Below are 57,671 nucleotides of genomic sequence, written 5' to 3'. Positions count from 1 at the left end.
GGTTGGTGGAGGTGGTGGGGTTCTGCTGGGTGGCGGTGGTGCCGTTGGTGGCGGAGCCGCCGACGATCGTGAGGTTCAGGGCGCTGTTCGCGTTGGTCATGGTGTAGGTGGCACCGTCGGAGATGCTGCCGCCGAAGTCGACCGTGCTGTACGTGACCGGGTTGCGGCGGTTGTCGCCGCCGAAGCCCGCGCTGAACACCATCAGACTGTGGCCGTCGGCCAGCGGAAGCAGACCGCGGCTGTAGCCGCCACCGACGTTGGAGGGCATCCGCGTCCAGGTGTCCGCGGCGCCGTTCTGCGTGTTGACGAACAGGTCGTCGCTGCTGTGGGCGGTGGTGACGAGGGTTCCGTTGGGGCCGCCGGTGGGCAGCCAGGTGATGTAGGGCGTTCCCTGAGGAACCAGGCCGTCGGTGGTGCGCAGCGGGATGCCGGTGACGGAGTCGAACGCCTCCGGGTCGGAGGAGATCTTGTAGTGGACGGCAAAGTTGCCCGCGGCGGAACCGCCGAACTCGTACGTCATGATGTATTTGCCGTTGGGCATCCTGGCGACGGTCGGCATGCCGGGGCGCTGGCTGTAGGTGGGCATCGCCACGTCGTCCACGACCGGGCCCCAGTTGCGGACGTCCGTGGAGACCTGGTGGACGATCTTCTGGCCGTGGTCGGTGTCGCGCTGGTCGGAGTAGTAGACGATGAGCTTGTCGCCGGAGATCAGGAAGAACGGTTCCCACACGGGGGTGTTGCCGTTCACGTCCGTGGCTTTACCGCCGGTGGCGATATTGGTGACGAAGGTCCAGCTCTGGCCGCGGTCGGTGCTGGCGTACAGGTCGATCTTGCTGCCGCTCCGGTCGTACGGCACCGAGTCACCGGCGGCGAGGATGGTGCCGGCGGGGAACCCGCCCATGGCCTTGGGGAGTTCGAACAGCTCGGGCTGCCAGCGCATGCCCCAGCCGTTCTGGGTGTCGGCGACCTCGGAGATCTTCGTCCAGGAAGCGCCGTTGTCCGTGCTGCGGTAGATCGGGAAGACGGGCATGTCCACGCGGTACTGCTCGAACGTGGCGAGCAGGGTGCCGTTGGCCGGGCCGTTGTGCTGCAGGCGCATGGCCCGCGGGTAGTAGCTTCCGGGGGAGAGGGCGTCGGAGGGCGGGGTGTAGAGCGTCTGGGCAGGGCGGGAGAGGGCGTCCGCCCTGCCCGCGCCGGGCAGGACCAGCGTCGCTGCCGCGACGGCCAGGGCCAGCAGCAGGAACAGGAGAGTGGCGGGGACGGAACGCGGGGCGGCGCCGGGTCTGGCGCCTGCTCGTATGGGGGACATATGCGGCTCCGATGGCGGGCGTGGTTCTTTCTACGGGCCCGCCGCCCCCCCGGATGATCAGGTGGGGCGGCGGGGGTTCAGGGGAGGGTCGGTCGGCGGCAGGGCCGGGCGACCTCGCGACAAAAGGGCATGGTCAGTGGCCGTGTGATGGGACGGCGGCGCGGTAGCCCTGGGGTGGGACGGCTGCGGGATCGATGGCCGTTGGGCGCGGGGTGCCGCGGTGCGTGCGGCGTGTTCCCCGCTTCGGCCGGTTGCTCGGGGCGGTGCTCAGGCGGTGTGCAAAGGGCTCTGGCCCTTGTGTGACGGCGGAGGCGCGGTCGAGCCGCGGACGACGAGTTCGACCGGTGGGTCGCTCGCCTGCGGCAGGTCGGTGTCGGGCTTCTCGATCGCGTGCACGAGAAGGCGGATGCCCTCTCGGGCCGCGGCCTCTAAGGGCTGGCGCACGGTGGTCAGGGGAGGGGAGACGTAGGCGAAGACCGGGTTGCCGTCGAAGCCGACGACACTGATGTCCTCGGGTACGTGGCGCCCGGCTTCCCGCAGGGCGTGGATGAGCCCGATGGCCATCTCGTCGCCCGCCGCGAAGACAGCGGTCACGGACCTGTCCGACGCCAGCGCCCGGCCCACGGCATGGCCGGAGGCAGCCGACCAGTCACCGTTGAGCAGTGGCGGCTCGTGCGCGCCCCGCGCCGCGAGCGCCGCCCGCCACCCTTCGATGCGGTCCTTGGCGGCGTACCAGCGCCGCGGACCGGCGAGATGATGAACGGTCGTGTGTCCCAGGTCCAGCAGATGCTCGGTGGCCGCCCGCGCCAGTTCGTGTGCGCCCACACCCATGGTCACGGTGCGGGTGGCGGTGAAAGCGGGCGGTGCCCCCAGGAAGAGGACGGGGACGCCGACGCGGACGCTGACGTCCCCTTCCACGATGGGTTCGGAGACGATGACGCCGTCCACCCCTTGCTCGAGCAGCGACTCCACGGCACCCGCGATACCCGTCGGGTCGCCGTCGGGCGTGTTGACCACGCGGAGCGCGTAGCCCGCGTCGCGCACGGCCCGCTCGATGTGCACGAGTAGTGAAGCGGTCCCGTACCCGGCGGTGCCCAGGGCGACCACACCGATCGAGCCGGTACGCCCGGAGACCAGTGTTCTGGCCGCCTGGTTCAGCCGGTAGCCGAGTTCCTCGGCGGCTGCGAGGACCTTTGTGCGGGCCTCCTCGGACACATACGGCTCGTTGTTGAGGACCCGGGACACCGTCTTGCGTGACACCCCGGCCATGCGGGCCACGTCCGCGCTGCGCGGCACAGCGGAGCCCTCGCTCCGTCCCACCACTGCTGCCATGAAGTCTCCCGACGGCCGTACGTCTGCATCGAAGGAGGTCAACTGTATGACCACGCGGTCTGACCGCGTGGTCATGTCTACGTAGCCGACAGCTGTACGTCAAGGGTCCCCGCAGTGTCGATTCCGGTGGGCGGCGGCGGATCCGATGGCGGGCGGCTGGTCGGCAACGGGTTGGGCAGCCGCCTGGAGGGGGTCACCTCTGTCGGGTATACATCCTGGTCAAACTGCAGAAGTTCACTCGCAAGCCCCGCTCATGGAAAGAGGTCGTCGTTCCCGTCCGACGGTAGGCCGGCCGTCCTGCCGGCATGTACGGTCAGCCCTGAGGCCAAGTCGACGGGGCTTGACAGCGACTCCCTGGAGCGTTCAGTCTTCCTCGCAACCGCCGGTCGGATTTGTTCGATCGTGTTGAGTCTTGGTCGCGTGGACGACCGCTTCCCCGTCACACCCCGCCGGGCCGACGTGCCGCCTGGGCACGGCCGCCCTGTCAGGAGCCGAAATGCACTCTTCCTCCCTCGGTCGGCCCACACCTGCCGCCAGCCGCCGCACCGTCCTGCGCGGTATTGGTGGCGCAGCCGTCCTCGGCGCCGGCATACCGCTGCTCAGCGCCTGCGGCGGCAGCGGCACGGCATCCGACCCGAAGACCGTCACCCTCGGGTCGAACGCGTCGGACGCGGTGCCGAAGAAGGCGTTCGCCGAGATCTACGCGGCGTTCACGAAGCAGTCCGGGATCACGGTCGACGTGAACACCAAGGACCACAACACGTTCCAGGAGCAGATCAACTCCTACCTCCAGGGCACCCCGGACGACGTGTTCAACTGGTTCGCCGGCTACCGCATGCAGTTCTTCGCCGCCAAGGGCCTCGCCAGCCCGATCGACGACGTGTGGCAGAAGATCGGCGGCAACTTCCCCGAGGCGATGAAGGCGCTCAGCAAGGGCGCGGACGGCAAGTACTACTTCGTGCCGATCTCCACGTCCCTCTGGGGCGTCTTCTACCGCAAGAGCGTCTTCAAGAAGTACGGCTACGAGGTCCCCACCACCTGGGACCAACTCGTCGCCCTGTGCAAGCAGATGAAGAAGGACGGCCTGGTCCCGTTCGCCTTCGGCGACAAGGACGCCTGGCCCGCGCTCGGCACCTTCGACCAGATCAACTTCCGTACCAACGGCTACGACTTCCACGTCGAGCTGATGGCCGGCAAGGCGTCCTGGACCGACGCCAAGGTCCGCACCGCCTTCGACCACTGGGCCGAGATCCTGCCCTACCACCAGGAGGGCGCGGTCGGCCGCACCTGGCAGGACGCGGCCCAGACGCTGATCTCGAAGAAGGCGGGCATGTACCTGTTCGGCAGCTTCGTGGCACAGCAGTTCACGAACAAAGCCGACCTGGACGACCTCGACTTCTTCCCCTTCCCGGAGATCAACTCCGCGCACGGGCAGGACACCGTCGAGGCGCCCACCGACGGCTTCATGCTCTCCAAGGCCCCGAAGAACAAGGCCGGCGCGCTCAAGCTCCTGGAGTTCCTGGGCACCCCGGAAGCCGAGGAGATCTACCTGAAGTCCGACCCGAGCCTGGTCGCGGCGTCCAACAAGGCCGACACCTCCTCGTACACCGCGCTGCAGAAGAAGGCGTACGAGACGATCGCCGGCGCCAAGCACCTCACCCAGTTCATGGACCGCGACAGCCGCCCGGACTTCACCTCCACGGTGATGCAGCCCGCCCTGCAGAAGTTCATCCGCGACCCCAAGGGCGTCGACAGCCTGCTGGCGTCGATCGAGCGCCAGAAGAAGACGATCTTCGCGTCCGCATGACCGTCACCACGAACACCGGTACCGGGACCGGCACCACCAGCACCCCGGGGACGGCCGCAGTGCCGCCCCCGGGCAACCCGAAAAATGTGACCAAGAATCAGACCAAGCGGCTGCGCGCCCCCTTGGGCCACCGACGGCTGCTCACCCGACGGGACCGCCTCACCCTCGGCCTGATGGCCGGGGTGCCGACGATCCTGCACGTCCTGCTCGTCTGGCTCACGGCGCTGGCCTCGATCGCGCTGGCCTTCACCACCTGGGACGGCATCGGCTTCGACTCCCTCAAGTGGGTCGGCCTGGACAACTTCAGGGAACTGCTCACCAACAACCCGCAGTTCTGGCCGGCGGTCGAGCACAACGTCGTCTGGTTCGTCGTGCTCATCCTGATCCCGACGCCGCTCGGCCTGTTCCTGGCCGTGCAGCTCGACAAGAAGATCCGGTTCAGCAAGGTGTACCAGACCGCGTTCTTCCTGCCCGTCGTGCTGTCGATGGCGGTCATCGGCTTCGTCTGGCAGCTCGTCTACAACCCCGACACCGGCCTGATCAACAGCATCATCGGCGCCAATGAGCCCGGCCACTACATCGACTGGATCGGCGACCCGGACCTCAACCTGTGGTCCGTCCTCATCGCCGCGTCGTGGCGCCACACCGGCTACATGATGATTCTCTACCTGGCCGGCCTGAAGGGTGTCGACCCGGCGCTTCGGGAGGCGTCCTCGCTGGACGGGGCGAACGAGTGGCAGACGTTCAAGAACGTCATCTTCCCGACCCTGCGCCCCACCAACACCGTCGTCCTGGTCGTGACGATCATCGAGGCGCTGCGCGCCTTCGACCTGGTCTTCGTCTTCAACAAGGGCGCCGAGGGCACCGAGTTGCTGTCGATCCTGGTCACCAACAACATCATCGGTGAGTCCAGCCGCATCGGATACGGCTCCGCGATCGCCGTGGTCCTGCTGGTGATCTCGCTCGCCGTGATCATCCCGTACCTGATCGCGACCTTCCGGAAGGAGCGGCGCGCATGAGCTCCCACCCGTCGCCCACCACCACCCTGAACGAGGCGCCTCGCGCCACCCCTTCGAACTCTGCCGCGCCGGCCAAGCAGCGCACCCCAGTCCGCCCTGCCCGGATCCTGCTGCGCGTCTTCCTCGCCGGTGCAGCGCTGGCCTGGCTCGCACCCCTGCTGTGGGCGATGTACGCGGCGATGCGCCCGTACGCCGAGACCAGCACCAAGGGCTACGTCTCCTGGCCCGACAAACTGAGCCTCGACAACTTCACCAACGCCTTCCAGCAGTCAGACATGCTGCACTACTTCGGCAACACATTGCTGGTGGCGATCCCCGCGGTGCTGCTGACGCTGTTCCTGTCGTCGATGGTCGCCTTCTACGTCAGCCGCTTCGACTTCCGGGTCAATCTGTTTCTGCTGCTGGTGTTCACGGCCGGCAACCTGCTGCCGCAGCAGGTCATCATCACCCCGCTGTACCGCCTGTACCTGCTCATCGACCTGCCCGGCATCACCATGAGCGGCAAGCTGTACGACTCGGCGCTGGGCCTGGTGCTGATCCACGTGGCGTTCCAGTCCGGGTTCTGCGCCTTTGTGCTGGCCAACTACATGCGCTCCCTGCCGCACGAGCTGACCGAGGCCGCCCTTGTCGACGGCGCCTCGGTGTGGCGCCTGTACTGGCAGATCGTGCTGCCCCTGTGCAAGCCGGCGATGGCCGCCCTGGCGACGTTGCTGTCCATCTGGATCTACAACGACTTCTTCTGGGCCCTCGTCCTGATCTCCACCGGAGAGAACATGCCGATCACCTCGGCACTGAACAACCTCTCCGGCCAGTACTTCACCGACCCCAACCTGGTCGCCGCCGGCGCCCTGCTCACAGCGATCCCCACGCTGATCGTGTACTTCGTGCTCCAGCGGCAGTTCGTCAGCGGCCTCACGCTGGGCGCCAACAAGGGCTGAACCCCCCACTCGTTCCCCACACTTCCCCGGAGCACCACCTGTGAGCACCGAACGCCCCAACAAGGTTCTGAGCCCCTTGCCCTCCCAGCTCTCCACATACGTGTCGGACACCGCACCGTGGCGGGGCGCCCTGCGCCCGGCCCGCTCCTGGCTGCACTCCGACGCCCCCTCCCAGTCGCTCAACGGCCCCTGGCAGTTCCGTCTGTCGCCCACGGCGGCCGTCGCCGAGGACTTCGCCTCCGAGGACTTCGACGACCGGGGCTGGGACAGCATCCCGGTGCCCGCGCACTGGGTGCTGGAGGGCGACGGCGCCTACGGCCGGCCGATCTACACGAACGTCCAGTACCCGTTCCCGATCGACCCGCCGCACGTCCCCGACGAGAACCCCACCGGCGACTACCGCCGCCGCTTCGACGTCCCCGAGGACTGGTCGGACGCCGAGCGGGTCCTGCTGCGGTTCGACGGCGTGGAGTCGCTGTTCAGGGTCTGGGTGAACGGCGTCGAGATCGGCAGCGCCAGTGGCAGCAGGCTGGCCCACGAGTTCGACGTGACGTCCGCGGTACGACCGGGCGACAACGTCGTCGCCGTACGGGTGCACCAGTGGTCGGCCGCCAGCTACCTGGAGGACCAGGACCAGTGGTGGCTGCCGGGTATCTTCCGGGACGTCACCCTGCTCGCCCGGCCGGTGGGGGGCGTCGAGGATGTATGGCTGCGTACCGGCTACGACCATGGAAACGGCCGTATCGACCCGGAGGTCACCGCCGACCCGGCCGCGTTCCCCGTCACCCTGCGCATCCCCGAACTCGGCGTCGAGAGGGTATGGGCCACCCCGGCCGACGTGGCGCCCCTTGACATCGCGGGCGTGGAGCCGTGGTCGGCCGAGCAGCCTCGCCTGTACGACGTCACCGTGTCCTCGGCCGCGGAGAGCATCGCCCTGCGGGTGGGCTTCCGCACGGTCGAGATCCGCGGCGACCGGTTCCTGGTCAACGGCCGTCGTGTCGTCTTCCACGGGATGAACCGGCACGAGGCCCACCCCGAGCGCGGCCGGGTCTTCGACGAGGAGCACGCCCGTGCGGACCTGGCCCGTATGAAGCGGTTCAACGTGAACGCCATCCGCACCAGTCACTACCCCCCGCATCCCCGGCTGCTCGACCTCGCCGACGAACTCGGCTTCTGGGTCGTCCTCGAATGCGATCTGGAGACCCACGGCTTCGAGAAGGTCGACTGGGCCGACAACCCGAGCGACGACCCGGCCTGGCGCGCGGCCTATCTGGACCGTGTCCAGCGCACCGTCGAGCGGGACAAGAACCATCCCGGCGTCGTGATCTGGTCACTCGGCAACGAGGCCGGAACCGGCGTCAACCTCGCCGCCATGTCGGCCTGGGTCCACGCCCGCGATCCCGAGCGTCCCGTGCACTACGAAGGTGATTACACCGGCGAGTACACCGACGTCTACTCCCGCATGTACCCGACGGTCCCGGAGATCGAGCAGATCGGCACGGACGGTTCCGGCGCGCCGCTGCTCGGCTGCACCCCCGCGCAGGGCGCCCGGCAGCGCACCAAGCCGTTCCTGCTGTGCGAGTACGCCCACTCGATGGGCAACGGGCCGGGTGCCCTCGACCAGTACGAGGAACTGGTCCACCGGTTCCCGCGGCTGCACGGCGGCTTCGTCTGGGAGTGGCGCGACCACGGCATCCTGGCCACGGCCCGGGACGGGACGCCGTACTACGCCTACGGCGGTGACTTCGGGGAGGTCGTGCACGACGGCAACTTCGTGATGGACGGGATGGTGCTCAGCGACGACGTGCCGACGCCGAGCCTGCACGAGTTCAAGGCGGTCGTGCAGCCGATCCGCTTCGCCTTCGACGGCGACAAGCTCGTGATCACCAACCTTCGGCACTCGGCCGACACGTCCGACCTGCGCTTTTGCTGGCGAGTCGAGCACGACGGGAACCTCGTGGACTCGGGGGAGTGGGATGCCCCGGTCCTCGCGGCGGGCGAGTCGGGGCGGGTGCCGTTGCCGCCGGTCGCAGTGGCCCCGGACGGCGAGACCTGGCTGACGGTCGAGGCGGTGCTGGCGACGGCGACCGCCTGGGCACCGGAGCGGCATGAGATCGCCACCGCCCAACTCGACCGCTCGATACGGCGGCCGGTGCCCGTCGCCCGGCCCCGGCGCGACTGGCGGGCCGGCGAGGGAACGCTCACGCTCGGCATCGCCGAGTTCACCGGCGGCTCCCTCACCCGCCTCGCCGGGCGCCCCGTGACCGGCCCACGCCTGGAACTGTTCCGCGCGCCCACCGACAACGACGAGAGCCGGGCCGACCGGCTGGAGGGAAGCGACAACAGCGTCCTCGGGGTGTCCAGCGCCGACACGTGGCGCCGCGACGGCCTGGACCGGCTGACCACGCGGCGCCTCGGCGTCGAGCAGGCCGCGGACGCACTGCGCACCGTGGACCGGGTCTCCGCCGCGGACTCCGCCCTCTCGGTGACCGTGGAGTCCGTCTGGTCGATCGAGGACGGCGAACTCGAACTGCGCGTGGAGATCGAGCCGTCGCGCGGCTGGCGGTCGGTGTGGCCGCGGATCGGGGTGCGCTTCGAACTGCCCGACGGGACGGCACCCGTCGACGGCGCTGACTGGTTCGGCCTGGGCCCGCTGGAGTCCTACCCCGACAGTCTCCGCGCGGCCCGCACCGGCCGCTTCTCCTCCGGAATCGGGGACCTCGCGGTCGCCTACGCGCGCCCCCAGGAGACCGGCCACCGCTCCCGGATGCGGCGCCTCACGCTGACCAGCGGCGGCACCGAGGTACTGCGGCTCGTGGCCCTCCCCGACGCCCGCGGCCGGCGCCCCGGCTTCACCCTCGGCCGCCATACCCCCCAGCAGATCGCCGGGGCCGCACACCCCTTCGAGCTGCCGGAGTCGACCACGAGCCACCTGATCATCGACGCCGTCCAGCACGGACTCGGCTCCCGGTCCTGCGGGCCGGACGTGTGGCCGGAGTTCGTGCTGCGCCCCGAAGCCCGCACCATCAGGCTGCGCATCACACCGGGCGCCTGAGCAACAGAGCCCGCCGGCGACGGTGCTGCCCGCCGAGGGCCGGCGGGCCGACCGGGCGCTGCGGGCTACGGCGCCGCTGTCCGGGAGAAGCGCCGACTGGACGCGAGGCGGGCCGGGGCACTCCTCCCGGTCGCCTGAGACAGGCCGTCAGCCCGATCCGGGTGCTGCCCGGCCCGCCACGGTCGTCGGCGTAATGCCGCGCCAAGTCAATTTCCTTCTCGACCCCACGGACAGTGAGTTCTGACATGACAGGTTTGCCCAGTCGCCGACAGGTACTCGGCGGGGCGGCAGCGGGAGTACTGGCCACGCTGGCCGGGATCCCGCATGCCGGTGCCGCGTCCGCCGCCGTGACGTACACGGCGCCGGATCCGCGGGTATGGATCCACCTCAACAACGGGTGGCGGTTCATCAGGTCGGATGTCGCAGGCGCGCAGGCTCCCGGGTTCAACGACTCCGGTTGGACGACGGTCAACACACCCCACACCTGGAACGCCGCTGACGGTGCCGACGGCGGCAACAACTACTACCGCGGAGTGGGCTGGTACCGCCGCCACTACACCGTGCCGGCCGAACTCGCCGGAAAGAGGCTGTATTTGCAGTTCGCCGGGGTCAACCAGGTCGCCGACGTCTGGGTCAACGGCACGTACCTCGGGCAGCACAAGGGCGGGTACTCCCGCTTCAGGTTCGACGCCACGGCCGCGCTCGTCCCGGGCGGGGACAACGTCATCGCGGTGAAGGTGACCAACGCCCGCGACACCGGCATCGCCCCGTTGAGCGCGGACTACACCTTCCAGGGCGGCATCTACCGCAACGTGAGCCTGTGGGCCGTCGACGACCTCCACGTCCGGATGACGGACTACGCGGGCCCCGGCGTCTACCTCCGGCAGAGCAACGTGAGCGCGGCCTCGGCCACGGTGACCGTCACGACGAAGCTGTGGAACGACAGCACCACCACCAGATCGGTGGTCGTGCGCAGCGTCATCGCGGACAAAAGCGGGACCATCGTCGCGGAGACGAGCAGCACCGCGCAGACCGTCCCCGCGGCCACCGGCACGGAGGTCCAGCAGACTCTCCACATCAGCAACCCGCACCTGTGGAACGGCCTGGCGGATCCCTACCTCCACAACGCCGGCGTCGAGATCCATGACGTCACCGGGGGCGGGGACCAGATCACGGATGTGGTGACCGAACGCCTGGGTCTTCGTTCCATCGCCGTCGACGCCAACACAGGCTTCCGCCTCAACGGCAGCCACCTTCACCTGCACGGCGTGAACCTGCACCAGGGCCGGGCCGGCAAGGGCTGGGCGATATCCGACGCCGATCACACCCAGGACTTCGACCTCATCAGCGAGATCGGCGCCAACACCGTCCGGATGGCGCACTACCAGCACGACCAGAAGGACTACAATCTCGCCGACGAACGCGGAATGATCGTGTGGGCGGAGATCCCCCTGGTCGACCTCGTCACCAACTCGGCCGCCTTCACCACCAGCACCCAGAACCAACTGCGGGAACTGATCCGGCAGAACTACAACCACCCCTCGATCGCCTTCTGGGGCATCGGCAACGAGCAGATCGACTACAACGGCACCGCCACGAACACGCTGCTCGCGTCACTGGCCGACATCGTCGAAGCCGAGGACCCGGACCGGCTCTCCACCTACGCGGTCCGCGGCGAGGACCCCGACAACGCGCAGGCGGGCCTGCACACGCAGACAACGGGGTTCAACAAGTACTACGGCTGGTACTACGGCTCCAAGGACGGCGACCTCGGCGCGTGGGCCGACAACCTGCACGCGAACTCCCCGTCCCGCAGGATCGCCATGTCGGAGTACGGGGTCGGCGCGAGCACCACCCAGCACGAACTCAACCCGCCGAAGCCGGCTCCGGGCGGATCCTGGCACCCCGAGGAGTACCAGTCGCTGTTCCACGAAGCGGCCTGGAAGCAGCTGGCCGCCCGTCCCTTCATCTGGGGCACGTTCGTCTGGGCCATGTTCGACTTCCCCTCCGACGGCCGGGGCGAAGGGGGCCAGCCCGGCATCAACGACAAGGGCCTGGTCACCCGCGACCGGCAGATCCGCAAGGACGCCTTCTACTGGTACAAGGCCAACTGGGCCGCCACTCCCACCCTCCACATCACCAGCCGTCGGTGGACCCAGCGCACCGATGCCACCACCGAACTCAAGGTCTACTCCAACGCGGGCCAGGTCACCGCCACCCTCAACGGCACCTCCCTGGGAACCCGGAGCAGCAGTGACCACATCTTCAGATGGCCCAGCATCACCTTGAGGCCCGGCCAGAACACCGTGACGGTCACCGCGACCATCAACGGCTCCACCCATACCGACAGCGTCAACTGGACACTCGGCTGAGAACCCCGCCCCTCGACACGCGCCCGGTCCGCACGCGGCACAGGCGCTACAGGGGCAGGGCGGGCGATGCCACAGTTCTCGGGTGGCCGTATGACCACCGCGACGATCTCGTAGGTGTGCGGGTCTCGGCGGCGTGACGATGCCAGGTGGCACACGGCGTACGCGACGAAGCTCCGGTGGGCAGGGTGACCTGTCAGGTCGTTCTGCCCGACCGGAGCTTCGATGTGCCGTGCAGTCCGCCGCCGCGTGTCACGCCGAGTCGCCCACGGCGTCAGCGTCGTGCGACTGCCGTCGGGGCCATGATCACGGCAGGGCGAGCCATGGCCCGTTCGACGGGAACTGTCAGCTTCGTGCGGAGGGTGAAATTCGCCCGGCCGCAGAACGGCGTCGCGCACGTCCTGCGTCACGATGAACGAGCACCGGCGGGAGCAGTGTCAGGCATGGGCCAGTCCCGGGAGGTGTTCGGCGAGGTGCATGGTATGCAGCCGCGCGAACTCGTCGTGTGTGCAGCGGCCGTAGGCGGGGTGGGGGGCGTGTTCTCCGGTGTGGCCGGTGAACAGGGCCACCGCGTCCGCGAAGCCGGACGCGGCCTCTCTCACCGGCAGGCCCGGGTCCAGCGGCGGCGCTCCGTCGATCTCCGCGCCGAGCGGGTGCTTCATCGCTCCGCGGCGCAGGAAGACCCACTTGGCCAGAGGGCCTGCCGTCGCCCGGAACAGGGCGGGCTTGAGCTTGGGATATCCGGAGACGGAGTAGCGGACGGTCTGGGCACAGTGCTGCAGTGTCTGGGACAGGTTCCAGGCGCTGCCCGGCGCCAGCAGGTCACGCTCGGGGCGACCGAGGTCCTTGCGGAGCCGTTCAGTGAGCTGGACGAGGGGGAGTGAGGTCATATCGCAAGATTCCGTTTCCTGCATGGTCGTCGGCCAGGGCCCCGACCTCGGTCCCGCCCCTGGCGGCAGGCGCAATGCCGGGCACTCTCCCCGCGCGCTGGGCAAGCACTTGTACCGACCACTGCGTCAGAGCGCCGGTTCATGCTCGTTCAGGTGGCCGATGATCAGGCTGGTGAGGACCTCGGGAGCCTCATCGGGGACCCAGTGACTGATGCCTTGCAGTGCGTGGAACGAGTAGGGGCCGCTCACCCATTTTTCTGTGGCATGAGCTGCGGTGGACCCGAGCGCGACGTCCTCGGTGCCCCAGACGTAGAGCGTGGGTACCTGGATCTTCCCGACCGCGGCGTCAGGCCGGTCGGCGCGGTAGTAGTTGAGGGCCGCGCTCAGCGCACCGGGTTCGGACAGACGCTGTACGTATGAGTCGACGTGATGGTCGGGAACCTTGCCCTGGTAGAGGGAACGCAGGAGCGCGGCGTCCTCCGCGAGGAAGCGGGCCTCTGTGCCGGGGCTGCGCCAGTCCTGCTGGTACTGGGAGCGACGGCGTTGCTCGTCGTCGGTGCGATGTGCCTCCCTCAGCGCGCTGGGATGCGGCGTCGACACGGCGGTGAGCGTGCGCAGTCGCTCGGCGTGCCGGGCCGCGGTCCACCAGGCGATGGCACCGCCCCAGTCGTGTCCGACGAGGTCGAAGCGGTTCCAGGCGAGTGTGTCGGCCACCGCCAGAACGTCCCCGACCAGTTCGCTCACCCCGTACGCGTCGGCACGCATCGGGCGCACACCCGGCGAATAGCCGCGGGTGTCGGGCGCGACCGCGCGGAAGCCCTGGTCACCCAGCGCGGCCACTTGTTCTTCCCAGAGGACGGCGGTCTGGGGAAAGCCGTGCAGGAGCAGGACGGGGCGCCCGTCTGCGGGTCCTGCTGCGATCGCGTCGAAGGTGCCTGAAGCCGATGGGATTTCAAGGTGTTCTGTCATGGTGCATCCTTTTCGGGAAGGTGGGCGCCCCGTCGGGGCATCGTGCCCACGAACGGTCCGCTGCCGAGCAGCGCCGAAAGAGCCACCGCCAGGACGAGCCGGCGGGTGGAGATGCGGCGACAGCTGCGGCGACCTAGGGTGACGGCTCGTCGATCGCGCGGTGTCGCGGTGCTGCGGGTGCCCCCCAGGGCGCATCAGTTCTCTCGCCGCTTGCGCCTCATGGCTCGTCGGTGGGTGGGTCCGCGCGGCCGATGATCCAGGCGCCCCACTCCGTGTCGGCGCGCCGTTCAGGCAGGTCCAGCACGGTGGAGACCGTCAGGACGAGACCGGTGGCCAAGAAGGAGCGCACCTGCATCGGGTCGGCGCCCGTCAGACGGGTGATGGTCTGCTGGAGGTCGAGCTGGCGCCGCCGTACCGACTCCTGGACCACCGCGTCGCCTGACGCGGCGTAAGCCTGCAACAGGACGAGGCCGACAGTGGGTCGGCTCTGCAGGAGATGCCGGTAGGCGTCACCGAGCGCGCTCAGCGTCGGTTCGGCGCTCTCGAAGGTGGCCTCGATCCCGTCGTAGGCCGCGTGTACGACCTGAAGGAACAGATCACGCTTCGAGCCGAACATCTGCACGATGCGGGGATGGGAGATACCGACCCGTGCGGCGATCGCCTCGATGCCCGCCCCCGACAGTCCCTTCAGGGCGAACTCCGCGTCGGCCGCCTCCATGATCTCAGCCCGCCGCACCGCCGCCGGCTTACGAGTGCGGCCGGGCTCGGTCACTGCTCGGCCTTCGCGCGGCCGATCTGACTCAGCACGAAGCGGTGGTCGTACAGGCACCGGTAGGCGTGGATCAGCCCGTCCTCTCCCAGCTCCAGACGGTCGTCACCGTGGAACTCCACGCGCTGATCCGTGCCGGCCAGGGTCCCCGAGAAGCGCCACGCCACCAGCACGGCCCGCCGCGTCACCTCCCCGTACAACCCCATACGCGTGAACGAGTAGTCGGGAAAGGCCTGTGCCATCTGCGTCACGAAGTCGCGGATGCTGTCGGGGCCGTGTGCCGTCTCACCCAGCGCCGGCTCGTCGTACACCAGGTCTTCGGCGCACAACGCCGCCGCGGCATCGCCGTCGTGCTCGTTCCAAGCCCTCTCCCATCGATCGCAGAACGCCTCAAGGGCCTTGATGTCTGATGCGGCCACTTCGGCCACGGTGGTAACCATTCTTCTAACTTACAAGTAAGTAAGAAGCGCTGCAAGGGCCGGTCGGCCCAAGGTGAGGGCTTGCCTTCGGGCATCTTCCGCGATGACGACCACAGCGAAGCGAACTGAGGACTGGGTGCCCCACGAACGAGGCGATGGGCCTGCGCGACCTCCCGCCCGAGTCCTGGGATGGGAACTGCGGCTGGATGCTTTCCGCCAACCTGACTGCCGACCTCGACGCCTGGGTGAGGCTCCTGGCGCTGCGCGACCACGCCGATCTGGTCGATGCCGAGCCCGGCACCAGGCGCTTTCGCCTCTGCCGCCTGCGGGCCCGCATCGCGAAGCACGCCCGCCGCCTGCTCCGTATCGAGGCCACCTGGCCCTGGGCCAACGCGTTCACCACCTGCGGGCGGCGACTCTCTGAACTTCCCGCCGTCACCCGACCGTCGGTCCTGTCCCGACGAAGACCAGAACGGGGGAGACCCGCACCACCCCGGGCCCGTGGAGCCCGGCGCAGCCGCAGCGTCACGCGACGGCCCACCCCCGACTGCAGGGGACATTGCGAGCGAACCGCCGAGTCGCTCAGCGCCCGAACCTCGCTGCCGGATCGAGGTAAAGGGTGAGTCACGGCGTGCCGCGGACATCCAAGTTTGGTATCGGGACGATAGGGGGTGGCAGTTCGCCTGCGGGGAGTTGGCCGACTTGCTGGACGGCCAGTTCGCCCAGCCGCCGCTTGTCGAGGAGGGCGCTGCCTTGGTTGGCCGGAGGCAGACCGGGTCGAACGGTGGGGTGGTGACGCCGCCGAAGGGGAAGATGCCGCGGCTGCTCTCCGTGGGGAGGAGGTCGCCGACGGGGTGATGCCTCCCTCCGCCATGAGGGAGGGGTTCTCATGTCAGCTTTCTCCTCTGTGGGTTCACTCGAAGAGCACTGCAACGACTTCGGCGACGCACACAGGCTTGTCGCCGCCCCGCCGCTCGACGGTGACGCGGAGGACGGCCTGGGCTCCCTGCGGTCCGCGCCGCAGTTCCGTCAGCTCCACCATGCCCCTCACCTGGGAGTTCACGGGTGTGAGGGCCGGGCAACGGACCTTGTTGCTGCCGTAGTTGATGGCGGCGGTCAGCCCCTCGGTCCGCGCGGCTTCCGACAGGAGCATGGGGACGAGGGACGGGACCAGATAGCCGTGGGCGACCGTCGTTCCGTACGGGCCCTTCGCGGCCTTGTTCGGGTCGAGGTGGATCCACTGGTGATCGCCGGTGACATCGGCGAAACGGTCGATGTCATTCTGGGGCGGGCGCTACGGCGGCACTCACCGCCACCGCTGTTCAGGTGCCGGACGCGGTCCCCTGAACACAGCAATGTGACGCTGCTGGCGTCGTCGCGTACCTGGTCCACAACGTTGGGCGCCTGCTGCACCGCTCGCTGGACGAGCCCCGGAAGCCTGGGTGGCCTGGCGCTGCCGCCCCTTCAGTGTTGACGCCTTCTCCACCAGCACCGCCACTGGTGGCCCGCACCCGCTGACCCGGAATGCCCAGTAATGGTCCACGGCGCGTGGCTGCCCCTGTTCATCGGCCTGAGGACGTGTCAGCAATCGTGTGTAAGTCGGTTGGTGTCATTGGATGCTGAGCCGGTCCTCGAAGAACAGGGAGAACTGGTTCAGTGCCTCTTTCCAGTGGTGCGGCGACGTGGTTCGCGTCGCGCGCTTTGGGGTTGATCTGCTCGCGGACCGCGAGGTAGAGAACCTTCAACGCGGCCTGCTCTGAGGGGAAATGGCCGCTGTTGCGGGTGGCTTTGCGGAGCCGGGAGTTGGTCTACTCCACCATGTTCGTGGAGTAGACCACCGTCCTTATGGCCGGCGGGAACGCCAGGTAGGGCGTGAACTCCGGCCACGCCTACCGCCAGGTCCGGACGATCGCCGGATAGCGTTGCCCCAGGTCAGACGCCTCGAAATCGTCGAGAGCCTGCTCGGCGGCCTGTTCGGTCGGGGCCGCATAGATCGCTTTGAGGGCCGGCACCAGCTTGGGGTGGTCCCGCGCCGAGGACAGCCGGAGCGAGGCCCTGGTCAGGTGGATCACGCAGGTCTGGACGGTGGCCTTGGACCAGGTCGCGGTGATCGCGTCCGGCAGACCTTTCAGACCGTCGCAGGCGACGATGCAGACGTCCTCGACGCCCCGGTTCCGTAGTTCTGACAGGACGGCCATCCAGGTACTAGCGCCCTCGCCCTCGGCGCCGACCCACAGGCCCAGGACGTCTTTTCGGCCGTCCATGTCGACGCCGACGGCCAGGTAGACCGGCTTGGAGGTCACCGAACCCGAGCGGATCTTCACCCACAGCGCGTCGATGTAGATGATCGGCCAGACAGCGTCCAGGGGCCGGTTCTGCCAGCTCACGAGCTCATCGACCACGGCATCAGCGACCTTGCTGATCAGGTCTGGGCTGACCTCGACCCCGTAGATCTGGGCCAGGTGGGAGCGGATGTCGCGCACGCTCATCCCGCGGGCGTAAAGCGACAGGATCCGGTTGTTGAACCCGGAGAGCCGACGGGCGTTCTTGGGAACCAGGCGCGGCTCGAAGTCGCCGTTGCGGTCCCGCGGCGCCGCCGGAGCAATCGCGCCGGCGTCAGTGAGGACCGTCTTGGGCGAGGTGCCGTTGCGGGAGTTCCCCGACCCGTGACCAGCGAGATCGCCCCGCTCATAGCCAAGATGCTCGCTCATCTCGGCTTCCAGAGCCCGCTCCAGAACAGCCTTGGTGATCTCCGTCAGCAGCCCGCCTTCACCGAGCAGAGCCACCCCGGAAGCATCGGCCTTGTTGAGCAACCGCCCGGCGACCTCATTCACCAACTCGTCCCCGGCCGCAGAGGCAACCGGTTCCGTCTTGTCTGACATGACTCGTCCGATCCGCCCGGCCCAAGAGCCCGAGGCCGAGCCCCGGGCCAGGCTGCCACATCACGGACTTACACGATATTTCAGACACGCTCGCGGGGCGGTCTGCTTGCTGTGGTCCGGCTCTTGTGCGGTCAGCCGGCGGAGACAGCCTCAGCGTGGTCTGTCTCGTCCGCGACCGCGGAGGCAGTGTTCTTGGGTCCGCGGAGGGTGATGTAGATGAAGAGGGCTCCCATGATGACGGCGCCTGCCCCCATGGCCTGCTGCCAGCCGTCGACGAAGGACTGCTGCGCCGCGTGGAGCACGTCTGGTGCGTGTGGTCCGGTGGTGCCCGCTACCTCAACTGCGTTGGCGACGCCCTCGCGGGCGGTCTCCGCGGCGCGTTGGGGGATGCCGTGCAGCTTGTCGTCGATGGCGTTGCGGTAGCCGGCGAACACGAGTGCGCCGAGCAGGGCGACACCGAGTGCGGTGCCGAATTCGCGGGTGACGTCGTTGAGGGCGGAGGCGACGCCCTGCTTCTCGCGCGGCAGGGAGGCGGTGATTGCCTCCGTGGACGGGGTCATCGACAGGCCCATGCCGACGCCCATGGCGAGCAGGCCGGGCAGGACGGACAGGTAGCCGCCGCTGACGGAGACGAACAAGGCCATGAGCGCCATGCCGACGCCGGCCAGCGCGATGCCCACGACCATGGTCGAGCGTGCGCCGATCCCTGCGGCCAGCTTGGGCGCCAGGCCGGAGGCCATCATCATCGCGAGGGCCATGGGCATCATCGCGACCGTGGACAGCAGGCCCGACCAGCCGAGTACGGCCTGGAAGAACGGGAAGAGGACCACGCCGATGCCCGCCTGAACACCGAAGACCACCAGCAGCGTGATCGAGCCGCCCGACAGTCCGCGCTCCCGGAACAGCCGCACGTCCAGCAGTGAGGCGTCGCGGCGGTGCAGCTCCCAGGCCACGAACCCGATGGTGGCGATGAGGCCGACGGTCAGACTGATCAGCGTCTCGGGCGCGGTCCAGCCGCGTTCGGGGCCTTCCTGCAGGACGAAGATGAGGCCGACGACAGCGATGATGGAGACCAGCGCGCCGACGGTGTCGAATCGATGGGCCGAGGTCTCGCGGGAGTTGGGAATCGACTTCAGCGTCATGGCCAGGGCCACGAGGACCAGGACCGCGGGCAGGACGAACAGCCAGCGCCAGTCGGCGACGTCGACGAGGAGTGCGGAGAGGAACATGCCCAGGATGCCGCCGCCTCCGGCGATACCGGTCCACACGCCGATCGCCTTGCCGCGCTGCTCTTCGGGGAAGGTGGAGGTGATGACGGCGAGCGTGATCGGCATGATCATGGCGGCGCCGATGCCGCTGGCCACGCGGGCGGCGAGCATCACCTCCGCCGTCGGGGCCAGGCCCGCGACCACGGTGGCGATGCCGAAAACGCTCAGTCCGGCGATGAGCATGGGCTTGCGGCCCAGGCGGTCGCCCAGGGCGCCGAGCGGCAGCAGCAGCGCGGCCAGGGCGAGGGTGTAGATGTTGATGATCCACAGGACCGTGCTCTGGGAAGCGCCGAATTCCACGGCCATATGGGTCTGCGCGACGTTCAGCCCGGTCACCGAGGCGATAACCGCCATCAGGGCGATGGAGACGGTGATCAGGATCGTGCGCAGTTGACGCGCGTCGGGTGCGCCCCGGCCGCCGGCCGGTGTGGCAGGTACGGGCTGGTTCGTACTCATGGATTCCTCTCATAACGGTATGCCGAGTCAGCGCCGGAGCAGGACCGGTCGCTGGGTGAAGGGGCGGGTGGGGCCCAGGCCGCCGCACACATCGGGGGCGTGCGGCGGCCGGTGCCGCGCCGGATGTCAGAGGGCGGGAGTTTCGCCCTGGGCTGCGGCGAGAGCCGCGTCGGTGTCCGCGGTGGCCAGCACGCTGTTGATGTGGGCGCCGGCCGCTGCGGCGGCGCGCGGCAAGGTCGGTGGCGTTGCCCGCCACCCAGACACCCGGCACCTCGGTGGCGCCAGCCATGCCGCAGGCGAAGCCGCGGCCCATGTCGTCGGGCAGGTCGTGCATCGGCAGCTTCAGGCCCTCCAGGCCCTCGGTACGGGCCTCCATCTGGGTGGCGACTGCGAGGACGCTGCGGGTCACGACATGGCCGTCGGCCAGGCGCACGCCGGCGACGGTGCCGTCCTCGTTGTTGACGACCTCCTGCACCGGGGTGTCGACGATGCGGATGCCGCGGGCCGCGAACCGGACGCGGGTGGCCTCATCCAGGTCAGTGTCCTGGGCGAAGAAGGTCAGATCCTCGGTCAACTGCCGAAACAGGAACGCATGGCCGATGGAGGCCGGGCCAGTGGCGAGGATGCCTATGGGCTCATCGCGCACCTCCCAGCCGTGGCAGTACGGGCAGTGCACCACACCCCGGCCCCAGTGCTCGGCGAGGCCAGGGACCTCGGGCAGTACATCCTTCAGGCCGGTGGCCACCAGGACCCGGCGCGCACTCATGCTCCGTCCGTCGGCCAAGGTGACGGTGAACCGCAGATCCCCGTCCGTCGCCAGAGCGGCGGGCTCGGCCGAGGTCACCTCACCGAAGACGACGCGCCCTCCGTACTGGCGCACCTGCTCCCGCCCCCGCCGAAGGAGCTCGGGCGGCGGGGTGCCGTCCAGGACGATGAATCCGTGCATGGCCTCGGCGGGCGCGTTGCGCGGGGAGCCGCTGTCGATCACGACGACCGAGCGGCGGGAGCGGGCGAGCATCAGCGCTCCGTTCAGCCCTGCGGCGCCCCCGCCGATCACCACCACATCGACGGTCCCCTCGGGCAGTGCGTCACTCGCGTACGGAGAAGTTGTCACAGCCATGGCCTCCTGCCTTTCCTCGTGCACTGGTCCCAGACGTTGCGGACCATCTGCACACGACGCTAAGTGGAGTTGCTTCATAGGCATACACTGTTGCCTATGAAGCAAGAAGATGGAGATCTGGACAGCCTCGTACGCAAACGCATCCGCGCCTTGCGGGTGGCGCAGGGCTGGTCCCTGGAGGAATTGGCCTCCCGCGCCCACCTCAGTCAGTCCTCCCTGAGCCGCATCGAGAACGGCCAGCGCCGCCTCGCACTGGATCAGCTGGTCACCCTCGCCCGCGCCCTGGACACCACGCTCGATCAGCTCGTGGAGACCGCCACCGACGACGTCGTCACCAGCCCGACAATCGACAGCACCCACGGTCGGATGCGTTGGACCATCAAGGCCGACCCCGGGATGAGCGTGGTGCGGCAGCGCATGACCGAACCGCCCCCCGAGAACCCGGCGCGCATGCGCGCCCACCCGGGGCGCGAATGGCTCGTCGTCCTGTCCGGCACCGCGATCCTCATGCTCGGCCACCGCCGCTTCCGCCTCGAGACCAACCAGGCCGCCGAGTTCCCCACGATGATGCCGCACGCGATCGGCGCCGACGGCGGACCCTGCGAGATCCTTGGCATCTTCGACCGCGACGCCCGCCGCGGCCACCAGGGCGACAGCGACGACGACACCCAAGGCGCTCCCGAGTGATCGTGAGGCAGCGCGACGGCCTTCCCTGGCGGTGACATCTTGCGCGTCGGGCAGCGCCCTCGACCATCATCTTGCGTAAACAGGGACACTTCGTGCTGCAGGAGCATACCCACCTTTAGTGTGAAGAGCATGAACCACGCACTCACCCACACCCCCGACCATGGCGCTTCGCACGGTCACCACCACGAGCACGCAATGGACGGCCAAGCGGAGATCCTCGACCTGGACGCCGAGGTCCTCGCCGAGCACACCGCCTCCATCACTGCATGGCTGCCGCTGCAGACCACCCCGCACCACATCGTGGACCTGGGCTGCGGCACGGGCGCGGGCACCTTCGCCCTCCTCAACCGCTTCCCCGACGCGCACGTCACCGCCGTCGACGCCTCCGCCGAACACCTGCAGCGCCTGCGCACCAAGGCGTGCACCCGCGGCGTCCAGGAGCGCGTACGCACCGTGCAGACCGACCTCGACGACCGCGCCTGGCCCGACCTCGGCTCACCGAACCTGGTCTGGGCATCGGCCTCGATGCACCACATGGCTCACCCCGACCGCGCACTGCGCAACGTCCACGACACGCTCGCGCCCGGCAGCCTGTTCGCCGTCGTCGAACTGGCCGGCCACCCCCGTTTCCTGCCCGAAAACGCCCCCGCGGACAGGCCCGGCCTGGAAGAGCGCGTCCACGCCGCCGCCGACCGCCGCCAAGCCGAACACATGCCCCACCGCGGCGCCGACTGGGGCCCGATGCTGACCGCCGCCGGATTCACCGTCGAGGGCGAACGCACCATCGCCGTGAACTTCGAAGGCTCGCGCAACGAAGCGATCGGCCGCTACGCCACCGGCGTCCTGCAGCGCATCCGCAGCGTCATCGCAGACAGATTCTCCCCCGAGGACCTCACCGCGCTCGACCAGCTCCTCGACACCAGCAGCCCGCACAGCATCGCGCGCCGCGACGACCTGACGGTACGCACCGAGCGCACCGTCTGGGCCGCCCGCCGCATCTAGTCCCGTACTTCGCGGGTCGTTGATTCGTATGGTCTGACCGGGCCGGGGGTGCCCTGGGCCGGTCGTGTGGCGTTGGGTGGGGTGTGTCGATGACTTCCCGGTCTCCGCGGCCTCGGTCTCAGCGTCAGCGCCTTGATGTGGTGGTGACGTCCGTGGTGACCAAGCGCCTGGGCGCCCTGCCTGTCGCTGCCGAGTTTCTGCGTCGGGTGGACGTCGCGGGGATCGTCGACGGGCTGCGGCCACCGGATTCGCGGGCGGACCTGACGCACGGCCAGGTCATCGATGTACTGGTGGCGAACCGGCTGACCGCTCCCGCGCCGCTGTTCCGCGTCGGGGACTGGGCGTACTCGTGTGAGGCCGTCAAGGGTCTTGGTGGAGGCCGATGCGTGTCCCGGCTGGTGCATCGACGGGTCTCATCGGTGTCGTGCTCGGGGCTTCGGCGATCAGTGGCGTTGTCGCGTCCGGCCGTGGCAGCAAAATGTCTCCTCAGGGACACCATCGGAACTCGAAGATGACCTCACCGGGTGATGCCTGGGACGCGGTGGATGAGCGGCTGCGTTTCCGCGTGGCGAGAGTCGCGGCCTTGGCCGGACATGAACCTCAGCTGACCCGCTCTACCCTCTGTGCGGAAGGGCCCGCACGTCCGTGCGGGCCCTTCCGCGTCATCCCCTACGTTGCGCACGCCCACGCCCTAAGAGGGCGTATCCCGCCTCCCAGGTGGGAGACAAGTGGGAGACAAGTGGGAGATGATCATGGCGTGATGCTGCAATCAGACGCTAGGAAATGCTAGACAGCGCTACCTGTGCGGCCCGGTTTCAGCCGCCGGATTCGCCCGCGTGAGGACTCAGCACACCCGCGCTGACCAGCACGATCACCGCTATGCCCAGGGCGACGCGGTAGTACACGAACGGCATGAAGCTCTTGGTCGAGATGAATTTCATGAACCACGCGATCACCGCGTAGCCGACGCCGAAGGCGATGACCGTCGCGAAGGCCGTCGGGCCCCAGGAGACATGGCCGCCCTCCGACGCGTCCTTGAGTTCGAACACACCCGAGGCGAGCACGGCCGGCATGGCCAGCAGGAAGGAGTAACGGGCCGCCGCCTCACGGGTGTAGCCCATGAACAGACCGCCACTGATGGTCGCGCCGGACCGGGAGACGCCGGGGACCAGTGCCATCGCCTGGCACAGGCCGTAGATCAGACCGTCCCGTACGCCCAGATCCTTCAGGCCCTTGCGTTCCTTGGCCGCCCGGTGCTTGCCACCGGTCTCGTCGCGTGCCGCGAGCCGGTCGGCGACGCCGATGACGATGCCCATCACGATCAGCATCGTCGCGGTGATCCGCAGGTCCCGGAACGGTCCCTCGATCTGGTCCTTGAGCGTGACCCCGAGGACGCCGATCGGAATCGAGCCGACGATCACCAGCCAGCCCATCTGGGCGTCGTGGTCGCTGCGCATCGCCTTGTTGGTGAGCGAGCGGAACCACGCCGAGAGGATTCGCGCCACATCTTTGCGGAAGTAGATCAGCACCGCGGCTTCCGTACCCAGCTGGGTGATCGCCGTGAAGGCGGCGCCCGGGTCCTTCCAGCCGGAGAACGCGGCCGTCAGGCGCAGATGCGCACTGGAGGAGACGGGGAGGAACTCGGTCAGCCCCTGGACGAGTCCGAGGATGAGGGATTCAAACCAAGACATGAAGTTACGTGGTCCAAGCGCTGATCGTGGAAGGGCCGACGGACACACCCGGCGCCGCGCGCGAACGCTCGAAGAGCGGCGGAGATCAGGTGTGTTGGGGGCAGCCTAGCGGCCTCCGGCGACAGGCCGAGCACAGGGGCCGGAGTCAAGGGGTGGTAAAGGGTGGGGTTCGCCCGGTCGCCCTCCCCGCACCATCCACCCCGTGGACACTCCCGACGAGGTGTTGACCGGCTGCTCGGACGGAACATACGTTGCCAGCGAAGAGTAAGCGCTTGCTGCCCCCGGAGGTCCGGAGTCATCACGCGTTGGCCCACGTCAGGCATCGCGTCCGATGGAGCGTTGATCACGCACATGACCACACCCGCAACCCGTTCCGGCACCTCGCCCGCCGACCCTCCCGCAGGTCGCGTGCCGCGAACCTCAGCCGCTCCGCTCCCGCCGCTCACCGGGCGTCGTATCCGGGCCGCCGTCATCGGGGCGGGTGCCATCGGACGGGGGTCGCATCTGCCGGCGCTCGCCCGGCTGGCCGACGAGGGCGAGACGGAGGTCGTCGCCGCCGTCGACATCAACGCCGACGCGGTCGAGGCTTTCTGCGCGGAGAGCGGGATTCCGCACGCGTACACCGACCTGGAGCAGATGCTCCGGGAACAGCGGCCCGACCTGGTCACCATCTGTACGCCGCCCACCCTGCACCGCGAGCAGACGGTGGCCGCGCTGCGCGCCGGGGCCTGGGTCTGGTGCGAGAAGCCGCCGGTGCCGACGCTCGCCGACTTCGACGCGATCGAGGCGGAGGAGGGGCTCGGGGGCGGACCGTACGCCTCGATCGTCTTCCAGCACCGCTTCGGCTCCGCCTCCACGCACGTGCGGCGGCTGCTCGCCGAGGGAGCGCTTGGCCGGCCGCTCGTGGCGCACTGCCAGACCACCTGGTACCGCGACACCGCCTACTACGCCGTCCCCTGGCGCGGACGCTGGCAGACCGAGGGCGGCGGGCCCGCCATGGGCCACGGCATCCACCAGATGGATCTGCTCCTCGATCTGCTCGGGCCGTGGAGCGAGGTGCGGGGGATGGCCGGGCGCCTCGTGCACGACGTCGAGACCGAGGACGTGTCCACCGCGCTCGTCCGGTTCGCGAACGGCGCGCTGGGGACCGTCGTCAACAGTGTGCTCAGCCCCGACGAGGTCAGCCGCATCCGCATCGACTGCGAGCGCGCCACCGTCGAACTCACCCATCTGTACGGACACAGCAACGCCGACTGGACCATCACCCCGGCGCCGGACGTCCCGGCGGCGGAGGTCGCAGCCTGGCGTGACTTCGGGGTGGACGTGCCCAGCTCGCACCTCGCGCAGCTGCGCGAACTGGTCGCCAGCATGCGTGCCGGCGAACGCCCGCGCAGCAGCGGGGCGGACGGACGGACCAGCCTGGAACTGATCACCGCGCTGTACAAGTCCGCCTTCACGGACACGACCGTCAAGGCGGGTGACATCGGGCCCGGCGACCCCTACTACACCGCGCTGCACGGCGGTGCGCCCGGCTGGGCGCCCGAGACCGGCGACGATGGTGCCATGTCCGGTTCCGCTACCCAGGAGGCGTCCGCGTGACCACGTCCGAGGACCTGCGCGTCGTCCACGCGCACGGTGACCGCATCACCGTGACCGAACCGGTCACCGGGGTCGAGCTGTTCAGTTACGTGTACGGGGCGGAGGCGGCCTGGGAGTCGCCGAAGCCGTATCTGCACCCGATCCGGACGCTCGCCGGAAACGTTGTCACCGACTACCGGCCCAACGACCACCGCTGGCACAAGGGCCTCCAGCTGACGGCCTCGCACCTGTCGGGGGCGAACCTGTGGGGCGGCAACTCCTACGTGCACGGCAAGGGATATCTCGCCCTCCCCGAGCGCGTCGGCTCGATGGCCCACGTCGGTTTCGACGAGGTCGCCTCGGAGGCGGGCCGGGTCGTCATCGCGGAGCGGCTCACCTGGCACCCGTACAGCGGGGAACTGTGGGCGGACGAGTCGCGGCGGGTGGAGGTGCACGACGTCGATCCGACGGCGGGTTCCTGGGCGCTGACCTGGACGAGCGCGATCACCAACCGGCGCGACGAGCCGCTGCTCTTCGGCAGCCCGACCACCGCCGGGCGCGAGGCGGCCGGCTACACCGGCCTCTTCTGGCGCGGCCCCCGCGCCTTCCGGGACGGGCGCATTCTCGGCCCCGACGCGGAGGGACCCGAGCTGATGGGCGCGCAGGCGCCGTGGCTGGCGTACTCCGGCGAGTTCGACGGCGCCGACGGCCATGCCACGCTGGTCTTCGCACACGCGCCCGAGAACGACCAGCTGGGGACCGAGGGCGCCCACCCCGCCCACTGGTTCGTGCGCAACGAGCCGTTCGCCGCCGTCGCCCCCTCCTGGGCCTTCCACGACGAACTGGAGCTCGCGCCCGGCGACACGCTCACCCGCCGCTACCGGGTCGTCGTCGCCGACGGGGAGTGGGAGCGCGACGGCGTCGCCAAGTACCTGGCGGAGCACCCGTGGTGAGTGCGGCACCCGGCGGGGCGGCCTTCGCCGGGCTGCCCGGCGGTGTCGCCGTCTCGTACCTGTCCGTCTACGACTGGCCGGCCGTCGACGGGGTGTGCGGCGGAACTCCCCATATGCACCTGACCTGTTCGGAGGCGTACGTCGTCACGGGCGGACGGGGAGCCGTGCAGACGCTCACGAAGTCCGGGTACGAGGTGACGCCGCTCACGCCCGGGACGGTCGCCTGGTTCACGCCGGGCACCATCCACCGGCTGGTCAACGAGGACGAACTGCGCATCACCGTCCTCATGCAGAACAGCGGGCTGCCGGAGGCGGGCGACGCCGTGCTCACGCTGCCGCCGAGGTACCTGACCGACCCGGAGACGTACGCCGCCGCGACCGTGATCCCGGCCGACGCGCCCGTCACCGAGCAGGAGCGGGTGGCCCGGGCCCGGCGCGACCTCGCCCTGGAGGGGTACCGGGCGCTTCGGGAGGCGGAGGGGCCGGAGGCGCTGGCCGCCTTCCACGAGGCGGCGGCAGCTCTCGTACGGCCCCGGCTCGCCGACTGGCGTGAGCGCTGGCGGCGCGGCGCCGAGGCGGCGGCCACGGCGACGGGCGCCCAGCTCGACCGGCTGGAACGGGGCGACACGTCCCACCTCGCGCAGGCCGTCGTACGAGCCGAACAGCCTTCGGCGCAGGGGAAGTTCGGGATGTGCGGGCGGCTGGACGTGTACCGGGGCACCTCGTAGAGAGGGCGCGCCCCGCGCCTTCCTTCCAGGTACGGAATCAGTGTCCGCGCAGGTGGTGCCGCTTGCGCCAGGCCACCACGGTGCCCACCACGGCCGGTACGGCGATGAAGGCCATCGCGATCAGGAAGGCGGGGGAGGTCGGCGACGAGGCGCGGGCCCCCGCGACGACGTACGCGGCGGTGTTCGGAACGGATCCGAGTGCCGTCGCGAACAGGAACGGCAGCCAGCCCATGCGGGAGACGGCGGCGCAGTAGTTCGCGGCCCAGAAGGGCACCCCGGGAAACAGTCTCGCCGCCATCATGGAGCGGAAGCCGTGCCGGCTGAGCTGGCCGTCCGCCGCCTGGAGCCAGCGGGCGCGCAGCAGCGGGCGCAGCGCGTCCTGGCCGAGGACGCGGCCCAGGCCGAAGGCGAGCCCGGCACCCAGGACCGTCCCCGCGAGGGCGGCGGCGAGGCCCAGCTGGGAACCGAACAGCGCGCCCGCCGCGAGGTTCAGCAGCGGACGCGGTACGAACGCCACGGTGCACAGTCCGTACGCCGCCCCGAAGACCAGCGCCGCCGCTGCCCCGCCGACCTGGGGCGGCCAGCCGTCGGCGAGCAGCCGCTGGGGCTCGAAGAGCAGGACGCACGACGCCGCGGCGCCGAGCAGAAGAACAAGGAGCGACAGCCGCGACCACGGCGAGAGCAGCGCTCTCGTGCAGCGCGCGGCGAGGCCGCCGGGCGGGGCGACGACGATCACGGCAGGGGAGAGCGGGGAGAGCTCCGAAGCGATGGCCGGGGGAGTGGCCGTGGCGGTGCCCCCAGAGCGGGTGGTGGCATCGAGCATTCGGCGACACTAACCGACGCGTATGTGTGATCGCCGTATGGTTCGTCTCAACGGGGGAACAACCGTGGACACGACCGGCGCGTCCGGTGACACGTGCCTCCCTACCCTGCGGAAACACCACGCCGTGACATGCGCCACTGCTGTGGGAGTTCCCGCCCCGACGAGGCCCCCGTCGCCGGAAAACCATTCGACGTGCGGTGACGCGTCGGCGATGATCGGCCTCATGTTCCGGTACGCCTTCCTCCTCGCAGCGTCCGCAGTCGCGGATGCCCCGAAGGCTGCCGTCCCGATCTTCGCGGCCGCGGTCGACGGCGCTCGAAGCTGACCCTTCCCGGATCGTCCGGCGGACCCCGTAGGGGGAGGGTCGGCGAACTTCCTCGGGGTCCCCGTCCCGGCCGCGTTCTCCGCGCCGGGACCTTCGTTCAGTACCGCTGAAGAGGCTTCGAGGTACCGCCATGTCCAAGACGGCTTACATCCGCACGAAACCGCATCTCAACATCGGCACGATGGGTCACGTCGACCACGGGAAGACCACCCTGACCGCCGCCATCACCAAGGTGCTCGCCGAGCGCGGCTCCGGCACGTTCGTCCCGTTCGACCGGATCGACCGCGCCCCGGAGGAGGCCGCGCGGGGCATCACCATCAACATCGCGCACGTGGAGTACGAGACCGACACCCGGCACTACGCGCACGTGGACATGCCCGGCCACGCCGACTACGTCAAGAACATGGTCACCGGGGCCGCGCAGCTCGACGGGGCGATCCTCGTCGTCTCCGCGCTCGACGGGATCATGCCGCAGACCGCCGAACACGTCCTGCTGGCCAGGCAGGTGGGCGTCGACCACATCGTGGTCGCACTCAACAAGGCCGACGCCGGTGACGAGGAGCTGACGGACCTCGTGGAGCTGGAGGTCCGCGAACTGCTCACCTCCCAGGGGTACGGCGGCGACGCGGTACCCGTCGTACGGGTGTCGGGGCTGAGGGCGCTCGAAGGCGACCCGCGCTGGACGGCGTCGATCGACGCGCTGCTCGACGCGGTGGACACGTATGTGCCCGTCCCCGAGCGGTATCTCGACGCGCCGTTCCTGTTGCCGGTCGAGAACGTGCTCACCATCACCGGCCGGGGCACGGTGGTCACCGGTGCGGTCGAGCGCGGCACGGTCCGGGTGGGCGACCGCGTCGAAGTGCTCGGCGCGGGGATCGAGAGCGTCGTGACGGGGCTGGAGACGTTCGGCAAGCCCATGGAGGAGGCGCAGGCCGGGGACAGCGTGGCGCTGCTGCTGCGCGGGGTGCCGCGTGACGCGGTGCGACGCGGGTATGTGGTCGCGGCGCCCGGCAGTGTCGTGCCGAGCTGCCGGTTCTCCGCGCGGGTGTATGTGCTGTCGACCCGGGAGGGTGGGCGTGCGACGCCGGTGGCCACGGGGTATCGGCCGCAGTTCTACATCCGTACGGCTGATGTGGTCGGAGATGTCGATCTTGGTGAGATCGCGGTCGCGCGGCCCGGTGACACCGTCTCCATGACGGTCGAGCTGGGGCGCGAGGTGCCGTTGGAGCCGGGGCTCGGGTTCGCCATCCGTGAGGGTGGGCGGACTGTGGGGGCGGGGACCGTGACCGCCGTCGTGTGAGGGGGCTGGTGTGAGTGGGGGACCGCGGGCCGTTTGTGGCTGGTCGCGCAGTTCCCCGCGCCCCTTTGGGGCGCTTCATGGCAGGCACAATTGACGGGTGACCGAGTCGATACCCGTTGCCCGTGCCGTTGATCATGGGTTCGCCAAACTGATGCCCGACGTCGACCGTGAGCGTGCCTGGTTGCTCACGGTGGACGGGGCGCCCCAGTCGTACGTCGATCTGGACGACCCGACGTATCTGGAGTTCGAGTACGCGCGCCGGCTCGGGCACGTCCTGGACACCGTCGCGGATCCGGGGCGGGCGCTGGACGTCCTGCACCTCGGTGGTGGCGCGCTCACCCTGCCCCGGTACGTCGCCGCGACCCGGCCCGGTTCCCGGCAGGACGTCGTCGAGGCCGACCGCGGGCTGCTCGACCTGGTCGTGGAACACCTTCCGCTCCCCGCCGACGCGGGCATCGCCCTGCACGCGGCCGACGCCCGCGCCTGGCTCGAAGCCGCCCCCGACGACTCCGCGGATGTGCTTGTCGCCGACGTGTTCGGCGGCTCACGCGTGCCGGCGCACCTGACCTCCCTGACGTACGCCGAAGAAGCCCGGCGGGTGCTGCGCGGTGACGGCGTCTACCTCGCCAACCTGGCCGACGCCGCGCCCTTCGCTTTTCTGCGCTCCCAACTCGCCACGTTCTCAGTGGTGTTCGAGCATCTGGCGCTGATCGCCGAGCCGGGGGTGCTACGGGGCCGGCGCTTCGGCAACGCGGTGCTCGTCGCCGGACACCGCCCTCTCGACCCGGCAGCCCTGGCCCGCCGTGTCGCCTCCGACGCCTTCCCGGCCCGCCTCGAACACGGGCCCGCGCTACGGGAGTTCATCGGGGGCGCCGCACCTGTCCGGGACGAGGAGGCGGTGCCGTCACCGGTGCCGCCGCAAGGGGCCTTCGGGATCGGGTGAGGCTCGGTGCGCGAGGACGGCACCACGGGCGTCAGCCGCCCGTGCTCTCCAACTCGCCCTTCACCGGCGCCTTCTGGGGCGAATCACGGGCGGTCTCCTTCGTGCGCCGGGTGAGGTTCCGTACGTCGCGTACGCACAGGGCAGCCGCCGTCACCACCACGATCAGGGCCGCGCAGCCCCAGAGGGCCGGCGTGCGGCCGAAGGCGTGTTCCGCGGGGCCCGCGAGTGCCGTGGCGAGCGGGAGCAGCGCGACCGAGCCGAACCAGTCGTAAGCGGAGACGCGGGAGAGCTTGTCCTCGGGGATCTCCTGATGCAGCGCGGTCATCCAGCTCACGCCGAACACCTCCTGCGTCACGCCGGTCGTGAACATCACCGCGCAGAGCACGGCCATGGGCGCCGGTACGGCGAGCGCGGCGGCGGGCAGCGCGAGGGGGAACACGCAGAGGGTGCCGGCGAGCAGCAGCCGGCGTGGTCTCCAGCGCGTCATCAGCAGGGCACCGGCGACCGTGCCGGCCCCGAAGGTGGCCAGCGCCAGTCCCCATGGGCCGGCCCCGCCCAGGCTGTCGCGGGCCACCAGCGGGCCGTACACCGACTGGGCGGCGCCGATGACCGCGTTGGCGACGGCGAACTGGACGACGATCACCCACAGCCAGGACCGTCCGGCGAACTCCCGCCAGCCCTCCCGCAGATCGGAGAGCATGCCGCCGCCCGGCTCGCGCGCCGGGATGTGACTCACGTCGAGGAACGAGCGCAGTGCCCCGGCGACGGCGAACGCCACCGCGTCCACCGCGAGGACCCAGCCGGGGCCGAGCACGGCGACCATGGCGCCGCCGAGGGCCGCGCCGCCCAGCGAGGCGCTCTGCATCGCCATCCGGAACACCGCGAAGGCGCGGGCGGCATGGTCGCCCTTGACCGAGGACAGCAGCATGCCCTCGGCCGCGGGACTGAAGAACGCCTGCCCGGTGCCGCCGAGGGCGGTCAGCAGCATCATCTGCCACAGCTGTGGCTCCCCGCCCAGGACCAGCGCCGCGAACGCCGCCTGTGAGAGGCAGTTGAGGGCGTTGGCGGCGACCATCACATGGTGCCGGGGGAGCCGGTCGGCGACCGCGCCGCCGATCAGCAGGAACAGCACCAGCGGCAACGTCCGGGCCGCCGCGACCAGTCCCACGTCACCGGCGTCGCCGCCCGCCTCCAGCACGGCGAACGCGGCGGCGATCGTCGCCCCGTTGCTGCCGAGGTTCGTCACGACCGCCGACGCGGTCAGGAGGCTGTAGTTGCGGCCGGCCCAGTCGGGGCGGCGTGGACGTGTGGTGGGGGAGCCGGCGGAGGTCACCGGGCGACTATCGCCGCCCACCGCCGACTTGCCAATTCATTTCCTGACCCGGCGCGCCCCGGACCGGCCGGTTTCGGCCGGTCCCGTCCACCCGGGTCCCGTCCACCCAGGTCACGCCCCGGTCGGGTCCCCGTGCAGTCGGACCGTGCTCAGGATCTGCATGATGGTCTTGTCGGACACCTCCCCGGTGACGCCTGTGGCGCCGTAGAGGCTCCATGCCACGTAGTCGCCGGCCGAGTTCTTGAAACCGAAGGTGATGGCCTTGCCGTCGCTCGCGCACTTCCCCTTCTGCGGGGTGTTCTTCGAGTGGGCCCGGGCGAAACTGCCCTTGATGCCCGACTTCGTCGTGTACGGAGTCGCCTTCTCGTCGAAGACGAGGCTCTTCTTGTCCGGCTGTGTGTAGCCGCCGTAGACCCACCAGGGGACCTGGTTCAGGGCGACCTCGTCGGCGTTCCTGGCGCCGCTCGCACCCTTGGTGCCCACGGCCGCGAGCGCGGTGTCAGACGTACGGCCGTCCTTGTCGTCGTCCGAGACACACCACTTCGGCTTGTAGTACGCGGGCGCCGACATGGTGATGATCGGCTTGGTGTCGGCCTTGGCGTCGGTCTCCTCGAAGCCGATCAGCGTGCCCGGCGTCTTCACCTCCCAGCCCGCCGGTACGTCGAAGGCCGTGCCCCACTTCGGATTCACGACGACCTTCCACCCGGCGACGGTCGGTTGCTCGGCCTCGGAGTCCCGAGGGTTGTCGTCGGTGGCCGGTGCGGACGCGGAGGCCGAATCACCGGGGTCCGCCGATTCGGAGGCGGGCGTCGACGCGGGCGCGGACCGCTTGTCCTTGTCGCCCGCGCCCGCCTGCTCGTCCTTGTCGCCGCCCAGGACCAGGAAACCGGTCACACCGGCCGTGATCACGACAGCGATGGCCGCCACGATCGCGGTGGCCTTCGTCCGGTTCCCGCCTCCGTCCGACGGTGGCTGCGGGGCGCCCGTCGGCGCCGGAGCACCCCAGGCCGGCTGCGGCTGGTGCTGCGGGGGCTGGGTGTAGGGGTTGGGCTGCGGATATCCGGTCTGCTGGTATCCGGGTTGCTGATACGGGTTCGGCTGCTGATAGCCCGCCTGCTGGTAGGGATTGTGCGGCGGGACCTGCGCCTGCTGCGGATGGTGCGGGTCCTGCGGATTCTGCTCGCCCCCGGGCGGCTGCTCTTCTGGCCACATGGCCGGTAACGATACGGCGATCCGCGGGCCCGATTCGGCCCGAGCCGCCATGCGGTCGTCGCCGACCGGTGGAAGCGCGCTGTAGGCGGTGTCGGTGGTGACGAAATGGACGTTGTCCGGCCCTATGTCGGAATATCTGCTGGTATCCCGCGACAGTTGGCCGGCTGTCGGAGCCGCTATGACCCGGTAGGTCCACGGACCTACCGGGTCATAGTCGTTTTTTGCTCCGAGATCCGACTGCCGCCGACCGGGACGGGTGATCAACTCGGCGCGGGTGGCCGTCAGTTGGCCCCGGGGTCCCGGCCCGGCGTGGGCCGTCTCCCGCGGCGCCGGAAGATGAAGATTGTGTGTGCCATCCGGGTGCTCACGCACACAACTCGGCCGGTGTCGGAGGTGCAATTTCGAATGCCGGTACGGATACCGGCGGTAACACATCTGAATTCCTTTCGTTTTGAACTTTGGTCACTCGTACTGCTTGTTTATGGTGAGACGTGTGTGCGAGTGTGGGCCAACTCGCGCGGGGGCGGAGGGCAGACCCCCTTGTCCCGCTCGGGATTCCGTGCCGGTCGACCCGAAAGTCCCCCAGCTGACGAGTCGTAGGTACGCACCAACCGGGCACCTGATTTCCCGTGGATGTGCAATTAGCTCGTGCCGTCCTACGGCTTGGAAGGAAATAGGTTCTGTGCAATCCCCTCCCCCACCGCGTCCGCCCTACCCGCCTCGTCCTGGCATGGTCCAGGGGGAATCCGACACGAACCTCGCCGCGCGACTGCGAGGGCACGTGGAGGGTGAGAGTGCGTACGCCGTCGCACTACTGCTGGCGCGGCACTGGCAGTCGACGTACGACTACGCGGCCATCTGTCTCGCGGTCGAGGGCGACCTCGCCACGATGGCCGCCACGTCGGCCTTCCACCGAGTGCTCGGGTTGCTGGAGCGCGGTGAGTCGAATCGGGCGCTGCGACCCCAACTCCTCGTGGCGGTAAGGGAAACGGTCCGGGAGTGGTCTGCCGAGGACGGTATTTCGGCGGTGCTGCCGGAACTCCGTAAACCCACCGGTGGGCGTGGTCTACGCGCGGCGAGGGCTCGGACATCCGAGAATCGGCAACTGGCCGAGCGGTCATTCGGCGTCCTGCCGAGAGCGGCCCAATACCTGCTCTGGCACACCGAGGTCGAGGCCGAGCCCCTTTCCGTACCGGCCGGTCTGGTGGGGGTTGACTCCGTAAGCGCTGCGACAGCGCTGGAACAGGCCCGCGAGCAATTCCGCACCGCTTGTGTACACGCCCATCGTGAACTCGCGCCGTCCAACGAATGCCGCTTCTACAACCGCCTGCTGGACGTTCCGATCCGACGTGGTGGCGCCCTGTTGCCCGATGTCGAGCAGCATCTGCTGGGGTGCCGTCACTGCCGGCACGCCGCTGAGCAACTCAGCCATTTCGAAGGCGAACTCGGCACGCTCATCGCCGAGGCCGTGCTCGGCTGGGGAGCCCGCCGGTATCTCGACTCCCGTCCGGGACGTGGTGGCCCGGGTGCCTTCCCCCGTAAGCCGGCCGCCCGCGGCGGCGGCAGCGGGCGGGGCTCCGGCAGCGGTGGACGCCATCGGCTCATGGCCCATCTCCCTCTGGCCGAGGACCGGTTCGTCCTCCCGGGGAGGCGCAGGCGCGCCGTGGCCGTCGGAGTGGGTGTGATGTCCTTCGCGCTGCTCGCGAGCGTGCTCGGTGCCCGCAACTGGTCGCACGACAGCACTGTGCCGACGGCCACCTGGGGGACGGCCAGCGGCTACTCGGCCGGACCGGGGGTCGCCTCCCCGAGCCCCGCCGACCCGGGGTCGGCCTCGCCGTCTCAGGGCGACGGGTCGTCGACGGCCCCCGCCGCCTATCCCGGCGCGGGGCAACACGGCAGGCTGCACCACGACGCCACCGGCCTGTGCCTGGACATCCGGGGCGGCCGGGTCCTGGCCGGCGCCGGTACGCGGCTGGCCGTGTGCTCGTCCGCCCTGACCCAGCAGTGGTCGTACGAGTACGACGGACTCCTGCGCAGCCTCGCCGACCCGAGGCTGTGCCTCGACTCCCACGGCGCCGACGGAGACGTCGTCCTCTCCGGTTGCGTCGGGTCCGCCGCCGACGAGGTTCGCTACGACCTCACCGTCCAGGGCGAACTGCTGCCCCGCTGGCGCGAGGAACTGGCGGTCGTGCCCGTCACGCTCCGGGCCGGTGCGGACGTCGTGGTCAAGCCGAGGTCCGGGTCCGCGGGGGAGACCTGGACGCTCGTGCCCGAGCGGTCCGCCTCCGACTCCGGCAAGAAGGGGGACCGGCAGGAGAGCGACGGGGCGGCGACAGGTGGCAAGGAGGACAAGGCGGACAAGGACGCGAAGGGCGGGGAGGAGGAGCCGAAGCCGAAGGGAAAGGGGGAGACCGGTCCGAACGGCACGCAACAGGGGCCCGAGTCCCATTCCGGTGACGGGACCTCGGGAGCACCCGGGGCGTCCGAGCCCTCGCCCGAGGCCACTTCCGACCAGCAGTTCGAGACGCGGTACGTCGCGGACGACGGCACCGAGCAGCAGCCCGCGCCCATCCCGGCGGCGGACCTGCAGCAGCCGCTGGACGCCGTGAAGGCCGTCGTGGTCTCGGCGGTGCGGGCGGTCGGCTCGCTCACACAGGTGTCGGGTCGCTCGCCCAGCTGACTGACACGAGTCAGATCCGAACGGGAGCGTCGGCGCGAGCCGCGGGATGCGGGCGCGGACCCGGTGTCACCTCGACCCGGTAGGCTTCCCGGCGTGTGCCCATGGCCGGGCGCGCGCCGGGAACGCGGACGTACCGGGCTACGGCGAGATCGGAAGGAAACCGGCGTTGCACGTGCAGGAATGGCTGGAGACGATCCCCGCTGTCAGCATCTACGCCCTGGTGGGGCTGGTCATCGGGCTGGAGAGTCTGGGCATTCCACTGCCGGGCGAGATCATTCTGGTCTCCGCCGCGCTGCTCGCCTCCCAGCACGGCGAGATAGACCCGTTCGTCCTCGGCGCGTGTGCGAGTGCCGGCGCGATCATCGGTGACTCCATCGGCTACGCCATCGGCCGCAAGGGCGGTCGGCCGCTGCTGGCCTGGCTCGGCGCGAAGTTCCCCAAGCACTTCGGTGAGGGACACATCGCCACCGCCGAGCGTTCCTTCGAGAAGTGGGGCATGTGGGCCGTCTTCTTCGGCCGCTTCGTCGCGCTGCTGCGGATCTTCGCGGGGCCCCTCGCGGGAGTGCTGCGGATGCCGTACTGGAAGTTCCTGATCGCCAACGTACTGGGCGGGATCATCTGGGCGGGCGGTACGACGGCGGTCATCTACTACGTGGGCGTGGTCGCGGAGTCCTGGCTGAAGCGGTTCTCGTGGCTGGGCCTGGTGCTGGCGGTGCTGTTCGGTCTGACGTCGATGCTGGTGCTCAAGCGCAAGGCCAAGAAGGCGCAGGGTGCTTTGCGCGACGTGGAGACCGTAGGGGCTGCGGACTGACCTTGGGCACGGGTTGACCGTGACTTGTCGCGCGGTTCCCCGCGCCCCTTGGGCGCGCCGCTCTACTCGTGGATCTGCCGGTGGGCCTTCGCCAGTTCCGCGTAGTGCGTCCCGTTGAGGGTTACGCCCTGGCGTTCCTCCTCCGTCAGCTCCCGCCGTACCTTCGCCGGCACGCCCGCCACCAGTGAGCCCGGCGGGATCCGCATCCCCTGCGGTACCAGTGCCTGCGCCGCCACCAGTGAACCCGCGCCGATGACAGCGCCGTTCAACACGGTCGCGCCCATGCCGATCAGACAGTCGTCCTCGACCGTCGCGCCGTGCACCACCGCGTTGTGGCCCACGGAGACCCGCTCGCCGATCGTCACGGGAAAGCCCGGATCGGCGTGCAGCGTGCAGTTGTCCTGGATGTTGCTCCGGGTACCGACGGAGATCCGCTCCACGTCGCCGCGCAGCACCGCCCCGTACCAGACGCTGGACCCTGCCTGAAGGGTCACGTCCCCGATCACCGAGGACGTGGGCGCCACGAACGCCTCCTCGTCCACCTTCGGTTCCCTGCCGCCGATGCCGGTGATCAACGCCTTGTGCGTCATCGCGCCTCCTGGTCCTCGAATGCGTCGACGGTACGCCACCTGCGTGGGGCGAAGATCACAGGTGTACGGCATGCTGGCCCCGCCCGGCCGTGAGTACGGTGTGCGGGTGCCCAAGCCCAAGAACACGTTCTCGTCATGGCGGCGTCGGCTGGCGCAGCGCGCGGTGCACGCGGGCTGGGCCTGGGTGCAGCGCACGGGTTCCGTGACCGCCGAGAGCCCCGGGCGGCTGAGCTTCCGGGCGATGGGAACAGGTACCAGGCTCGCCTTCCCGCTGGGCACGGTCTTCGGTGAACCCTGGATCGAGCTGGGCTCCCACTGCATCGTCGGCGAGCAGGTGACCCTGACGGCCGGTCTGATGCCGGACCTCGACCTCGGCCCCGACCCCATTCTGCGTATCGGCGACGGAGTCGTCCTCGGCCGCGGCAGCCATGTCATCGCCGACACGACGGTGACCATCGGCAGCGACTGCTACTTCGGGCCGTATGTGTACGTGACGTCCACCAACCATTCGTACGACGATCCGCACGAGCCCATCGGCAAGCAGTGGCCGCGGATGGAGCCGGTGGAGATCGGCCCGGGCTGCTGGATCGGCACCGGTGCGGTGATCCTGCCGGGGGCGCGGATCGGGCGGAACGTGGTGGTGGCCGCCGGGGCGGTGGTACGCGGAACGGTGCCCGACCACGCGGTGGTGGCGGGGGCCCCGGCCCGCGTCGTACGCCGCTGGACGCCGGCCGGTGGCTGGCGCCCGCCGCTGCGGACACCGGCCCCGACACCGATACCGGAGGGGACCACTCCGGACCAGTTGCGGGCGTTGGCGGAGTTGGACGAGGGGGCTGTGGCGCGGCTGGCGGAGTTGGACGCCGGGGAGCACGTCGGGGACGTACGCGCCGAGTCCTGATCCCGGCGGATGCCGTGACCGGCGGTCAGCCGGTGGCGAGCAGGAGCGTGCCCACCAGGGCCAGGCCCGCGCCCGCCGCCTGGACCGCGCGCAGGCGTTCGCTGAGGAAGCCACGTGCCGCCAGGGCGGTGACCACCGGGTAGAGCGAGGCGAGTACGGCGGCCACGGTGACCGGGCCGTGCTGGGCGGCGATCGAGTAGGTGCCGTTGGCGGCGACATCGGCGAGGCCGACGAAGCCGAGCGCGGGGAGCAGGCGCCAGGGGAAGCCGTCTGCCGGGAGGGCGGTGCCACCCCGGCGGACCGAGACGTACAGTGCCGCGCCGCCGACGGCCACGTTCGTCAGGCGCTGGACGAAGAGCGCGAGGAACAGGCCGGTGATCGTGGTCGACGCCTCCGCGATCAGGGCGAACACGGTGCCGAAGCCGAACGCCGCGAGCAGGCTCAGCAGGATCGCCCGGCGCTGCACGGGCGCGCCCCTGAGCTGCGGGCCGCCCGCGAGCAGGACCCCGACGACGGCGACCGCGATCCCCGCGAACTGGAGCAGCCCGGGACGCTCGCCGAGGAAGAGCCCCACGCTGATGGGGACGGCGACGCCGAGGGAGCCGAGCGGGGAGACGACCCCCATCGGGCCCAGGGCGAGCGCCTTGTAGAAGGAGAGCAGGGCCACCGGTCCGGCCACGCCCGCGGCGACCGCGAACCAGAGCCTCGGACCTGCCTCGCTCCAGCCGCCGGTCAGGACCACGATCGTGCCGAGCACGACCGCCGCCATCGACTGGGAGACCACGACCACCGTCAACGCGGACATGCGCCGGGTCAGCAGGCCGCCGCCGAAGTCGGCCAGCCCCCAGAGCAGGCTGGTGACCAGGGCGAAGAATGCGGTCATGAGGACGCCTCGCAGTACAGTGGAGTGAACGATTCGGTGCACCACACGGTAGTACATTGAAGTGAACCTTGCCATGCAAGATGTTGCACTCAGGATTGTGCGGCAGGATGAGGCCTGAAGTGGAAGCGGTAGCCGAAGCCGATGACCGCGCCGAAGGCAAGAGTGTCGGACGAGAACTGGGACGGAACATTGTCGGACCTCGACCTGCTGACCCAGTCCCTGGCGCGCAGCGTGAAGCGCTGGCGCGCCGAGCGGGGCTTCACCCTGGAGACGCTCGCCGCCCGTGCCGGAGTGAGCCGCGGGATGCTCATCCAGATCGAACAGGCCCGCACCAACCCGAGCCTCGGCACGGTCGTGAAGATCGGCGACGCGCTCGGCGTCAGCATCACCACCCTGCTCGACCACGAACAGGGCCCGAAGGTCCGGATCATCCCCGCCGACCAGGCCGTGCGGCTGTGGCACAACGACGCGGGCAGCTACAACCGGCTTCTGGCGGGCACCGAGGCGCCGGGCCCGCTGGAACTGTGGGACTGGCGGCTCATGCCCGGCGACAGCAGCCCGTCCGACCCGCACCCCGCGGGCACGTTCGAGATCCTCCACGTCACGGCGGGCGAACTGACGCTCACGGTCGACGGAGTCGAACACCGCGTCCCGGCCGGCGCGAGCGCCACCTTCGAGGCCAACGTCCCCCACACATACGGCAATGACGGCGCCCTGCCGGTGGAGATGCTGATGTCGGTGTCGGTCCCGCCGGTGAGCTGAGCCGCCCGGCCGAAGGCCCGCCCGAGGCTGTTGGCGTGCCGTCATGCGCGCGCCCATCGGAGACTTCGACTCCGCCACCCCGGCCCCCGACTGCCTCGGCGAACTGTGTGGTCGTGGCCGGCCGGTGCGGCGGCGGGACCACCCTCGCCGTGTGTCTCGTCCTCTCCACCACCCGGGTCGATGTGAACGGCGTGGTGCGCCGCCAACTCGGCGCCCGCAAGGCGTCGTTCGCGCAGATGGACACGGCCGTCGGGGAGAGCGGCATGGAGTGCGGAGGCATCACGCCGATCGGGCTCCCGGAATCCTGGCCCCTGTTGGTCGACTCCGCCGTTGTCGACCTCCCCTGGGTGCTGGTCGGCAGCAGGCGGCGGCGCGGCAAGCTGCTGGTGCCCGGGAAGGCGTTCGCCGGGCTTCCGGGAGCCGTGGTGGTGGCCGGGCTGGGCGTCGACTGACGGACTGGCGGGCTGACGGCGGGTCGTCCTGGCCCGGGTGGGCCGGAGTCGGCTACGGCGCCTCGCGGTTCCCGGTGTCAGTGGTCGGCGTCCCTGCCGATGTACACGTCGGCGAACGCCGCTGCCGCCGCCGGGGAGTTGAGGATGCGACGCAGCCGGGCCAGGGTGGTGCCGGAGCGGTACGGGTCGCCCGACGACGCCCCGTGGTAGATGTCGGACAGCCACAGGGAGAACTCCTGGTACTGCCAGACGCGCCGCAGACACGCCTTCGAGTAGCCGTTGAGGGCGTCCGGGTCGCCCTTCGTGAGGTAGTCGACGAGTCCGTCGCCGAGCAGGAAGGCGTCGTGCAGGGCGAGGTTCATTCCCTTGGCGGCGATGGGAGCGGTGAGATGGGCCGCGTCACCGGCAAGGAAGAGCCGCCCGAACTGCATCGGCTCCACCACGTAGTTGTGCATGTCGAGAACGCGCTTCTCGATCAGACGGCCCTCGTTGAGCGGGGGAGCCCCCAACGCGCCCAGCCGTTCGTGGAGTTCGGCCCAGACGCGGTCGTCCGGCCAGTTCTCCGGATCGTCCCCGGGCGGGCATTCCAGGTAGTAGCGGGTGACCTCGGGCCCCCGGGCCATGTGCCCGGCGAAGCCGCGCGGATGGATGCCGAACATCACGCAGTCGTTGGACGGCGGCGCCTCGGCGAGAAGGGCCAGCCAGCCGATGCCGTAGTCGTGCCGCGCGACCCGGGAGTGCTCCGCCGGGATCGCCGTACGGGTCACTCCACGTGCCCCGTCGCATCCGGCGATGAACTCGCCCTGCACGTACTCTCGTTGACTCGTCTCCGCGGAGACGTAGGACACGGCGGGCCGGTCGGTGTCGAGGTCGTGGACGAGCACGTCCCGCACGCCGAACCGGATGTCGCCGCCGTGCACGTCGGCGTACTCGCGCACCAGGTCCGTCACCAACAGCGGCTGGGGATAGGCGAAGTGGCGGTGGCCCGACAGCTCGGCGTACTCGAAACGATGGCGTCGGCCGTCGAACCGGAACTCGCACTTGGTGTGCGTACCCGCCCGTTCGAGCAACGTGTCGGCCAGACCACGCTGTTGGAGCGCGCGTACCGCCCACTCCTCGATGAACCCGGCCCGGGGGTGCCGCTCGATGAACTCCCGGTTCTCCGTCTCCAGCACCACACAGTCGAGGCCGGCTGCCCGCAGGATGTTGCCGACGGTGAGACCGGCGGGTCCGGCGCCCACGATCACCACCGGGGACTGTTGCGCGGAGGGGGAGTTGGGCGTGGGGCCGGAGGGCGGTGAGGCGAAAGTCACTCCTGCATTATGTCGACCGCCCGCCGTGGTCGGGTAACTCCCACTGTTCGTGAGGCTGCCGGAAACCGGGGAGTGTTCGAGAGTCAGCCGAGGCGCGGCAGCTCGATGGCCGGGCAGCGGTCCATGACCATGTCGAGGCCGGCGGCCCTGGTGCGGTCGTACGCGGCCTCGTCGATGACGTCGAGCTGGAACCAGACGGCCTTGGCGCCGATCGCGGTCGCCTCGTCGGCGACCCCACCGGCGAGGGCACTGTTCACGAAGACGTCGACGACATCGACGTCGAAGGGGATGTCGGCCAGCGTGGCGTAACCCTGCTCGCCGTGGACCGTCTCGGCCTTCGGGTGGACGGGGACGATCCGCTTGCCGTGGCGTTGGAGGACCTCGGCCACCCGGTAGGCGGCGCGCTGCGAGTTCGACGACAGGCCAACGATCGCCCAGGTGTCGCCTCGCTCGGTCAGGATCTTGCGGATCGTCGCTGAGTCGCCGTACACGGCCGGCCTCCTGGGTGTTCGAACAGCCTCTGTTGTGCGTGACAACAGTGGCTGGGCTGCGGTGATTCCCCGCCGTTGGCACCGGCGGGGGTGGCCGGGGGCCCGGCCGTTGCATGATGTGTCGTGTGGTTGCTGACACGGGACGGCGGGGGAGTGTGACGGGCGGAGCGGCGAAGGTCCGGTCGGGGGAGTACCGGGCGGGTGGTGAGGGCGAGGAAGGGGCGGCCCGTACGGGCCGGCCCCGGGTGACCTCACGGGCCGCTCTCGAACGTCTGGGCTTCGAGCTGTTCGCCCGGCAGGGCTTCGACGCCACGACGGTCGACGACATCGCCGCCGCCGCCGGTATCGGCCGACGTACCTTCTTCCGCTATTTCGCGTCCAAGAACGACCTTGTGTGGGGCGACTTCGAGGACCAGTTGCGCGGGTTCGAGGAGCTGCTGGCGGCGACCGATCCGGCCGCTCCGATGATGGACGCGCTGCGTGGCGCGGTGGTCGAGTTCAACCGTTTCGACCCGGCGGTGGTGCCCTGGCATCGGCAGCGGATGACGCTCATCCTGCGGGTGCCGACGCTGCAGGCCGACTCGACCGTGCGGTACGCGACCTGGCGGGAGCTGGTCACGGCGTTCGCCGCGCGGCGGATGGGGCGGTCGGTGTCCGATCTGGAGCCGAGGCTGCTTGGCCATGCGGCGCTGGCCGCGTGTATTGCCGCGTATGAGCACTGGTTGACGGAGCCGGAGGGGAGTTTGGGTGCGTTGTTGGATCAGGCGATGCGGCAGGTTGGGGTGGGGTTCGGTGGGGGTGTCTCCGACGGGTGAGCGGGAGTAGGGGTTCGGGTTCGTGGGTTGGTGCTGCGCCGTCGTGGCTGGTTGCGCAGTTCCCCGCGCCCCTTGGGGGAATGGTGCGCAGTTTCTCGCGTTCCTCGGGGGCTATTCGGTGGAGCGCATCGCGTTTGCTATTAGTTCGCCTATGAGGACGGCTGTTGCCGCTGGGCCGCGTAGAGGGGGTGTGGGGAGGATTGAGGTGTCTGCTACTCGGAGGCCCTTTATGCCGTGCACCCTTCCTTGGGGGTCCACCGCGGGGCCCAGGGGGATCGTGGCGCAGGTGTGGTGGGCGGTGGCCAGGTGGGCGTGGATCCAGGTGTCGAGGGATCGGTCGTCGTTCAGTATCTCGGGGGTCGGGTCGAGCAGACCGGCGGAGATCCTGACGAAGGCCGGGGTGGCCAGCAGTTCGGCGGTCGTGCGGATCGCCTCGCGCATCCGGCGTCTGTCGTCTGGGGTCCGCAGGTAGTTGTGGTCGAGGCTCGGGGGTACGGCGGGGTCGGCGGACCAGGTGCGCATCCGGCCCCCGAGGCCGGGCGACTGGACGGACACGAGGAATGCCAGAGGCGCGCCGGGGACGCTCACCGTTCCGTCGGCCAGTCCGGACAGGGGGACGAGTGACTGGAGGACTTCCAGGTCGCCGCCGGGGTGGTCGCCGTCCGACGAGGGCAGATGCAGACCTCCGCCGAGCCAGGAGCCGATCGGTTCCGGGAGGGGCGTACGGGGAGTCCACTCCAGGACGACCTGGGGGTGGTCGCCGAACCGGACCCCGACGGAGGGGGCGTCCCGTACGACGGGGATGCCGATGCGGTCCAGGTCGCCGCGCGGTCCGATGCCCGAGAGGTGCAGGAGATGCGGGGAGCGCAACGCCCCCGCGCACAGGACGACCTCACCGCACTCGACGAGCTCACGGTGTCCGTCGCGCTCGACGACCACTCCGGTCGCGCGGCCGTGCTCGACGACGACCCGGTGGACCGTACTGCCGCCCCGCACCGTCAGGTTGGGCCGGTCGAGGGCCGGCAGCAGGTAGCTGACGCCGGTGTTGAGGCGCACTCCGTCGACCACGTTGCAGGGGACCGGGCCGAACCCCGGTTCCCGCTGGGCGTTCTTGTCGGGCTCCGGCGGAAAGCCCAGGTGGCGGGCCGCGTCCCGGAACGCGAGGGCGGCGGGGTGCCGCAGGTCCGTGCGCCGCACCCGTATCGGTCCCGCCGTTCCGTGCGTGGGGTCGGCGCCGTGGTCGAGGTCGGTCTCCAGGGCCCGTAGGAACGGCAGCGCACCGTCGTACGACCAATCCGTGCCGCCCACCGTCGACCAGCGGTCGAAGTCCTCGCGCCTGGCCCGGACGAAGTAGCCGCCGTTGACCGTCGTCGAGCCGCCGAGGTAGCGCCCCCGGACGACCGTGTACGGGCGTCGAGGTGTGAGGTGCGCCGGGTACGGCTGGACCGCGGGCGTTCCTGGCTGTGCGCCGGGCACGAGTCGGGCGTCCAGCAACTCGGCCGGAAACGCCGAGAGTCGCCTCGGCACCGGGCCCGACTCCAGTACCAGCACGGTGCGTTCGGGGTCCTCGGTCAGCCGGGCCGCGAGCACGGCACCGCTGCCGCCGGCCCCTGTCACGATGACGTCCGGCTTCATCTCGGCCTGTTTCAAAGGGAGTTGGCTCTCTCCTGTGTCCCTCGCGGTCCTCGTCGTGCCCGTCCCCTTCACTTTCGGCACCCGGTGCCATTATTCTCCGGATGTCCGTCGGAAGCGATGCACAGGGAGAGTCGCATGAACGAGTTCCATGACACCCGGTCCGTCCCGGCCAGCGAGATCCAGGACGCTCGGACCCCGGCCGCAGAGCCGCCGGAGCCGCTGATCGAGGCCGACGACCTGATCGAGGAGGTCTCCATCGACGGCATGTGCGGCGTCTACTAGGCCGCCCGATGGACCTCGACCGGGCCTGGGACCTGCATCCGCAGGTCTCCGTACGCCCCGAACCCTTCGGCGCGCTGCTCTACCACTTCGGGACCCGCAAGCTGTCGTTCCTCAAGGACCGTCGCCTGCTGGCCGTCGTCCAGTCCCTCGCGGACGCGCCCACGGCCCGCGACGCCTGTCTGGCCGCAGGCCTCGACGAGGGTGAACTCCCCCGCTACGGAAGGGCCTTGGCCGTCCTCGTCCAGTCGTCGATGCTCGTCGGAAGGACACCATGACCGCCGCAACCGCCCACACGCCACGGCTGGTCGACCTGTTCGAGCACGGGCTCGACGCGCCGATCTGCCTCACCTGGGAACTGACCTACGCCTGCAACCTGGCCTGCTCCCACTGTCTGTCCAGCTCCGGCAGGCGCGACCCCCGCGAGCTGAGCACCGAGGAGGCCAAGGCCGTCATCGACGAGCTGGAGGCCATGCAGGTCTTCTACGTCAACATCGGCGGTGGTGAACCGACCGTCCGCGCCGACTTCTGGGAACTCCTCGACTACGCCACCGCCCACCACGTGGGCGTGAAGTTCTCCACCAACGGCGTACGCATCACCCCCGACGCCGCCGCCCGTCTCGCCTGCAACGACTACGTGGACGTCCAGATCTCCCTCGACGGCGCGACCGCCGACGTCAACGACGCGATACGCGGGGCCGGTTCGTACGCGACCGCGCTGCGGGCACTGGAGAACCTCGCCGCCGCCGGAATGCGGAACTTCAAGATCTCCGTGGTCTGCACCCGGCACAACATCCCGCAACTGGACGCCTTCAAGGCGCTCGCCGACCGCTTCGGTGCCCAGCTGCGCCTGACCCGGCTTCGGCCGTCCGGACGCGGCGCCGACGTCTGGGACGAACTGCATCCCACGCCCGTACAGCAACGTGCGCTGTACGACTGGCTGTTGGCCAACGGAGAGAACGTCCTGACAGGCGACTCCTTCTTCCATCTCTCCGCGTACGGTGAGGCGTTGCCCGGTCTCAACCTGTGCGGCGCCGGGCGTGTCGTCTGTCTGATCGACCCGGTCGGTGACGTGTACGCCTGTCCGTTCGCCATCCACGAGGAGTTCCTCGCGGGCAACGTCCGTCAGCCGGACGGCTTTTCGGGAGTGTGGCGCGGCTCGGAACTGTTCCGGCGGCTGCGCACCCCGCAGCACGGCGGAGCCTGCGCCTCCTGCGCGTTCTACGACACCTGCAAGGGCGGCTGCATGGCCGCGAAGTTCTTCACCGGGCTGCCGATGGACGGACCCGACCCCGAGTGCGTACAGGGCCACGGGGAAGCGCTGCTGGCCCGCCGCGCCGGAACGCCGGTACCCAAGCCGTCGGGTGACCACTCCCGCAGGTCGGTGGACCTCGTTCTCACCCGGCGGCCACCGGTGAGCGACTGTGCCGAACACCCTTTGGCCGGGCTGGAATTGGCGCCCACCGGAAAGGACGCGACACATGGCTAGGAACCCCTGGTTCGAAACGGTCGCCGAGGCGCAGCGCCGGGCCCGGAAGCGGCTGCCCAGCTCGGTGTACGGCGCGCTCGTCGCGGGCTCCGAACGCGGGCGCACCCTCGACGACAACCTCGCCGCGTTCGGCGAACTGGGCTTCGCCCCGCGCGTGGTGGGCCACCACGCGCGGCGCGACCTGTCGACGACGGTACTGGGCGTACCCACCTCGCTGCCCGTGCTCATCTCGCCGACCGGAGTGCAGGCCGTCGACCCGGACGGGGAGGTGGCGGTCGCCCGGGCCGCGGCGAGCAGGGGCGTCATCATGAGCCTCAGCTCGTTCGCGAGCAAGCCGGTGGAAGAGGTCTCCGCGGCCCGGCCGGACCTCTTCTACCAGCTGTACTGGAGCGGCACGCGCGACACGATGATCCAGCGCATGGACCGGGCCCGGGCGGCGGGAGCCAAGGCGCTCATCGTCACCCTCGACTGGTCGTTCTCCCACGGCCGGGACTGGGGCAGCCCCGCCATCCCGGAGAAGCTCGACCTCCGAACCATGCTGAAGTTCGCCCCCGACGTGCTGCCCAGGCCCGGGTGGCTGTGGCGCCACGCGAGATCCGGACGCGCCCCCGACCTCACCGTGCCCAACCTGCGGGCCCCCGGCGGCCGGGCGCCCACCTTCTTCGGCGCCTACGGCGAGTGGATGCGGACCGCGCCGCCCACCTGGGAGGACGTCAAGTGGCTGCGCGGCGAGTGGGGAGGTCCCTTCCTGCTCAAGGGGGTCACCCGGGTCGACGACGCCAGACGGGCCGTCGACGCCGGCGTGTCCGCCCTGTCCGTGTCCAACCACGGCGGCAACAACCTCGACACCACCCCGGCCACGATCCGCGTGCTCCCCTCGATCGCCGAAGCGGTCGGCGACCAGGTCGAAGTCCTGCTGGACGGCGGCATCCGGCGGGGCAGCGATGTCGCGAAGGCCCTCGCCCTCGGTGCCCGTGCCGTCCTGATCGGCCGCGCCTATCTGTGGGGCCTGGCGGCGGGCGGACGGGCCGGCGTCGAGAACGTGCTGGACATCCTGCGCGGCGGCCTCGACTCGGCCGTCCTCGGCCTCGGCCACTCCTCCGTCCACGAACTGTCGCCCCGGGATCTGGTGATCCCGCCCGGCTTCCCGCTGACCCTGGGCGGCGAGGACGTACCGGTGGCCCGTCCCGCCCCGGTCGACTGAACATGGCGGCGCGCTTCCTGGCCGACGCCGTCTGGCCCGCCGTACCGTCCGGTGCGCCGGTCCTCGTCCCGGTCGGGTCCACCGAGCAGCACGGCCCGCATCTCCCGCTCGACACGGACACCGTCGTCGCCCGGGCCGTCGTACGGCGCACCGCGGACTCCCTGCCCGCGTCGCTGGTGGCACCGCCGATCGCCTACGGGGCCAGCGGTGAACACGCGCACTTCCCGGGAACCGTCTCGATCGGGCACGAGGCGCTGTGCGCGGTGCTCGTGGAACTGACCCGCTCGTTCTCCCTCTGGGCGGGCCGCGTCGTGTTCGTCAACGGCCACGGGGGCAACACCGCCGCACTGGACACGGCTGTCGGTCGACTGCGTGCCGAGGGCCACGACATCGCCTGGACCGCCTGTGGGACACCCGGCGGCGACGCGCACGCCGGCCGAACGGAGACCTCCCTGATGCTGCATCTGGAACCGGAGCGTGTACGGCTCGACGCGGCCGTGGCTGGAGACACGCGCCCCCTGGCCGACCTCCTGCCGGACCTCGTGGCCCACGGCGTCCGCGCGGTCTCGCCCTCCGGTGTGCTCGGCGATCCCACCGGGGCCTCGGCCGAGGAAGGCCGCCGAACACTGGACGCGATGGTGTCGGCCACCGTCCACCGGATCGGCGCCTGGACGGTCGACGACCGGGGACGCCTCGCCGATCCGGCCCGCCGGCTCGGGACCGTAGGCCGATGACGCTGCCCGCCGGAGCCGGCGTCGTCGTCGCGTTCGACCGGCACACCAGAGTCGTCGACGGCGGCCGCGCACTCGTCGGAGGGTTCCCCACCCGGCTGCTGCGGCTGACACCGCGGGCCCGCGGACTCCTCGTCGGCCGTACGGTTCCCGTACGGGACGCGGCGAGCGCGTTCCTCGCGGAGCGACTGATCGAGGGCGGCATGGCCCACCCCGTCGTCGACTCGCTGCCGACGCCACCCGACCCCCGGTACACGGTTGTCATCCCGGTCCGTGACCGTCCACTCCCGCTGGACCGGCTGCTGCGCAGCATCGGCACAGGTGGAACTGGTGGCACAGGCGGTGCACGGCGTACGGGACCTCCGGTGATCGTGGTCGACGACGCCTCGCGGCATCCCCTCGCCGTGGCCGCCGTCGCCGCCCGGCACGGTGCCCGGCTGGTCGCCCTGGACACCAACACCGGGCCCGCCGGCGCGCGCAACGCCGGGCTGCGTCACGTCACCACGCCGTACGTGGTCTTCGCCGACTCCGACATCGTGCTGGACCCCGACACGGTGCCTACCCTGCTCCGGCACTTCGCCGATCCCCGGGTCGCCATGGCCGTACCCCGCATCACCGGGCTGACCGGCCGCACCGCGACCTGGATCGAGCGGTACGAGAACACCCGGTCCTCCCTCGACCTCGGCGCCCGTCCGGCCGCGGTGCGTCCCGGTACGCCCGTCTCCTGGGCGCCTACGGCCTGCGCGGTGGTGCGGGTGGACGCCCTGCACGAGATGGGCGGGTTCGACGAGGGGATGCGGGTGGGGGAGGACGTCGACCTGTGCTGGCGGCTGATCGAAGCGGGGCTGCGCGTCCGCTACGAGCCCGCCGTCCGGGCCTGCCACGAGCACCGGGCGCGGCTCGGCGACTGGTTCCTGCGCAAGGCCGTCTACGGGACCGGAGCGCATCCGCTCGCCCTGCGCCATCCCGAGTTCATCGCCCCGGCCGTGTTCGCCCCCTGGAGCGCGGTGTTCGCCGCCGTGCTGCTCACCGGGCGGCGCTGGTCGGCGCCGGTCGCGGGCACCGTCCTCGGCCTCGTCACCCTGCGCGTCGGCCGCAAGCTCGACGGCACCCGGCACCCGTACCGGCTGGCCGTGCCGCTCGCGGGCAACGGCGCCCTCGCCACCCTGGCGCAGACCTCCGCGCTCCTCACCCGGCACTGGTGGCCGCTCACCGCCGTCGGCTGCCTGCTGTCCCGGCGGGTGCGCCGGGCCGCCGCGGTCGCCGCGTTGGCCGACATCGCACTCGAGTACCGGCCCGGGGACGGGGCACTGGACCCGTTCCGCTACGGCGTCGCCCGCCGGCTCGACGACCTCGCCTACGGTGCCGGCGTGTGGTTCTCCGCGCTCAGGGGCCGCTCCACCGCCGCCTTGCGGCCCCGCGTCACACGGGGGAGGCCGACCAGTCCCGGTCAGCGGAAAGAGCCCAGCGCGCCTCGCGGGGCGTCACGACACTGAGGACATCCTGCCGCCGGGGACGTGCGGCGCATGCGATGGATCAGTCACCAGGAGGTGTGCGGCGTGACGCATGAAGTGGTCGGTCGTGTCGAGGAGCTGGGTTCCGAACTGGCCGCACTCGCCGACGAGAACGAGTCACTCGGGAAACTGAGTGACCGGACCGTCGAACTGGTCAGGTCCGCCGGGGTCATCCGGCTTCTGCAGCCCAAGGAGTTCGGCGGATTCGGCGCCCACCCCCGGGACTTCGCGGAGGCGGTGATGGCGGTCGCCCGGCACGACGGGGCCGCCGGCTGGGTGTGCGGAGTCGTCGGAGTGCACCCCTGGGAACTGGCCCAGATGGATCCCCGGCTCGCCCACGAGGTGTGGGACGAGAACCCGGACACCTGGATCGCCTCGCCCTACATGCCCAACGGCATCGCCGAACCGGTGGACGGCGGCTATGTCCTCAGCGGACGCTGGCCGTTCTCCTCGGGCAGCGACCACTGCGGCTGGGACTTCCTCGGCGCGCTCCTCGGCGACGGCAAGGGGAGGCCCGCCGGGCCCATCACCGTCCTGCACGTCGTGCTGCCCCGCTCGGACTACGAGATCATCGACGGCACCTGGGACGTGGTCGGGCTGTCGGGCACCGGCAGCAAGGACGTCGTCGTCGACAAGGCGTTCATCCCCTCCTACCGCGCCATCCGGCAGGAAGCGGTCCAGGAGGGCGCCGCCGCGGAGGCCGTCGGGCTCACCGACACCCTCTACAAACTGCCCTTCAGCTCGATGTTCCCGCTCGGCATCACCGCGGCCGTCATCGGCATCTGCGAGGGCGCGCTCGCCGTGCACCTGGCCCAGCAGCGCGACCGCGTCGCCGTGACGGGCGTCCAGGTGCGCGACGACCCGTACGTCCTCTACGCCGCAGGGGAGGCCGCGGCGGAGATCGCCGCCTCCCGCGTCCAACTGATCGACGGCATCAGCCGGTTGTACGACCAGATCGAGGCCGGCCGGACCATCAGCATCGAGGACCGGGCCGACGTACGGCGCAACCAGGTCCGTTGTGCCTGGCGGGCCGTGTCCGCGCTGGACGAGATCTTCGCCAGGTCGGGCGGGAACGCGATCCGGCGGGGCAATCCGATGCAGCGCTTCTGGCGGGACGCGCATGTCGGGCTCCAGCACATGATCCATGTCCCCGGCTCGGCCTATCACGCGAACGCCCTGGCCCAGATGGGACTTGAGCTGCCCGAGCCGATGCGCATCCTGATCTGAGGAGACCGGATGAGCGACAGCTCCGGCCGCCCGGCGACCACGATCGACGGGCGCCAATTCCGCGACGTCCTGGGAAACTTCCCCACGAGCGTCGTCGCGATCACCACCACGGACGCCGAACGGCGCCCGCACGGAATGGTGGTCGGGACTTTCACCTCCGTATCCCTGGACCCGCCCCTGGTGTCCTTTCTCGTCGACCGTTCCTCCGCGACCCTGCGGACGATCCGCACCGCGGGCCGATTCTGCGCCAATTCGCTAGCGGGCAACCAGGAACGGCTGTCCCGGCAGCTGGCGGGCCCGGCGTCGCGGAGGTTCGACGCCACCACCTGGAGCGCGTCCGCGCTGGGCAATCCCATGCTCGACGGGGTGGTCGCCTGGGTCGACTGCACGGTGGAGCAGTTCGTCGAGATCGGGGATCACTGGCTGGTCGTGGGACGGGTCCGCGATCTTCGCGTCGAATCACCGAAAACCCCGCTGCTGTTCTTCCGGGGCGGATACGGCGACTATCTCGCGAGCGCGACGCTCGTGCTGGACAGGCTTGTCGGTTGGTAACGACTGCTGATGATGAGTAACGAGCTCAAAGGGGAGCCGTAAATGAAGAAGGACCTCCATATAAGACTGCAGAGAATATCGGCGTGGTGCGGCGTCATCCTCTTCGTGGGATTCCTCGCCGCGTTCGCCATCGGCCACCTCACCCCGCCGATGAGCCCCACGGAGAGCCCTGACGACGTCGTCGCGTTCCTCAAGGACCACCGCACGGGGATCCTCACCTGTGTCGCCCTGATGGTGCTGCTCGTCCCGTTCGAGTACCCGTACGTCATCGTGACGAGCATGCAGCTGCGCCGGGTCGAGGGCGGCTGGGGGCTCCTGTCCATGATCCAGCTCACCACCGGTGTGGTGGCCCCGCTCGGGTTCTTCTTCCCGCTCGCCATCCTGGCCGCCGCGGCCTACCGCCCCGAGAGCCACTCCGTCGACGTCCTGACCGCGATGGTCGACACCTTCTGGCTCATGTTCGTGGGCAACGCCTGCATCTTCGTCCTCCAGGTCTGGTCGATCGGCTACGCCGCGTTCATCGACCACACGCGGGCGAAGCCGCTCTTCCCGCGCTGGTACGGCTGGCTCAGCATCGTGCTGGGCGTGACGCTCGTTCCGGGCGCCTTCGTCTTCCTCAACCAGACCGGTCCGCTCGCCTGGAACGGACTGCTCGCGAACATCATCCCCTCGGTCGCGTACGCCGTCTGGAAGATCGCGACCCCGTACGTGCTGCTGAAGGCGATCACGAACGAGGAGCGGGAACCGGCCGGGAAACCGGAGAACGAACCGGTGATCGTGTAGGACAGCCACAACAGCTCGGGCCCCGCGGTGAGTTCGCGGGGCCCAGATGTGCTGACGGCTGTCAGGTCAGATCGAGAGCGCGAACCCGCCCGTCACCCGGAGCGTCTCGCCGGTGACGAAGGACGCCTTCGAGGAGGCGAGGTAGAGCAGCGCCTCGACGATGTCCCGTTCCTCGCCCTCGCGCCCCAGGATCTGCTCACCCAGAACGCGTTCGGCCTCGGCGGCCGACAGTTGGGCCCGGACGGTCTCGGTGAGGATCAGACCGGGCGCTATCGCGTTGACCCGGATGCCGTCGGCGGCGAACTCACGGGCGAACGACGCCGTCAGGCCCCGTACGGCCAGCTTGGACACGCCGTAGATGCTGCGGTTCGCGTAGGCGGCCGACGACGAGATGTTGACGATCGAGGCGCCGGCCCGGTCCTTCATGGCCTCCCGGGCGGCCAACGAACAGATGATGACGCCCATGACGTTGACGTCGAGCACACGCCGTACGTTCGCGAGGCCCAGTTCGGTGAACGGCCTGTTGTAGGCGGCGTGCAGGCCCGCGTTGTTGACCAGGAGGTCGAGTCCGCCGTGTCGTTCGGTGATCTCGTCCACGACCGCGCCCACAGCGGCCTCGTCGGCGACATCACAGCTGATGCCGGTCGCGCGCCTGCCCCGTGCCGTGAGTTCCGCCGCTGCCTCGGCCGCCGCGTCCCCGTCGATGTCGGCGAGCACGACATACGCGCCGAGGGCCGACAGGGCCTCCCCGAACGCCTTGCCGAACCCCCGCCCGCCTCCGGTGACGAGCGCCACCCTGCCCTCGTACTCGCTGCTGTGTCGCGCGTTGTCCCGCGGATCCTTGTCCGGCATCAGAGCCTCACCTCGGTCCGAATCGCTGGCCGGCGTCCAGACGGAGGCACTGGCCGTTGAGCATGGGGTTGTCCACGACGGCGAGCGCGAGCTTCGCGTACTCCTCGGGGTGGCCCAGACGCCGGGGGAACGCGGCGTCCTTGACCAGCGCGGCCCGAACCTCGGCCGGGATCCTCTCGGTGGCGCCCGTCTCGAACAGGCTGGGTGCGATGGCGACGACGCGGATGCCGAGGGAACCGAGGTCGCGGGCCATGGTGAGGCTCATTCCGGCGATCGCGGCCTTGGCCGCCGAGTAGGCGACCTGGCCGACCTGTCCCTCGAAGGCGGCGATCGACGACGTGTTGACGATGACGCCCCGTTCACCGTCAGGCTCCTCGGGCTCGTTGCGGCTCATGTGGGCGGCGGCCAGGCGACTGACGTTGAAGGTGGCGACGGCGTTGAGGTCGAGCACCCGACGGAAGGTCTCCAGATCGTGGGGCCCGTCCTTGCCGAGCGTGCGCCGTACGCTGCCGCCGCCCGCCGTGGTGACCGACACATGCAGCCCGCCCAGGGCCTCGACGGCATCGCCCAACACGCTCTCCGTCGCCTCGAAGTCGGTCACGTCGACGGGGTGGAAGCTCCCGCCGAACGCCGCGGCGACCTCGGCGCCCGCCGACGCCGGCCGGTCCAGCACGGCGACATCCGCGCCGCGGGCGGCCAGCAGTTCGGCGGTGGCCCGGCCCATGCCTGAGGCACCGCCGAACACCACGGCCTTCTTGCCCTTGATCTCCATCGGGAACCTTTCGGGGTCTTCTTCTTCGTCTTCTTCGGGCCTTCTACGGTTCGCGCTTCTTCAGGCTCGGCCGGACGCGGATGCGGACGTGGTGGCGATGGCGCGGGAGGGCCGCAGAAGGGTGACAAGGCGGTCGCGGTGGACGGCCGCGTCGCCGTACAGGACGCTGTCGGCCCTGGCCCGGCGCAGATAGAGATGCAGGTCGTGTTCCCAGGTGAAGCCGATACCGCCGTGCAGTTGGAGTGCCCGGGCCGCGACCTCGCCGGCGCCCGCCGAGACGTACGAGGCGGCGGCACAGGCCGCGCGGGCGGCGTCGGCGGTGCCCGCGTCGGTGGCCATCGCCGCGTAGTGAGTGGCCGCGCGGGCGCCGTGCACGAGGAGAGCCATGTCGGCGGCCGAGTGCTTGACGGCCTGGAAGCCGCCGATCGGCTGCCCGAACTGCACCCGGGTCGTGGTGTGTTCGACCGTGAGTTCCAGCAGGCGCCGCATGACACCGAGCGCGTCCGCGCACCGCAGCACCGACGCCTCGTCGAGCAGCCGCTGGATCTCGTCGGGCCCGCTGGTGAGGCGGCGGTCGGCGGGGACGCGTACGCCGTCGACGCGGACCTCGTGGAACGCGCGGGTCGGATCGAGGGTGCGTTGGCGCCGGACGGTGATGCCCGGGGCTTCGCGGTCGACGAGGAACGAGGCAGGGACACCGTCGTGCAGGGCGGTGAGGAGGAGCCAGCGGGCGCCGCCGGCGTCCTGTACCGCCGTCTTCACCCCGTCGAGGACGAACGCGTCCCCGTCGACGCGGGCGGTGGCACGGATGCCGTCGAGGGACCAGGGCGCCCGGGATTCGGCGAACGCCCAGGTGGCCCAGGACGATCCGGCGGCCAGGCCGGGCAGCACCTCGGACCGTAGGCCGGGTGAGCCCCCGATGGCGAGAGCCCGGCCGACGATCGCGGTGGGCACGAACGGACCCCGGCCGAGAGCGCCCCCGAACTCCTCGGCGACGAGGGCGAGTTCCACCAGCCCCTGACCGCTGCCGCCGTACTCCTCGGACAGGCCGAGGCCGGGCCAGCCGAGTTCGGCCGTCAGCCGCCACACCTCGGGGTCGACGTCCTCGTCACGGTCGAGCCACGCCCGTACGTGCTCGATCGGGGCCCGGTCCGCCAGCAGATCGCGCGAGGCTCCGCGCAACATGCCCTGCTCTTCACTGAGCTCGAAGTTCACCTCAACAAAGTATCCTCTTTCCCTGATTGGGTCGAGGTTGTTGGCTGGAGTTCGGCCAGTTGTCCCTGCTTTCAGGGCCTCTTGCTGCTGGACCTGTTGATCGCGGCCGGAGTTAAGTACTCTGAATTGCATGGTTGACGCCGTACTTCTCTCCGCGTGCCGTACCGCGATCGGGACCGCCCGACGAGGAACCCTGCGGGACACCAGTGCCTTCGAACTCGCCACCGTCGTCGTGCGCGAGGCCGCGTACCGCAGCGGGCTGCCCCTGGAAACGATCGACGACGTCGTCCTCGGTGAGTCCCTCGCCGGGGGTGGTGACATCGCCCGGTACGCGGCCCTCCAGGCCGGGCTGACCCATGTACCCGGTCTGGCCCACAACCGGCACTGCGCCTCCGGGCTGGCCAGTGTGGCGACCGCCGCCGGGAGCGTACGTGCCGGAATGGACCGCGCGGTCGTCGCGGGCGGCACGCACTCCTCGTCCACGGCTCCGGTGGCCCGGTGGCGGGTTCCGGGCACCGACGACTGGCAGGACCCCTGGATGGCGCCGACCCATGACCCGACGCCCGAGGCTCCCAACAACGACATGGGCGTCCTCGTCGGCTGGAACACGGCCCGGCTGGCAGGGCTCACCCGTGAGGAGATGGACGCCTGGGCACTGCGCTCGCACGAGCGGGCGGTACGGGCCGTCGACGAGGGCCGGTTCACCGACGAGATCGTGCCGGTGCAGGTCATGGGCGGCGGCAGGGGCGCCCCGACCTCCGGCACCGGGGCTTTCGTCGTGTTCGACACCGACGAGCATCCCCGGCGCGACACCACCGCGGCGAGACTGGCGTCGCTGAAGGTGCTGCACCCCGAGATCGAGGGCTTCTCCATCACCGCGGGCAACTCCAGCGGGGTGAACGACGGCGCGGCGGCGGTCGTGGTCGCCGGTTCGGATCTCGCCGCCGCGCACGGACTCGCGCCGCTCGCGACCATACGGTCCTGGGCGAGTGTCGGGGTCGATCCGGTCGAGACGGGGCTGGCGCCGATCGCCGCGATCCGCAAGGCGCTCGGCCGGGCCGGGCTCGGCATCGGTGACGTCGACCTCTTCGAGGTCAACGAGGCATTCGCCGCGGTCGCCGTCGCCACCACCCGTGAACTGGGCCTCGACCCGGAGCGGGTGAACCCGTTCGGCAGCGGGTGCAGCCTCGGTCACCCGATCGCCACCACCGGCACCCGCATGGTGGTGACGCTGGCCCACGAACTGCGCCGCAGGGGTGGCGGGACGGCGGTCGCGGCGATGTGCGCGGGTGGGGGGATGGGGTCGGCCATGGTTCTGACGGTGTGACTGCTGCGGTCGCGGTCGGGTGGAGGGGCTGGAATGGCGTGTGCGGGTGTGTCGTGGCTGGTCGGGCAGGTCCCCGCGCCCCTGAAGGAGAGGCGGGCCGCGTCGCCTCTCCTTCGGGAAACGCTCAGCGTGCCGCCCAGCTGACCGTCTTGGTCTGCAGATACTCGTCGAGTCCGAACTCGCCCCACTCCCGGCCGAGTCCGCTCTGTTTGTAGCCGCCGAAGGCCGCCCGTGGGTTGACCCCGGCGCTCCCGCCGTTGATGGCCACCCCGCCGGCCCGGATACGCGACGCGATCTCGTGGGCGGCCACGGTGTCGGCGCTCCAGACGGCGCCGGCCAGGCCGTACGGGCTGTCGTTCGCGATCCGTACCGCCTCCTCGTCGGTGGCGAACGGGATGACGACGCCGACCGGTCCGAAGAACTCCGTACGCGCGATGGTCATCGCGTTGTCCACGCCGGTGAAGAGGGTGGGTTCCACGAACCAGCCCCGGTCGAGGCCGGCGGGGCGTTTGCCGCCATGGACGATTCGGGCTCCCTCCTCCTCGCCGACGCGGATCAGCTTCTCGACCTTGTCCCGCTGGGCAGCGCTGATCAGCGGGCCCATGGTGGTGGCCGGGTCGGCCGGGTCGCCGACCCTGACGGCGGCGAGCCCTTCGCACAGCCGGGCCACCAGTTCGTCGTGGACGGACTCGTGCACCAGCGTGCGGGTCAGCAGCGAGCAGCCCTGGCCCGCGTGGGCGGTGATGCCCATGAGCGCGGACCGTACGGCGCCGTCGAGGTCGCCGTCGGCGCGGACGATGCTCGCCGACTTGCCGCCGAGTTCGAGGACGACCTTCTTCAGGGAGGCCGCGGCCTGGGCGTAGACCGTGCGCCCGACGGTGTCGGACCCGGTGAAGCTGACCAGGTCCACCATGGGATGGGTGGTCAGTTCGCGGCCGGCCTCGATGTCGCCGGTCACGATGTTCAGCACACCGGGCGGCAGCCCGGCGGCGTCGGCGAAGTCGCCGATCAGAAGGGACTCCAGGGGAGTCGCGGGCGCCGGTTTCAGTACGGCGGTGCAGCCGGCCGCGAGTGCGGGGATCACCTTCATCATGCTGAGGAAGAAGGGGAAGTTGTAGGCGGAGATCAGGGCGCACACGCCGAACGCCTCGCGGCGCAGCACCCCTTGGGAGATGCCGGTGCCCGGCGCGATCGTGGGCTCCATCGGGCGCTCCCAGGC

49 protein-coding genes and 3 pseudogenes (2 of these 52 cut by a window edge) are annotated in these 57,671 nt (G+C 70.2%); 29 read left to right on the top strand and 23 right to left on the bottom strand.

The window, feature by feature from the left end:
• Both PV734_RS17410 and PV734_RS17405 read right to left on the bottom strand, forming a co-directional pair.
• A protein-coding gene (locus tag PV734_RS17410) for an RICIN domain-containing protein (protein WP_010354061.1) crosses the window boundary here: on the bottom strand, positions 1-1,309 show its 5' portion. 749 nt of this gene lie to the left of the window's left edge; 1,309 of the gene's 2,058 nt are visible here — the first part of the coding sequence; its start codon is at positions 1,307-1,309; the stop codon falls past the left edge of the window.
• 267 nt (positions 1,310-1,576) lie between these two features.
• Entirely contained in the window at positions 1,577-2,641 is a 1,065-nt protein-coding gene (locus tag PV734_RS17405; protein WP_178865351.1) for a LacI family DNA-binding transcriptional regulator, read from the bottom strand.
• Between the two features lie 496 nt (positions 2,642-3,137).
• On the opposite strand from PV734_RS17405, the gene PV734_RS17400 reads away from it, so the two are divergent.
• The 5 genes from PV734_RS17400 (at position 3,138) to PV734_RS17380 (ending at position 11,832) form a co-directional block, all read left to right on the top strand.
• Positions 3,138-4,448: an ABC transporter substrate-binding protein gene (locus PV734_RS17400; RefSeq protein WP_010354059.1), complete on the top strand. Its 1,311-nt coding sequence runs from the start codon at positions 3,138-3,140 to the stop codon at positions 4,446-4,448.
• Entirely contained in the window at positions 4,445-5,467 is a 1,023-nt protein-coding gene (locus PV734_RS17395) for a carbohydrate ABC transporter permease (RefSeq protein ID WP_010354058.1), read from the top strand. Before PV734_RS17400 ends, PV734_RS17395 begins: the two co-directional genes overlap by 4 nt.
• Positions 5,464-6,405 (top strand): carbohydrate ABC transporter permease, encoded by a 942-nt coding sequence (locus PV734_RS17390; protein WP_010354057.1) that lies wholly within the window; start codon positions 5,464-5,466, stop codon positions 6,403-6,405. The genes PV734_RS17395 and PV734_RS17390 overlap by 4 nt, the downstream gene beginning before the upstream one ends.
• A gap of 40 nt (positions 6,406-6,445) precedes the next feature.
• Positions 6,446-9,460, top strand: coding sequence for a glycoside hydrolase family 2 TIM barrel-domain containing protein (locus PV734_RS17385; RefSeq protein ID WP_010354056.1), 3,015 nt, complete (start codon positions 6,446-6,448; stop codon positions 9,458-9,460).
• 245 nt (positions 9,461-9,705) lie between these two features.
• Positions 9,706-11,832 (top strand): glycoside hydrolase family 2 protein, encoded by a 2,127-nt coding sequence (locus PV734_RS17380; RefSeq protein ID WP_029183904.1) that lies wholly within the window; start codon positions 9,706-9,708, stop codon positions 11,830-11,832.
• Positions 11,833-12,266: 434 nt separating this feature from the next.
• On the opposite strand, the gene PV734_RS17375 is transcribed toward PV734_RS17380, so the two are convergent.
• From PV734_RS17375 to PV734_RS17340, 8 genes and pseudogenes are all read right to left on the bottom strand, one after another.
• Positions 12,267-12,719, bottom strand: coding sequence for a DUF1569 domain-containing protein (locus PV734_RS17375; RefSeq protein ID WP_010354054.1), 453 nt, complete (start codon positions 12,717-12,719; stop codon positions 12,267-12,269).
• Between the two features lie 126 nt (positions 12,720-12,845).
• Entirely contained in the window at positions 12,846-13,688 is an 843-nt protein-coding gene (locus PV734_RS17370; RefSeq protein WP_029183903.1) for an alpha/beta fold hydrolase, read from the bottom strand.
• A 217-nt stretch (positions 13,689-13,905) separates the two neighbouring features.
• Positions 13,906-14,460: a TetR/AcrR family transcriptional regulator gene (locus PV734_RS17365; protein WP_029183902.1), complete on the bottom strand. Its 555-nt coding sequence runs from the start codon at positions 14,458-14,460 to the stop codon at positions 13,906-13,908.
• Positions 14,457-14,885, bottom strand: a complete 429-nt coding sequence (locus PV734_RS17360) for a nuclear transport factor 2 family protein (RefSeq protein ID WP_078480794.1) — start codon at positions 14,883-14,885, stop codon at positions 14,457-14,459. Before PV734_RS17360 ends, PV734_RS17365 begins: the two co-directional genes overlap by 4 nt.
• A gap of 904 nt (positions 14,886-15,789) precedes the next feature.
• On the bottom strand, positions 15,790-16,152 hold the full coding sequence (locus PV734_RS17355) for a MaoC family dehydratase (RefSeq protein WP_075693505.1): 363 nt from the start codon (positions 16,150-16,152) through the stop codon (positions 15,790-15,792).
• Between the two features lie 333 nt (positions 16,153-16,485).
• Positions 16,486-17,758 (bottom strand): annotated as a pseudogene (locus PV734_RS17350) (IS256 family transposase).
• Positions 17,759-17,889: 131 nt separating this feature from the next.
• A complete protein-coding gene (locus PV734_RS17345; RefSeq protein ID WP_010354049.1) occupies positions 17,890-19,482 on the bottom strand; it encodes an MFS transporter in 1,593 nt (530 codons plus the stop codon).
• Between the two features lie 126 nt (positions 19,483-19,608).
• A pseudogene (locus PV734_RS17340) lies at positions 19,609-20,602 on the bottom strand (NAD(P)/FAD-dependent oxidoreductase).
• Positions 20,603-20,698: 96 nt separating this feature from the next.
• Between PV734_RS17340 and PV734_RS17335 the strand changes: the two are divergent.
• The 3 genes from PV734_RS17335 to PV734_RS17325 all read left to right on the top strand — a co-directional run bounded on the left by PV734_RS17335 (position 20,699) and on the right by PV734_RS17325 (position 22,806).
• A complete protein-coding gene (locus tag PV734_RS17335) occupies positions 20,699-21,289 on the top strand; it encodes a helix-turn-helix domain-containing protein (RefSeq protein WP_010354046.1) in 591 nt (196 codons plus the stop codon).
• A gap of 129 nt (positions 21,290-21,418) precedes the next feature.
• Complete coding sequence (locus tag PV734_RS17330) at positions 21,419-22,291, top strand: class I SAM-dependent methyltransferase (RefSeq protein WP_029183901.1); 873 nt, start codon at positions 21,419-21,421, stop codon at positions 22,289-22,291.
• Between the two features lie 89 nt (positions 22,292-22,380).
• The gene (locus PV734_RS17325; protein ID WP_107308636.1) at positions 22,381-22,806 is read left to right on the top strand and encodes a DUF4277 domain-containing protein; all 426 of its coding nucleotides are present in this window, start codon (positions 22,381-22,383) and stop codon (positions 22,804-22,806) included.
• Between the two features lie 300 nt (positions 22,807-23,106).
• Here PV734_RS17325 and PV734_RS17320 read toward each other — a convergent pair whose 3' ends face one another.
• A complete protein-coding gene (locus tag PV734_RS17320) occupies positions 23,107-23,982 on the bottom strand; it encodes an undecaprenyl-diphosphate phosphatase (protein ID WP_319290192.1) in 876 nt (291 codons plus the stop codon).
• A 351-nt stretch (positions 23,983-24,333) separates the two neighbouring features.
• On the opposite strand from PV734_RS17320, the gene PV734_RS17315 reads away from it, so the two are divergent.
• The 3 genes from PV734_RS17315 to PV734_RS17305 are packed head-to-tail and all read left to right on the top strand — an operon-like array spanning position 24,334 to position 27,241.
• Complete coding sequence (locus tag PV734_RS17315) at positions 24,334-25,581, top strand: Gfo/Idh/MocA family protein (protein WP_319095567.1); 1,248 nt, start codon at positions 24,334-24,336, stop codon at positions 25,579-25,581.
• Positions 25,578-26,513 (top strand): PmoA family protein, encoded by a 936-nt coding sequence (locus PV734_RS17310; protein WP_319290190.1) that lies wholly within the window; start codon positions 25,578-25,580, stop codon positions 26,511-26,513. The genes PV734_RS17315 and PV734_RS17310 overlap by 4 nt, the downstream gene beginning before the upstream one ends.
• Positions 26,507-27,241, top strand: coding sequence for a cupin (locus PV734_RS17305; RefSeq protein WP_319095569.1), 735 nt, complete (start codon positions 26,507-26,509; stop codon positions 27,239-27,241). Before PV734_RS17310 ends, PV734_RS17305 begins: the two co-directional genes overlap by 7 nt.
• 37 nt (positions 27,242-27,278) lie before the next feature.
• On the opposite strand, the gene PV734_RS17300 is transcribed toward PV734_RS17305, so the two are convergent.
• Positions 27,279-28,064 (bottom strand): TVP38/TMEM64 family protein, encoded by a 786-nt coding sequence (locus PV734_RS17300; protein WP_319095570.1) that lies wholly within the window; start codon positions 28,062-28,064, stop codon positions 27,279-27,281.
• A gap of 455 nt (positions 28,065-28,519) precedes the next feature.
• Here PV734_RS17300 and tuf point away from each other — a divergent pair, with 455 nt between their 5' ends.
• Both tuf and PV734_RS17290 read left to right on the top strand, forming a co-directional pair.
• Entirely contained in the window at positions 28,520-29,689 is a 1,170-nt protein-coding gene (gene tuf / locus PV734_RS17295) for an elongation factor Tu (RefSeq protein ID WP_319290188.1), read from the top strand.
• A gap of 97 nt (positions 29,690-29,786) precedes the next feature.
• Positions 29,787-30,632, top strand: coding sequence for a fused MFS/spermidine synthase (locus PV734_RS17290; RefSeq protein WP_319095572.1), 846 nt, complete (start codon positions 29,787-29,789; stop codon positions 30,630-30,632).
• A gap of 31 nt (positions 30,633-30,663) precedes the next feature.
• Here PV734_RS17290 and PV734_RS17285 read toward each other — a convergent pair whose 3' ends face one another.
• Both PV734_RS17285 and PV734_RS17280 read right to left on the bottom strand, forming a co-directional pair.
• Positions 30,664-31,965, bottom strand: coding sequence for an MFS transporter (locus PV734_RS17285; protein ID WP_319095573.1), 1,302 nt, complete (start codon positions 31,963-31,965; stop codon positions 30,664-30,666).
• A gap of 111 nt (positions 31,966-32,076) precedes the next feature.
• Positions 32,077-33,177 (bottom strand): hypothetical protein, encoded by a 1,101-nt coding sequence (locus PV734_RS17280; protein WP_319095574.1) that lies wholly within the window; start codon positions 33,175-33,177, stop codon positions 32,077-32,079.
• A 730-nt stretch (positions 33,178-33,907) separates the two neighbouring features.
• On the opposite strand from PV734_RS17280, the gene PV734_RS17275 reads away from it, so the two are divergent.
• Both PV734_RS17275 and PV734_RS17270 read left to right on the top strand, forming a co-directional pair.
• On the top strand, positions 33,908-35,857 hold the full coding sequence (locus tag PV734_RS17275; RefSeq protein ID WP_319290185.1) for an RICIN domain-containing protein: 1,950 nt from the start codon (positions 33,908-33,910) through the stop codon (positions 35,855-35,857).
• Between the two features lie 166 nt (positions 35,858-36,023).
• Complete coding sequence (locus PV734_RS17270; protein ID WP_319095576.1) at positions 36,024-36,668, top strand: DedA family protein; 645 nt, start codon at positions 36,024-36,026, stop codon at positions 36,666-36,668.
• A 62-nt stretch (positions 36,669-36,730) separates the two neighbouring features.
• On the opposite strand, the gene PV734_RS17265 is transcribed toward PV734_RS17270, so the two are convergent.
• Positions 36,731-37,258: a gamma carbonic anhydrase family protein gene (locus PV734_RS17265; protein WP_319290184.1), complete on the bottom strand. Its 528-nt coding sequence runs from the start codon at positions 37,256-37,258 to the stop codon at positions 36,731-36,733.
• Between the two features lie 106 nt (positions 37,259-37,364).
• Here PV734_RS17265 and PV734_RS17260 point away from each other — a divergent pair, with 106 nt between their 5' ends.
• On the top strand, positions 37,365-38,156 hold the full coding sequence (locus PV734_RS17260; protein ID WP_319095730.1) for an acyltransferase: 792 nt from the start codon (positions 37,365-37,367) through the stop codon (positions 38,154-38,156).
• Between the two features lie 25 nt (positions 38,157-38,181).
• Here PV734_RS17260 and PV734_RS17255 read toward each other — a convergent pair whose 3' ends face one another.
• Positions 38,182-39,039 (bottom strand): DMT family transporter, encoded by an 858-nt coding sequence (locus tag PV734_RS17255; RefSeq protein WP_319095578.1) that lies wholly within the window; start codon positions 39,037-39,039, stop codon positions 38,182-38,184.
• Positions 39,040-39,228: 189 nt separating this feature from the next.
• Between PV734_RS17255 and PV734_RS17250 the strand changes: the two genes are divergently transcribed.
• Entirely contained in the window at positions 39,229-39,801 is a 573-nt protein-coding gene (locus tag PV734_RS17250) for an XRE family transcriptional regulator (RefSeq protein ID WP_319095731.1), read from the top strand.
• 43 nt (positions 39,802-39,844) lie between these two features.
• Positions 39,845-40,253 (top strand): annotated as a pseudogene (locus tag PV734_RS17245) (YbaK/EbsC family protein).
• Positions 40,254-40,330: 77 nt separating this feature from the next.
• Here PV734_RS17245 and PV734_RS17240 read toward each other — a convergent pair.
• Positions 40,331-41,503 carry a 4-hydroxybenzoate 3-monooxygenase gene (locus PV734_RS17240; RefSeq protein ID WP_319290211.1) on the bottom strand — a complete coding sequence of 391 codons (1,173 nt, stop codon included), beginning with the start codon at positions 41,501-41,503 and terminating at the stop codon, positions 40,331-40,333.
• Positions 41,504-41,649: 146 nt separating this feature from the next.
• The gene (locus PV734_RS17235; RefSeq protein ID WP_319290182.1) at positions 41,650-42,057 is read right to left on the bottom strand and encodes a CoA-binding protein; all 408 of its coding nucleotides are present in this window, start codon (positions 42,055-42,057) and stop codon (positions 41,650-41,652) included.
• Between the two features lie 125 nt (positions 42,058-42,182).
• Between PV734_RS17235 and mftR the strand changes: the two genes are divergently transcribed.
• Positions 42,183-42,872: a mycofactocin system transcriptional regulator gene (gene mftR / locus PV734_RS17230; protein WP_319290180.1), complete on the top strand. Its 690-nt coding sequence runs from the start codon at positions 42,183-42,185 to the stop codon at positions 42,870-42,872.
• 111 nt (positions 42,873-42,983) lie between these two features.
• Here the strand turns inward: mftR and mftG are convergent, their stop codons facing one another.
• Complete coding sequence (gene mftG, locus PV734_RS17225; RefSeq protein WP_319290178.1) at positions 42,984-44,522, bottom strand: mycofactocin system GMC family oxidoreductase MftG; 1,539 nt, start codon at positions 44,520-44,522, stop codon at positions 42,984-42,986.
• 120 nt (positions 44,523-44,642) lie between these two features.
• Between mftG and mftA the strand changes: the two genes are divergently transcribed.
• The 9 genes from mftA to PV734_RS17180 all read left to right on the top strand — a co-directional run bounded on the left by mftA (position 44,643) and on the right by PV734_RS17180 (position 52,286).
• Positions 44,643-44,789 (top strand): mycofactocin precursor MftA, encoded by a 147-nt coding sequence (gene mftA, locus PV734_RS17220; RefSeq protein WP_319095582.1) that lies wholly within the window; start codon positions 44,643-44,645, stop codon positions 44,787-44,789.
• Between the two features lie 8 nt (positions 44,790-44,797).
• Positions 44,798-45,064: a mycofactocin biosynthesis chaperone MftB gene (gene mftB / locus PV734_RS17215; protein WP_319095583.1), complete on the top strand. Its 267-nt coding sequence runs from the start codon at positions 44,798-44,800 to the stop codon at positions 45,062-45,064.
• Complete coding sequence (mftC, locus tag PV734_RS17210; RefSeq protein ID WP_319095584.1) at positions 45,061-46,275, top strand: mycofactocin radical SAM maturase; 1,215 nt, start codon at positions 45,061-45,063, stop codon at positions 46,273-46,275. Before mftB ends, mftC begins: the two co-directional genes overlap by 4 nt.
• Positions 46,268-47,479: a pre-mycofactocin synthase MftD gene (mftD, locus tag PV734_RS17205; RefSeq protein WP_319290176.1), complete on the top strand. Its 1,212-nt coding sequence runs from the start codon at positions 46,268-46,270 to the stop codon at positions 47,477-47,479. The genes mftC and mftD overlap by 8 nt, the downstream gene beginning before the upstream one ends.
• A 2-nt stretch (positions 47,480-47,481) precedes the next feature.
• Complete coding sequence (gene mftE, locus PV734_RS17200; RefSeq protein WP_319290174.1) at positions 47,482-48,213, top strand: mycofactocin biosynthesis peptidyl-dipeptidase MftE; 732 nt, start codon at positions 47,482-47,484, stop codon at positions 48,211-48,213.
• Positions 48,210-49,706 (top strand): mycofactocin biosynthesis glycosyltransferase MftF, encoded by a 1,497-nt coding sequence (mftF, locus tag PV734_RS17195; RefSeq protein ID WP_319095587.1) that lies wholly within the window; start codon positions 48,210-48,212, stop codon positions 49,704-49,706. Before mftE ends, mftF begins: the two co-directional genes overlap by 4 nt.
• A gap of 63 nt (positions 49,707-49,769) precedes the next feature.
• Positions 49,770-50,951 carry a hydroxylase gene (locus PV734_RS17190; protein WP_319095588.1) on the top strand — a complete coding sequence of 394 codons (1,182 nt, stop codon included), beginning with the start codon at positions 49,770-49,772 and terminating at the stop codon, positions 50,949-50,951.
• A gap of 9 nt (positions 50,952-50,960) precedes the next feature.
• Positions 50,961-51,503 carry a flavin reductase family protein gene (locus PV734_RS17185; RefSeq protein WP_319290172.1) on the top strand — a complete coding sequence of 181 codons (543 nt, stop codon included), beginning with the start codon at positions 50,961-50,963 and terminating at the stop codon, positions 51,501-51,503.
• 42 nt (positions 51,504-51,545) lie between these two features.
• Positions 51,546-52,286, top strand: a complete 741-nt coding sequence (locus PV734_RS17180) for a hypothetical protein (RefSeq protein ID WP_319095590.1) — start codon at positions 51,546-51,548, stop codon at positions 52,284-52,286.
• 66 nt (positions 52,287-52,352) lie between these two features.
• Here the strand turns inward: PV734_RS17180 and PV734_RS17175 are convergent, their stop codons facing one another.
• The 3 genes from PV734_RS17175 to PV734_RS17165 are packed head-to-tail and all read right to left on the bottom strand — an operon-like array spanning position 52,353 to position 55,125.
• Positions 52,353-53,138 (bottom strand): SDR family oxidoreductase, encoded by a 786-nt coding sequence (locus PV734_RS17175; RefSeq protein ID WP_319095591.1) that lies wholly within the window; start codon positions 53,136-53,138, stop codon positions 52,353-52,355.
• Positions 53,139-53,145: 7 nt separating this feature from the next.
• Positions 53,146-53,910 (bottom strand): SDR family NAD(P)-dependent oxidoreductase, encoded by a 765-nt coding sequence (locus PV734_RS17170; RefSeq protein ID WP_319290170.1) that lies wholly within the window; start codon positions 53,908-53,910, stop codon positions 53,146-53,148.
• 60 nt (positions 53,911-53,970) lie between these two features.
• Complete coding sequence (locus PV734_RS17165; RefSeq protein WP_319095593.1) at positions 53,971-55,125, bottom strand: acyl-CoA dehydrogenase family protein; 1,155 nt, start codon at positions 55,123-55,125, stop codon at positions 53,971-53,973.
• 130 nt (positions 55,126-55,255) lie between these two features.
• On the opposite strand from PV734_RS17165, the gene PV734_RS17160 reads away from it, so the two are divergent.
• Positions 55,256-56,452, top strand: coding sequence for a thiolase family protein (locus PV734_RS17160; protein WP_319095594.1), 1,197 nt, complete (start codon positions 55,256-55,258; stop codon positions 56,450-56,452).
• A gap of 124 nt (positions 56,453-56,576) precedes the next feature.
• Here the strand turns inward: PV734_RS17160 and PV734_RS17155 are convergent, their stop codons facing one another.
• Positions 56,577-57,671, bottom strand: partial view of an aldehyde dehydrogenase family protein gene (locus PV734_RS17155; RefSeq protein ID WP_319095595.1) — the 3' portion only. Its footprint extends 384 nt past the window's final position; only the last 1,095 of its 1,479 coding nucleotides appear in the window; its start codon lies off the right edge, out of view; its stop codon occupies positions 56,577-56,579.

Origin of the sequence: Streptomyces sp. AK08-02, assembly GCF_033795085.1 — a bacterium.
In the GTDB taxonomy this organism is placed as follows: Bacteria; Actinomycetota; Actinomycetes; order Streptomycetales; family Streptomycetaceae; genus Streptomyces; species Streptomyces echiniscabiei.
Note: the sequence above shows the minus strand (reverse complement) of the source record. Positions and strands in the feature narration are given on the sequence as shown.

Bases quoted from the DNA above. Each gene is read 5' to 3' on its own strand.
- PV734_RS17405 (WP_178865351.1), bottom strand. From the start codon at position 2,641: ATGGCAGCAGTGGTGGGACGGAGCGAGGGCTCCGCTGTGCCGCGCAGC.
- PV734_RS17400 (WP_010354059.1), top strand. From the start codon at position 3,138: ATGCACTCTTCCTCCCTCGGTCGGCCCACACCTGCCGCCAGCCGCCGC.
- PV734_RS17395 (WP_010354058.1), top strand. From the start codon at position 4,445: ATGACCGTCACCACGAACACCGGTACCGGGACCGGCACCACCAGCACC.
- PV734_RS17390 (WP_010354057.1), top strand. From the start codon at position 5,464: ATGAGCTCCCACCCGTCGCCCACCACCACCCTGAACGAGGCGCCTCGC.
- PV734_RS17380 (WP_029183904.1), top strand. From the start codon at position 9,706: ATGACAGGTTTGCCCAGTCGCCGACAGGTACTCGGCGGGGCGGCAGCG.
- PV734_RS17375 (WP_010354054.1), bottom strand. From the start codon at position 12,719: ATGACCTCACTCCCCCTCGTCCAGCTCACTGAACGGCTCCGCAAGGAC.
- PV734_RS17370 (WP_029183903.1), bottom strand. From the start codon at position 13,688: ATGACAGAACACCTTGAAATCCCATCGGCTTCAGGCACCTTCGACGCG.
- PV734_RS17345 (WP_010354049.1), bottom strand. From the start codon at position 19,482: ATGAGTACGAACCAGCCCGTACCTGCCACACCGGCCGGCGGCCGGGGC.
- PV734_RS17335 (WP_010354046.1), top strand. From the start codon at position 20,699: ATGAAGCAAGAAGATGGAGATCTGGACAGCCTCGTACGCAAACGCATC.
- PV734_RS17330 (WP_029183901.1), top strand. From the start codon at position 21,419: ATGAACCACGCACTCACCCACACCCCCGACCATGGCGCTTCGCACGGT.
- PV734_RS17325 (WP_107308636.1), top strand. From the start codon at position 22,381: ATGACTTCCCGGTCTCCGCGGCCTCGGTCTCAGCGTCAGCGCCTTGAT.
- PV734_RS17320 (WP_319290192.1), bottom strand. From the start codon at position 23,982: ATGTCTTGGTTTGAATCCCTCATCCTCGGACTCGTCCAGGGGCTGACC.
- PV734_RS17315 (WP_319095567.1), top strand. From the start codon at position 24,334: ATGACCACACCCGCAACCCGTTCCGGCACCTCGCCCGCCGACCCTCCC.
- PV734_RS17300 (WP_319095570.1), bottom strand. From the start codon at position 28,064: ATGCTCGATGCCACCACCCGCTCTGGGGGCACCGCCACGGCCACTCCC.
- tuf (WP_319290188.1), top strand. From the start codon at position 28,520: ATGTCCAAGACGGCTTACATCCGCACGAAACCGCATCTCAACATCGGC.
- PV734_RS17280 (WP_319095574.1), bottom strand. From the start codon at position 33,177: ATGTGGCCAGAAGAGCAGCCGCCCGGGGGCGAGCAGAATCCGCAGGAC.
- PV734_RS17275 (WP_319290185.1), top strand. From the start codon at position 33,908: ATGGTCCAGGGGGAATCCGACACGAACCTCGCCGCGCGACTGCGAGGG.
- PV734_RS17265 (WP_319290184.1), bottom strand. From the start codon at position 37,258: ATGACGCACAAGGCGTTGATCACCGGCATCGGCGGCAGGGAACCGAAG.
- PV734_RS17255 (WP_319095578.1), bottom strand. From the start codon at position 39,039: ATGACCGCATTCTTCGCCCTGGTCACCAGCCTGCTCTGGGGGCTGGCC.
- mftA (WP_319095582.1), top strand. From the start codon at position 44,643: ATGAACGAGTTCCATGACACCCGGTCCGTCCCGGCCAGCGAGATCCAG.
- mftB (WP_319095583.1), top strand. From the start codon at position 44,798: ATGGACCTCGACCGGGCCTGGGACCTGCATCCGCAGGTCTCCGTACGC.
- mftC (WP_319095584.1), top strand. From the start codon at position 45,061: ATGACCGCCGCAACCGCCCACACGCCACGGCTGGTCGACCTGTTCGAG.
- mftD (WP_319290176.1), top strand. From the start codon at position 46,268: ATGGCTAGGAACCCCTGGTTCGAAACGGTCGCCGAGGCGCAGCGCCGG.
- mftE (WP_319290174.1), top strand. From the start codon at position 47,482: ATGGCGGCGCGCTTCCTGGCCGACGCCGTCTGGCCCGCCGTACCGTCC.
- mftF (WP_319095587.1), top strand. From the start codon at position 48,210: ATGACGCTGCCCGCCGGAGCCGGCGTCGTCGTCGCGTTCGACCGGCAC.
- PV734_RS17185 (WP_319290172.1), top strand. From the start codon at position 50,961: ATGAGCGACAGCTCCGGCCGCCCGGCGACCACGATCGACGGGCGCCAA.
- PV734_RS17180 (WP_319095590.1), top strand. From the start codon at position 51,546: ATGAAGAAGGACCTCCATATAAGACTGCAGAGAATATCGGCGTGGTGC.
- PV734_RS17175 (WP_319095591.1), bottom strand. From the start codon at position 53,138: ATGCCGGACAAGGATCCGCGGGACAACGCGCGACACAGCAGCGAGTAC.
- PV734_RS17170 (WP_319290170.1), bottom strand. From the start codon at position 53,910: ATGGAGATCAAGGGCAAGAAGGCCGTGGTGTTCGGCGGTGCCTCAGGC.
- PV734_RS17160 (WP_319095594.1), top strand. From the start codon at position 55,256: ATGGTTGACGCCGTACTTCTCTCCGCGTGCCGTACCGCGATCGGGACC.